Below are 57,671 nucleotides of genomic sequence, written 5' to 3'. Positions count from 1 at the left end.
TGGACTCGATCCCTGCGCGGGCAGCCAATATTGGGGTCCACGACCCTTCGGGCAGTCGAAGGGAGGCTGACTCCCAACGATCTCTTTTTTGTTCGCAGCCATTTCCCGGAGCCGAATCTGTCGTTGCAGAGCTGGAGGCTTCGGGTCGAAGGCCATGTCGCCCGTCCATTTGAGATTCAGATGAGTGATTTGCTCGAGGCCGAGATCACACGGTTGGAGGCGGTTCTGGAGTGTGCTGGGTTCGACCTCGGAGGCGACAACCTTGCCGCCAGCAACGCTCTGTGGGAAGGAGTGATGGTGTCCGACCTGCTGCGTAGAGCGGGTGTTAGGGAAGGGGCCTCTAGGGTCCTGCTCCAAGGAGCTGATTCCGGAAGTCTGGGGCCGTCGCTTCCGAGCTATCCTTTTACCCGGATCGTCCCTCTCAGAAAGTGTATGGCTCCTGAGACCCTGGTGGCATTCAAAATGAACGGCCGATTTCTTCCGTCAGAACACGGATTTCCCGCACGCGCCCTGGTTCCCGGACACTATGCTACCGATTCGGTCAAATGGTTGAGCCGCATTGTGATCCTCAAAGAGGAGGATCGTCCGGACGCCTTCTACTCGAGTGGAATGGACCGGCTTTACCTGAGAGAGGTGGGAACTGCTGAGGGAGGAGTGATCACGTCCCGGGTGTCCAGTCTTCTCATCAAGTCGAGGATCGCCGTTCCAGTCCACGAAAGCCGTTGGCCTCCGGGCCGCCATACGGTGTGGGGATTTGCCTGGTCGGGAGCCAGCGAGGTCGAAGGAGTCGAAGTCAGCTTCGATGGAGGCCGCACTTGGAATCCGACCGAGCTCGAGTCGAAGCCTCTCCCCTTCACGTGGGTGCGGTGGCGCTGTGCATGGGAAGCCGGCAGCGGCCAACACGTGCTCCTCAGCCGGGCATGGGACCGAGCGGGAAATCACCAACCTCTCACCCGAGACCCCAATCGCCGGGACGGCTACGAGCTGAACAGCTGTTTCCCGGTGAAATGTACGGTGGTTTAAATCGATTGAGCTGCGAGCGGTTGAATATGGCTGCAAGAAGGGCACTCCTGTTTATTTTGCTGGGGGTTCTGATCGGGGGTCGAGGCCTGTCCGCCCCTGTGGGATCGAGCGGTTTCCCTCAAGCAGGATCGCACTCGGGACAAAGTGACGATCGATTTGTCTCTGTGATGCAGGAGGGGCAGTCAGCATTCAATCAGAACCGTCTCCGTGAGGCAGCGGATCAGTTTCAAGAGGCAACCCGTCTGAGGCCTGACAGTGCGGATGCCCAGTTCCGTCTCGGCATCACTCTCGCCGCTGCGGGTCGTTTTGCAGAAGCTTACACGTGCCTGAAGACGGCCGAGACCTTGTCCCCATCGACGATCGACATCCTGGTGGCACGGGCACAGATCGAAGCCTCGCTGCAGGAGTTTCGAGTGGCCCGGCAAACCATTTCGCGCGGCAGAGGTCTGGTTTCCAGCGATCTTCGACTGGACTTGCTGGAACTGCAGATCGATCTGGATGAACAGAAGATTCTGCAGGGTTTCGAAAAGGTCGAGAGGATTTCGCGTCAATATCAAGACCATGCGCCGATTCTGGGTCGTCTGGGAGCGGTCTTGCTGGGTGCGGGTTTTTACGAAGAGGCCGCGGCCAGATTGTGGAGGGCTCACCAGCTCGATTCCTCGCAGCCGGCTTACGCGCTGGTGCTGGGGGAAGCTTGGCTACAACTGGACAAATTTCAGGAGACAGGAGACCTGCTGATTGCGCTGCGCCCTCAACTCTCGGGTCATCCTGATTTTCATCGCCTGCTGACGCGTGTCAATCTGGGCCGGAAAGACTATGCGGCTGCGGAGCGGGAAATCCAGAAAGCCCTCGCGCAGGAAGCTGAAAATTTGGAAAACCATCTCCTCCTGGGCTCGGTTCGTCTGGGGCTCGGCCGCACTCGGGATGGGCTGGCCGTGCTAAAGAAGGTATTGATGGCCGGCGCTGGCTCGCCCGAAGTCCATGATCGGGTGGTGTCGGCTCTGGTTGAAGGGGTCGAGTCCTCGACAGCTCAGCAGTTTATGAGCCGGCTGTTGGCCCTGAGCCCGGACCACCCGCTGTTTCTCTCGGACTTGGTCAAGCTGAGCGTCCTGGGTGGCGATAAGGGAAAAGCCCGCCACTACCTTCGTCGCCTTTCCCGTCTGAACCTCCCTCGAAAGGCGATCCACCTGGAACTAGGGCAGTTTCTATATGAGCAGCAGGAGCAGGATCTGGCCTTAGGCCAGTTCTTAAGGGGAGAAACCGAGATTCATTCCGCTCCGGAAGCCAAACTGAATATGGCGATTTTGCAAAGCCAGGGCGGAGCTTACTCGGACGCCCTTCGCCATGCCCTTGAGATCCTGAAGAATGAAGCGGTGAGGCCAGATCTGAAGGGGGCTGCAGCCACTGTGGCTGGGATCAGCTATCTCAACACCAAACAGAAGCAAAAGGCAATCGAACATCTCCAGTTGGGGGTGAGACTGGCTCCTGGGATCGGAAGGAACTATCTGGTTCTGGCTGAATTATTTCGGGAGGGACAGGAGTTCACAGAGGCCATTGAGGTTCTGGAGCGAGGGTGCAAGACAATACCCGATTCGACGGATCTCGTGTTGCACCTCGGACGCACTTATAGTGCTGCGGGTGAATATGAACGGGCTACGGCTATTCTCCGCCAATTGATCGCGCGGAACGCTGCTCAGGTGGAGGCCTATATGCCTCTGGCTCAGGCCTACGAATCCATGGGACAAGTGGATGAGGCCATTCAAGTCCTCCAAACCAGGAATGAGCGTCCACCCCCGGATGTGATGGTCTCGACGGCGTTGGCCGGCTTCCTCTTCCGTAAGGGAAAGCCTTACTTCGTTCAGGTGCTGGCAGAGCTGGACGAAGCGGAGCAAATTCGGGCGAGCGACCCGGATATCTATCTATTGCGCGGACGAGTCTATCGGGCTCAAGAACGCTTCGAAGAGGCAATCCAAGCCTTCCGCCGTGCGCTCGAACTGGACCCGTTGTCCGAATCCGCCCACTACCAGTTGGCCCTGGCCTATCGGGATGCCGGAAGACTGGAATTGTCGTTCCGGCGGCTTGAGATCCTCCAACAGCTGACTCCTGCAAGAGATCGTACCCGCTCGCCGCAAGAAGCTTCTCCGGTCTCGGCGAGCGAGGTCAAGGCAGGCAGTGGCAATCCCCTGCGGTGAGCCGAGATTTGGCTCAGACGAATATCACGGGTGTAGAGATGAGAAGATTTTCGGTGGCCGGCAGTGTGGCCCGCGACTACGTTTGCAAGGCCAGTTCCATATTTCCCAGATGAGCCACGAACTCGCCTGTGATATCGGCAGAAGGTTCAGGACTCTTCGTCATTTCGTAGTCGTAGGCATTCAGGACGCTCCACCAACCCGTCTCGCTTTGCAGGGCCAGTAATCCTTCCTGCACAGCCTCCGCAATACCACGATCCCTGGGATCTCTCGTCAACCGATACGTCCAGGCCGCCCCCCACCCAATTTTCCCGCTCTGAGGCTGACGATAAACGTCCTTGGCGCAATATCGGGTCGCCTCCAGGAATTGTTGAGCCAGTTTCAACCATTGCTGCTCACCGGTGGCGGTATGCAAGGAGGTTAGAAACGCAGCGGCAATACCGTACTGGTAATAACGTTGACTCACCTCCGCCGTGGATACGCAATACTCTTTCGCTCGATCTTCCGGAAAGTCTGCGACGAGTCCGTCACGAGAGTGCCAGACGAAACAGAGTCGTCTCGACAGGTCAGGTTGCTCGTCGTAGAGGTTTCTCATCCAGCTCCCGGTTGCTCGCGCCAAGTCCAATCGGCCTCCCCATACGCACGCAATCCCGGCCATGGCTGTCGTCATGATCTCTTGAGAGCCCTCTCCTTGTTCTCGTCCTTCAGCGGTCGTAAAGAATCCGCCACTGCGGCTATCGTGGAAAGTGGAGAGGAATCTCAGGATTGGATAGGCGACATCGAACCGACCTCTTGCCATGGCCGCCACAATGATCCAACCATGGGCGTAAATGCGAAAATCTTCGAACCATGGGCAGCCGGTTCCGTCCAGGTCGCCATTTTCTTTTAGAAATCTGCCGGCGAAGTAGTCGAGCATTCGTTCCGTGGCAGCATTGTGACCTGTCACCGCAAGACCGTAGCAGACTTTGTAGTAGTCACTCAGGCTTGAAGCGTGACGTAGCGAGCCGTCTTCCCGCATTTGAGCCTTCAGCCACAAAGCTCCCTTTTGGGCAGCTGAATCGCACGCTGGCCTGGAGACCTCGGAGTGGTCCGCCGCCGTTGATTCTTTACTCATCGATTCGTCCCTCCCTCAGATATCAGGTATCGGTGCCAGACATTCCGTAATCCGTAACTATCCAGTCAAGCCGATTCGTCCTCCTCAACCCGCTCTAATTTGAAGAACACGGGTCTGAAACCATCCGTGCAGCAAGTCACGAAGACCCCAGGTTTTACACCGACCATGTTGCCCCCACGGGCCAGAACCACGACGTATTTCTGAATGTCCGTCCACGCCCAGTCGCTGAAGCCGTCAGGCATGTGCCCATCCGAGAAAAACTCCTGGCCCACCGCAAAATCATGGCAACAACCACGTGGCTTCCACTCAAAGCCATCCGTGTAGGCATCGACGAAGTCTTGATTGAAGGTTTTGCGCAACACGGTAATCCGGACCTTCTTCGCTTTCACAAGTGAATTCCCTCCTGCGAACGGAGCCTCTCCCCCGAATCATCAATTCATTCTCAGGAGCCTGCGGGCATTGCCTCCGGAGATGGCCTCTTTTTCGACCCTGGTGATTCTGGCCGATGCCAACTTGGCAAGACTGCAGGCCGGGTATAGCAGAGGCAAGCCGCTGCCGAACAAGATCTTCTCGGCGCCGATACGATGAACGGCGTCTTCGAGGGCGCGAAACCCTTGCATTCCGGAGATTTCGAGAGACGTTGTGCCGGCGCCGCACGAGGTCGTAGGCCCAAAGGGTCTTACTGTAATTCACCCCGGAAAGAATGAACGTAAGACGGGGATGGCGCGTGACGACGGCTTCAATCGTTCCCGTATCCAGCTCGGGCAATCCCCATTGCATGATCGCCCGGATCGGCAGCACCACAGAGAGCGAAAGCTCCTGTGCCTTCTGGAGGATCACTGAAGATCCGGCGAGTCCGGTCAGGGAATAGGACTGGTGCTGAGGGTAGAGCCTGATCCCCTTGACGCCCGCCCGTTTGTAGCTTTCCAGCTGTCGCACCAACTCGGACGCCGGAAGGATAGGACTGATCGACACAAAGGCCACAAAACGGTTCGGGTTGTGCGTGGCGGCCTGGATGGTTTCTTCGTTTCCCAGTTTCCAGTCCGAGAGAATCGAACGCGTGGCGCACACGGCCAGGACATCGATCCCGTGCCGGTCCATGAGGGTCAGCACGGATTTGGGAGTCTGATGACGAACCTGCCAAAAGGGCCACGGACCGAGGAAGCCGTTTAAGTCGAACAGCATGGGGACTCTTTTCAAAGGCTCGGAGAGATGTCCAAAATCCGGGCCAGGTTGGGGCCCAGGATGAGATCCTTCGCCTTGGAGGTGATGTCCGAACCCGTTATTTTCGCTTTCTGTACGGCCGGGTCGAGCAATGGCGAATCGGTCCCAAAGACGATCCGTTCCGGACCCAATTCCTGGACCGCCAGTTCCATCTGGCCATATGAGGTGTCCGACTGGGCCGTTTCAAGGTAGACGTTGGGGTGGAGCTTGGCCATTTCGATGGCATCCGACCACTCGTTGGGAGCGATTCCGTTGCCGGCGCCCATATGGGCAAGCAGGATGGTCGCCTCTGGCACGGCTTCGGCAACGCGGGCACAAGGGCCGGCGACAGCATGCAAAAGAACGGGGACATGCAGATCCGCCGCCGTTTCCAACAGCGCCGTCCAGCCGGGCAGGTCCGCTGGGTAAGTTGGTCTGGTTACAAGTTCTCCAATCCCTTTCATTCCGTAGTACTCGACGGCGCGTCTGATCTCGTCGAGTCCCTGCTGCCCAAAGTATGGACTGGGAAGGGCGGCGAACCCGATCACCCTGTCCGGGTAACGTTGCATTAACTCGTAGACAGCTTGGTTGCCTTCCTTCATGTCCAATGTCAACGACAATGTGGACGAGACGCACAATTTGTCGATCCCCGCTGCATCAGCCGCTGTCAGGGTCTCTTCGAAAGAGATCTCGCGCTGGCCCCACATGCCCATGTAGCCGGCGTGGACGTGGGCATCGACGACTATGGGTCGGGGGCTTGGCTCGGCAGCAATTCGACGGCTGACCCATCCGGATGCAAGACCGCCGAGGCAGCCAGTCAAAAACCCTCTTCGGTTCACTTTGTCCTCAATCCCACCCTTGGGAATTTCGAAACAGGTTTCAATCTCCTCACCGCCGGCAAGGGGCTAATCAACCACGAAAAGATCCGGACTCTCCGTCGTCAGGAGTTCGTGACCGGATTCGGTGATGACCAAAAGGTCCTCCCAAACCAGAGGACCATCCTCCGGCAGGAAATAGGGCTCGCTGCTACAGACGATTCCCGGTTCCAAGACCGTTTCATCCCAGGGGGCGACCCTGGGAGGCTCACCCAAAAGCATGCCCATTCCATGCCCCACGATGACTCCTGGATTCGGAAGTTTGTGTCGGCGACACTCGGCGACATAAACCTCATAGACTTCGGCCGTGCTCACGCCGGGACGAAATAATTCCACCATTTTGTCGTTCAAATCACGCAGCCTTTGGTACAGGTCCTGCTGCCGGTGACTCGGACGGCCTAGAACGGCCAGGCGATCGTAATCGCAACTATAATCCTGCACCCAGCACCCTCCGTCCAGACAGATGAGGTCCCCCATTTCGAGCGGCCGGCCCGTGGGCACTCCAAATAGTGGAATTTCCGGTTGCAGCGGACCCGCCGCCACAAACCCGAACGACGGGCGGTCACCCCCCACCTCGAGGATTTCCCGGAAGAAGCGATTCAGGACCTGCCCATCCGTCATGCCGGGCTTTAACTGGGCGAATGTCCGCTGCCGTGCCTCTCCCGTGATCTCAGCGGACTGCTTCAATAACTCCAATTCGGCAGGTGACTTTCGCATGCGCACCTTCCAGATTGGATCCGAGGCATCCCGAAACTGCGCCTCCGGAAGTCTCGCGCGCAGCCGCTCGAAGTCTCCAACGGGCATCCCCATTCTGGTGTCATGCCCCAGCTCTGCACCGATTCTGCCACGCTCCAGACCGCGTTCTCGAAGGAGATCCGCCAATTCGGCAAATGGTGCACAACCATAAGGAACTTCGTCGGAAGTCGTATACGTTCTCACCTCTGAGATGGGCGAATTGACCCGGGTGTCGACGACTCGAGAATTATGGATCAGTACGACCGGATCTTGGCTGACGGGGATCAGAACGAAGAGAGGGCGGGTCTGGATCAAACGGGGCAGGAGGGAACGGATGCCGGCAAAGTAGGTGATGTTGTCGTCCCCGCTGACCAGAAGGGCGTCCAGACGGGCAGTCTGCAATTCTGCTCGAATCCTGTTCTGACGTTGTTGATATTCTTCGGGAGAAAACAACATTGCAGATCTCTTCGAGGAAACTCCTGTCACCGAACCCGCATGCCTTCTGTCCGGTTCGAGAATTCTGGAGGGAACCCGCACCGACTCACCCCAGAAAACTTCGGCCAGAAGTTATTTTCTTTGATAATTTATAAGAAAATCGGGAGGAAGAAAACGGCAGTGTGGTTGTGGGTTCCGCATTTCCCGTTACTTGAGACCCGCGTTTTCATTGCGACATGAAGGAGCTGACCTTCCAGGGAAAAATCGGGAAGCAACCAATAGTCAGGGCCGGTCTTGGTCCGTAGCAACGGGGGATGGTCCGCATGAGGATCACTATACTGGGTACCGGGTCGCCGACACCCTCGGTCAAGCGTGCCGGTTCCGGCTACCTGGTGGAAACGCCGTCAGAAGTTTTTGTGTTCGACTGCGGGCCCGGTTCCTACCGGCGTTTTCTCGAGACGGGGAAACAGCCGACCGAGGTCACACAACTCTTTGTGACCCACTGGCACTACGATCACTGCACTGATCTTCCCCACTATGTTCTTCAGCGCTGGGATCAGGGGGCAGGGAAGATTCCCGAGTTGAAGATCTATGGTCCCCGGCCGATCCAACGAATCGTGGAAGCCTTGTTTGATAGGGACGGGGTATTCGATTCCGATTTGCAGGCCCGGACCAGGAACGAAGCCAGCGTAGCGCTCTACCATGCCCGTGGCGGCACGGGGACAAGAGAACGGCCGCGGCCCGTCATTGCCGAGGCGGAGCATGGGGCCGAGTTTCGGGGAGACCATTGGACGGTTCGGTCCATTGAGGTCCCCCATGCTCAGCCGTATCTGCGGTGCTTGGCCTATCGTTTGGAAACGGAGGAGTACACTCTGGTTTACAGTGGAGACTCAGGTCCGACCGATCGCATGGTCTCCTTTTCGGAAGGTGCTGACGTTCTCATTCACATGTGCCACTTCCTCACGGGCACGGAGTTCAACGAGGCCATGGCGAGGGGTTGCGGGAGCCCCGGAATGATCGGCAGACTGGCCCGGGACGCGGGTGTCGAAACGGTCGTTCTGACTCATATTACGGGACAGATCGACAGGCCGGGAGTGCGAGAACAGGTCATCTCGGAAGTTCGTGAGATCTTTCGGGGCACGGTCATTTTTGGAGAAGATCTGACTGTCGTCTCCCCCGAATCGATTGGTCTCGCAGAAGCACCACTCTAAACTCGAGTCTCGACGTGACGGACGGGAGACTGTTTCGGGCTTCCGGGAAGAACGAAGGGAGGATGGATAGAGAAATGGACGCATCTTTCACCAACAGTCGAGAAAGTCTGGAGCGTGCGAACCGGGTCCCGGAAAGCCATTGGTACGGTCTGACCCGCGCCCAACAGATTCGTTCCATCGAGTTGGAGGGTTTTGTCGTCATTCCGGATCTGCTGAGCGAGGAACTGATGGAGGAAATCCGCCGGGAGATCTCCAGAGTCACGACCCGGCCGACCGATTACAGCGACCATCAGCGAAGCTGTCCCAATCTGCAGTGGACCGACTCGCCTCGAACGACGTCGGTGATCGCCTTTCCGGCCACGGTAGGGTTCTTGGAGGAACTCTTGGGCGACGAGCTGATCTGCACCTCCTGCACCTACACCGAATCCAGGCCGGGTCACCCGGGAATCGCCATTCACACCGATTCCCAGCCCTACGGCTCCAAGATATTCGGAGTCCAGGCCAGCTCGCCCTGTTTGGTTCGCGTTCTCTATTACCTGGACGATCTCACTCCGGAGTGCTCCCCGTTCAAGGTGATCCCGCGCTCCCACCTTTCGCTCCACCGCGATGCCAACCCCTACAACCGCTATCTTTCCCACGACGATGAGTTGATGGTGACCTGCCGAGCCGGCTCGGCAGCGATCATCAACCAGAAGGTGTTTCATGCCAACTTTCCCAACTACAGCGACCGGACTCGCCGCATGCTGGCCATCGCCTACCGGCCCACTTGGGCGGGTCCTATAGAAGACGTTCCCGACCGCGACCCGGAGAGGGTGGCGGGTCTCCCTCCGGCCGTCCGAAAGTATTTCAGGAGCCTCAACACGCGGAACATCGATTTCGATCTGCCGAACCGCCCGGACAACATGGCGAAGCATGCAGCGGGCATTTCCCCCGGCCGTTGGAGCTGATCCATCCTATTGGGGGACAGGACTCGGTCATTCCTCGCCGCGGATCGAAACGTACCTTGCCCCGGACAGGAAAGACTCTGATGGAAGATGGTGCGATGTGGGGTTTCATAGCGGTACTGGTTCTTTTATTTTCCGGTTCCTGCGGTCCGGGAGGCGAACCGGGTGGGGCTCCTCCGGAGACGGCGGGTTCGGAAAGACCGGAGTGGCTGGACGAGGAGCCCATCATCATCGTGGGGGGCTGGGACGACATGCTGCTCTTTCGGCGGCGGGTGGGCAGTCTGAGGGAGTGGCACGACGAGGCGTACGAGCAGGCCCACACCGAGGAGCGGGTCCTCCAGTTGAAGGAACTGGGCGTCACCATGGCCGTGCTCCACTTCTACAAGGGCTTCGGGCTCGAGGCCGAGGCGGAGCATCTGGCCGACGCCCGCAAGTTGGCCGAACTGTGCCGCAAGCACGGCATCCGCGTGGGCGTCTACGTCGGAAGCACCGTCGCCTACGAGACTTTCCTCCTGGAGAAGCCGGAGGCCGAAGCCTGGTTCGTGCCCGACTACATGGGGCAGCCGGTTCACTATGGACGGACCCAGACGTTCCGCAAGCGGGTCTACTTCGCCCATCCCGGCTACAAGGAGTACATCCGGAAGGTGGTCCGCATGGCGGTGGAGGACTTCCAGGCGGACCTGATCCACTTCGACAACACCAGCACGCAGGCCCGCAGGCCCATGTTCTTCCATCCCCTGGCTATCCAGGACTTCCGGGAGTTTCTGGAACGCAAATACACGCCGGAGGCCTTGAAGCGGCGCCTGGGATTCAACGATCTCCGCTACGTCACCCCGCCGGCGCACGAGGCCCCTCTCTCCACCATCACCGATCCCCTCTTCCAGGAGTGGGCCGACTTCCGCTGCCATCAGTTGACCGAGTACTACCGGGAGATGAAGGAATACATCCGCGGGCTCAATCCGCAGGTTGCGGTGGAGAACAACCCGCATATCGGCATGTCGGGCGTGAACACCGTCTGGGAGCAGGGGGTGGACTATCCTCGTCTCCTGGAGCATACGGACATCGTCTGGACGGAGGAGGGCAACGACGCCGGGATCAGCCCCGACGGGGTGCTGATCTCCAAGATCCGGAGCTACAAGACGGCCACCGGCCTGGGAAACAAGATCTTCAGCTACACCTTTCGGACTCCCCTGATGGTGGCCGAAGCCATGGCCTACAACCGGGGTTGCCTGGGGATGGTGGGAGGCATCCAGGAATATCCCGATCCACCGCCGGCACATCGGCGCTATATTCGCTTCTACCGGGACCGGTTCGACCACTACCGGAAGCCGGAGAGCGCCGCCGACGTGGCCGTGCTCCACTCCTACGCCACCATGGCCTTCAACAACGACCGGCCCTACCAGAGCACCTATCTCTTCGAACAGGCCCTGATCCAGGCCAAGGTCCCCTTCGACATCGTCTTCGACCGCCATCTCTCCGATCTCTCCCGCTACCGGGTTCTGGTCCTGGCGGACCAGGAGTGCCTCAGCGACGAACAGATGGACCAGATCCGCGACTTCGTGAAGCGGGGAGGGGGATTGGTGGCCACCGAACACACCTCTCTGCTGACTCCGTGGAGAAGCCGCCGCCTCGACTTCGGACTGGCGGATCTCTTCGCCGTCCAGGCGCCGGAATTCGTGCCCTGGCCCCCTCGGCCCGAGGCGATTCTCGCCATCGATCCGGTCCGGCGCCGCGAAGGGGAAGGCCGGGTGGTTTACCTGCCGGAGGTGAAGCCGTCCGTGGAGAAGCCGGCCACGGAGCCCATGAAAAGCCAATATTGGCACCTCCCGGTCAACTGGGAGGAAATGGTGGAGTTCGTCCGTTGGGCGGGGGGCAACGATCCGCTCTTGGAAGTGGAGGCCCCGCTGACCGTCACCGCCGAGTTGCTGCGCCAGGAACGGGAGAACCGCCTGCTCCTGCATCTCGTCAACTACGGAGTGAAAGAGAACCCGCTGGTCCGGGACCTGCAGATCAACCTCCGATCGGGGACCGGGACGGTTCGGAAGATCTACACCCTGTCGCCCGACGGGGGAGAGATCTCCGACCTGGAGTTCCGAGCCGAAGGGAATCGGATCCGGTGCACGCTGCCCCGGCTGGAAACCTACACGCTGGTGGTGATTCAACTCTGAACGCTGGAGCGCGTATCGGGAGCGAGGAAATCCAGGAGGTTTTCTTCACGCAGGTCAGAATCGGAGCCGCTTCAGCGGCACTCGCTGGAACCCTTCCTCACCTTCGACCACCCGGATCAACTGATCCGAACTGACCTCACCGAGACGCTGGGTCTTGCCCGTCGTGGGCCAGAAGATCTCGACCTCGCTGGCCGAAGTGGCCTGACCGAGACCGATGGTCTGACGCAAGGGGTTGCACCCGAAGCTGCCTCCACTGTTGACGTGCCGGTAGATTGATCGACTCGCGCCCCCTTCCATGATCCGCACCCGGATCCGGGCGCCGATGGCGGAAGCGTTGGACTCGCGGCCCACCAGTTTGATGGCAAGCCAGTGGTTGCCGGTGCCCGGGTTCTCGTAGAGGGCGTCGCTGTAGCCGTCCACCGGGAAGGCGCCTCCCATCTGCTCGAAGACATCCAGGTCGCCGTCGTTGTCGAGATCGGCGAAAGCGACGCCATGACCCTTCTGGAGATGACCGAACCCGCCGGCGATGGTCACGTCCTCGAACCGTTGCCCACCCTGGCTCAGGAACATGAGGTTGGGGACGATGCTGGCGAGACTGGGATCCCCGGTACCCAGGTAGAAGTCCAGCCAGCCGTCGTTGTTCAGGTCTCCGAAGTTGGACCCCATGGGCTGCATGGGTACTTCCAGATTCCGCTCGCGGGCCACGTCCCGAAAACCGCCTTGTCCGTTGCCCTCGTAGAGACGGGCTTGTTCGAATTCCGGGGGGAGCCCGATATGGTGACGGGCCTGGTGGCCGATGTGCCCCGCATAGCTGGAGACGAACAGGTCCAGATGGCCGTCGTTGTTGTAGTCCCAGAACCAGGCCGGGAAGCTCTCCTCCGGATCTTCCACCTTCAGCTTGGCCGTGACGTCCTCGAAGGTTCCGTCTCCCCGGTTCCGGAAGAGCCGGTTCGGGTCCCGGTAGTTGGAGACGTAAAGGTCCGGATAGCGGTCTCCATCGTAGTCTCCCCAGGCGACCCCCTTGGTGAAGAAGTAGTTCTTGACGCCGGCCTGCGCGGCCACGTCCTGAAAGGTGCCGTCCCCCTGATTCCGGAACAGTTGCCAGGGCGCCCGGTAATCCCCCAGGGATTCGTTTCCCACGAACAGGTCCAGATCGCCGTCGTTGTCGTAGTCGGCCCAGCCGGCCACCTGAGTCGGATAGGAGACCTCGGCCAGTCCGGCTTCGTAGGTGACGTCCTGGAAGGTCCCGTCTCCGCGGTTTCTCAGAAGTGAGTTGGGCTGCTCTCCCTCCTTGCCGGACCATGCCCCCCGCAGGACGAGGACGTCCACGTGGCCGTCGTTGTCGTAGTCGGCCTGCAGCAGGTTGAGGCCGCCCCAGATGCCCTCCAGACCGGCTTCGCTGGAGATCTCCCGAAAGGTCCCGTCTGCGTTGTTGCGAAAGTAGACCATGGGGCCGCTGAGATCCCAGGTTGAGGTCAAGATGTCCAGGTATCCGTCCCCGTCGAAGTCGTCCACGATGGCGCCGCCGGCCAGATTGAAGCTGTCCAATCCCAGTTTCTGGGAGATGTTGCGAAAACGTTGGAACGGGATACGGGTCTGAAACTTCGATTCGGGAATCCGGTAGCGGGCCGGCACGCCATCCGGATATTGGTCCAGCGTCATGTAGGCAACGTTCAGGAGCCAGAGGGAAGGAAAGTAGTATCCGTAGTCCTTTCCCGAAGGAGAAGACTCCAGCACTTCCGTGAAATACCGGATCGCCTGGGTGGACCCCTCCGGTAGGGCGTGGATCCCTTCTCCCCGAAGCGGGAGGATGCAGCGCTCGGCGCCGTGTTGAACGACACAGTTCTGGGTCTCGCCCATCCGCATGTAGGCCACGCCCAGTTCGAAGATGGTCTGGTCCACCTTGGACCGCTGGAGCCGGTCGCGGACACTGGGAAGGAGATTGTAAGCCGCCTTCAGGTGCTCGATGCCGGCCTTCTCTTCACCGAACCGGACCTCGGCGACTCCCAGTTCCAACAGCACGTTCCACCGGTTCAGGTCCATCCAATAGGAGGGAGTCCCGGGGACTGAAGGGCTCTGGTTCAGTTCTTCCAACTGGCGGCGGAATTTGCGCACGACCCCATCACCCAGGTAAAGGTCGCCCGCAGCCGCCCTGTCTGCCACCTCCCGAAGAGTTTGGAGCATGCGGCGATGCCCCGGGGATTGGTCTTGATCCACCGCGTGGCCCCTTTTGTGCTGCCCGGCTGTTTTGGAATGGTGATGGTGGGGCTTCTTGGGATCCGAGTTCTGGACCGGGTGGATGTCTTGGGGGTGGCCCAGAATGATGGCTGCAACCAAGGCGGCGCGGACGGCTGCTCCGGAGAAGCCGGCGGTGGCGCGCCTCGCCGTTGGCGGCCGTATTCCACGAGATGCAAGCATGAGCTTCCCGGGTTAGCTGGGAATCTCCCAGTAGGAGCCCTGGATGCTGGTGACCCCGTCCGGTTCTTCACCGTAGTAGACGGTGAACAGATGCCCGGGCCGGTACTCGATGGTCACCGGATAGCCCAGGTTCCGGTTCGGGAAATCGCCACGGATCAGGTATTCCTGCCCGTAGTCCCAGGATTGGCCGTTGTCCCGGCTCTGGCAGGCCCGGATGCCGAAGGGAGAGCGGCGATGGCCGTAGGTGACCAGCAGCCGGCCGTCCGCAAGGCGCAGCAGATGTCCCGGGTAGCCGAAGATGGGGGTCTTGCGCACGGGTGTCCAGGTCGATCCCCCGTCGGAAGACTCGCTCTGGTGAAGGTAGCGCGTGTGGCTTCGCATCATGGCCACCACCTTGCCGCTGGGGAGAACCGCCGCCGTGGGTTCGGACAACATGCCGTCTCCCGCATTCGCGACGGCCACCGGCGGGGTCCAGGTCAATCCACCGTCCCGGGACCGCACCGCGTAGGCCGTGTGATTCAGCGGGTGGTCCGCGGTGACCATGAGGACGGTTCCGTCCTGCAGTTGAGCCACGCCCCGGGGCGTGTAGCCTCCGATGTAGGGTTCGGTGGGAATCCGGACCGTACGGTCCCAGGTCCGGCCTCCGTCGGAGCTCAGGTGGACGTAGCAGCCGCTGTTGGCCCGGGCCCAGGGGTAGAGGCTCCGGTCAAAATCGGAGTCGGAAGCTGCCGGCAGCCAGCCCTGCTTGCGGCTGGTTCTGAGCCAGATCTTTTCTCCCTGGGAGGCGAGTTTCCGCCCCTGCGCCAGGGGATACCAGAGGAACTGCCACTGGTTCAGGACCACCGTCCCGTCCTGAAGTTGGGCCAGGCCCGGACACTCCACCCCGTACCAGTCCCAGTTGGGAGCGGCCTCCGGAGGGCTCCAGGTGCGGCCCTCGTCGTCGGAGCGGGAAACCAGGTTGTGGAAGTGGGGATCACCCGGCGGATGGGTATACGGTTTGATTTTCTGGCACTCGTTGAAGGCGGTGACCCACTCCCCGTTGGCCAGGCGCACGATGGAAGCATGGGAGCAGTAGGCGAAAGGGTCGCGGTAGATGATGATGTCCCGGCGGTTCGGGGCCGGCTGCGTGTGGGGATTGGGCTCGCCGGGATCGCCGTTGTATTGGGCTGCGGCCGAAGCCGTGGAGAGGACCGCCGCCAAGGCGCTGCCCCGTTTCAGAAACTCTCTTCGTTGCAATGATTCCTTGAATGACATGACTTTTCAAAGTCTAACTCGGGTTTTCGGAGGTCGGCAACCTGTGGGCCTTGCCCAACCTGAATCGCGAGATCCGGTTCACCCGCTATTGATAAGGGCGAGTCGCTTGCTCCATCGACGATTCCCTGCGGATGACCTGGGCATGACCAATTGCGGCCGGAATTCACGGCAGTCTTCGGAAGGGGGACCCGTATTGCGGCCGCTGGGCATCAGTTCGAATCGATGACGAGGTCCGTCAGCGTCACCACATCGCCCCCGTGAACGGTCGTTTTCATTGCATTCGCGAAGCGGATATCCGCCGTCACGAGTGTGGCGCCGATGCGATGTCCGAGCGCGAGATACACGCAATCATAGACGGGCCGCTCAAGTTCGAGCGCGAGCCGAATCGAGTCCGCGCAAACACGTTCGTCGTCGGACCAACGGAGTGGCATATCGGTCACGGCCGCCGCAAGCAACCCGGCATCGCCGTGGCGTATCTCACCTAGCCGAACCTTGCGCCACAGCGCATTGGCGACCTCAGATGCCAGCAGGCGTGGAGCATGCAATTCATGGCTGCCTAGAAGCAGCCGGTTCGCCGCTTCAGTATCCTCTTCCGCGACCAGCCACTTGACCGCCACGCTGGCGTCGACGACCAGACGCATCAGACCACCCGATGTCCTCTATCCCGATCCTGCCGAATGAGAACCTCGGAGGGAGTCTGGTTCCGTCCCTGGGTGCGTTCCCTGAGTCGCACTGCCAGATCTTCGAAGGATTTCCGTTTCGCCGCCATCTGATCCTCAGAAGCCGCCGAAAGGATATGCCGGATTTCACTTTCCAAGGACCGATGATTTGCGACGGCACGCCGCTTGAGACGTTCCACGACATCCTGATCCAATCGGCGCACGTGAACGGTTGCCATGTCGATTGCCTAGAGCGAATGAAAGCATAATGCTATCAAATTTTGCCACGATCTGGTCGCGAATTTTCAGATGGCTGGCCACGCCCCCCGACCCGCCAGGGTCACATGGTTCTCGATTCGGGTTCGCCTTCGGATTTATTCACCTACTGGTACGAAATCTTGTACAATATCCAGATGCCTCGAGTCACGACCTATTCCGATCTCCGTGCCCATCTCAAGAGCCATTGCGACCGGGTCGCCGAAACCGGAGAACCGCTCATCGTCAGGCGCCGAGGGGGCGCCGATGTGGCGTTGGTCAGCCTGGAAGAGTTGTCCGGGCTGGAAGAAACGGCTCATTTGCTGCGATCCCCCGAAAACGCTCGACGATTATGGGAGTCAATTGAAGAAGTCCGGTCCGGGAATGGTGTCGTCATGACGGTTGCGGAGCTCCGCAGCAAGTTCGGTCTCGATGAGTGACCGGCGAGCGGTCTTTTCGACCCATTTCCTGAAGGACCTGGAATATTGGACGCGTACCGATCGCAGGACTGCGAATCGTTTGCTGCGTCTCGTCCGCCGGATCCTGAAGGCTCCCTTTGGTGGTATCGGCAAGCCCGAACCACTCAAGCGTGAGTTGGCCGGGTTGTGGTCCCGCCGCCTCACCCAGGAACACCGCGTCGTCTACGAGGTGGTGAAGTACGAGGTCCGTTTCCTGCAGGCTCGGTACCACTACTGAGCCGTGCATCCGATCTTCGGCTGCATGATCGGGACCGGACTACCGTCCGATCAGTGACTTTCGGAGTTCCACCAGTTCCTTCTGAAGCCGCTTGACGGTCTTCACCAGCTCGGGGAACCGGTGCATCAGGATGTAGTTCCGTTTCCAGAGGGTGGTTTCCATCTCAGGTGACCCGGAGACGACGCTTCCCGGAGCAACGTCGCGCCCGATGCCGGTCTGCGCCGTCGCCACGACCCGGTCGCCGATCTTCAGATGGCCGGCCACGCCCACCTGACCCGCCAGGGTCACGTGGTTCCCGATGGTGGTAGTGCCGGCGAGTCCCGTCTGGGAGGCCAGGATGTTGTGGGAGCCCAGGGTCGAACCGTGTCCGATCTGGACCAGATTGTCGATCTTCGTCCCTTTCCCGATCCGGGTCTCGCCGACGGTGCCCCGGTCGACGCAGGCGTTGGCGCCCACCTCCACGTCGTCATCCAGAATCACCACCCCCGACTGCACCATCTTGAAATAGCTGCCGTCGGCGCGGGGCGCGAAGCCGAAGCCGTCGCCTCCGATGACGGCGCCGTTCTGGAGGATGACCCGGTCGCCAAGGCGGCAGTGCTCACGGACCACGGCGTTGGAATGGGCTACGAAATCGTCGCCGATGCGGGTGTGGGGATAGATCACCACGTTGGGGTAGATCACGGCGTTGCGGCCCAATCGGACCCCGTCGCCGATGACGACGTGAGCTCCTATGGAGTGGTTTTCTCCCAGTTCGGCGGTCTCGGCGATGATGGCCGTAGGATGGATTCCTTGGGTGACGGAAGGCGGCCGGTAGAAGAGGGGAATGGCGCGGGCGAACGCCAGGTAGGGATTGTCGCTGAGCAGGGTCGGAGTCCCCGTATCGGGCGCGTCGCGCGACACCACGATGGCTCCCGCGCGGGTCGACGGGATCTTGGAGTAGTACTTGGGATTGGACACGAAGGTGAGTTGACTCGCCGTCGCTTCCTCGATACCCGCCAGGCCGTCGATCTCGATTTCGGACGGTCCCCGGAGCTCACAATCCAGTTGCCGGGCGAGGTCTCCAAGCTTCATTCCGGACTCCGTCAATCCCGAGAGTGCGGGTCAGATGAGAATGATAGCGTAACCACGGGTTTACGGGTTTGACGGCGCCGATTTCGAATCCCTCAAGCAAGTGATCGCGGGATGGACCAGGACGACAATCAGGAGTCCCAGCGAAGGATTCGATCGACTCGCGCCGCCCGCAGCATCAGCGCTGCCGTCCTCCTCAGCCGGATATTGGGCTTGGTCCGGGACCGGTTCTTTGCCCGGCTCTTCGGAGCCGGGGCTTACATGGACGCCTACATCGTGGCGTTTCGGATCCCCAACCTCTTCCGCGACCTGGTCGCCGAAGGGGCATTGAGTTCGGCCTTCGTTCCCACCTTCACGGAGATCCTTCGCAAGCAGGGCAAAGAGGAGGCGTGGCGGCTGGCGAACCTGTTGATCAGCGCTCTGCTCCTCCTGCTGGGACTGCTGGCGGTGGCGTTTTTCGCACTGTCCGACTACTGGGTCTATCTGTTGGCGGCCGGATTTGCCGGCGATCCGGGCAAGCTGGAGGTCACTTCCAGCTTGGTTCGGATTCTGTCCCCCTTCCTGATTTTCGTTTCGGTGGCCTCGGTCCTGATCGGGATGCTGAACGCCCTGAATCGCTTCTTCGTCCCCGCACTGGCGCCCGCCATATTCAATCTGGTCCTCATTTTTTTCTGTATTTTCGTCGTCCCCTGGTTTGAATACGAGGGGATCCTGGCCGTCTACGCCGTCGCCCTGGGCGCCCTCGTGGGCGGGGCGCTCCAGTGCGCCGTCCAGTTCCCTCTCCTCTACCGGCGGGGATACCGATTCCGTCTGGGTCTCGACTTCCGCCACCCGGCGTTGCGCCGGATCGGGCGGCTGGTGGCGCCGGCGCTGCTGGGTGTGAGCGCTCTCCAGATCAACATTCTGATCAACACGCAGTTGGCCTCATGGCTGGGTGGAGACGGACCGGTTTCCTGGCTCAACTATGCATTCCGGATCATGTACCTGCCCATCGGCCTTTGCGGCGTCGCGGTGGGCGTGGTGAATCTTCGCGAAGTGTCGGTTTCGGCCGCCCGGGAAGAATGGGAAGAGCTGAAGGCAATGGTGGCCCATTCGGTCAAGACCGTTTCCCTGATCGCGCTGCCCGCCGGCGTCGGGCTCCTGATCCTGGCCGGACCCATCGTCCGTCTGCTGTTTGAAACCGGCGAGTTCGACGCCGACGCCACCGCGAACACCGCAAATGCCTTGATCTGCTACTCCTTCGGCCTGGTCGCCTACAGTTGCATCAAGGTCTACGCCCCCACCTTCTATGCCCTGGGGGACACCCGAACGCCGGTGCGGAGCAGCCTGATCGCCGTTGCCACGAATCTGGCGGTAAACCTGTTTTTAATCTGGCTGCTTCCCCCCGCCCACAAGTATTTGGGTCTGGCAGTCGGAACAGCCGCCTCGGTCTGGGTGAACCTGGCTCTCCTCGTCCGAGCCTTCGGCCGCAGGGTGGGCTCGTCGGCGTCGCATCGAGTGGCGTCCACCGTAGCCAAGAACCTGGGGGCGTCGATCCTCATGGGGGTCGTCGTCGGGTTCCTGGGGATCTATCTCCAGTTGGAAGAGGCTCGAAGCACCTGGCTGGAGAACGCGGCCGCACTCTTCGGGTGTATCGGGGCCGGAGCTGTCTTCTATTTCGCCTGTTGCCGGCTCCTGGGCGTCGAGGAGGTCGGGCACCTTTTCTCCCGCTTGCGAAAATGACGGAAGAGATGCGCCGCCGGGCCTTCGAGAGCTACGTCAACTACCTGGTGGTGGAGCGGGGGCTCTCCCCCAACACGGTCGAAGCCTATCGGCGGGACCTTCTGGAGTTCCTGGCTTTCCTGGGAGACCGTGAAGTGGAGTTGAACCAGGCCGAGAGACACGACCTGTTCGATTTCGTGCGCGTGCTGCACCAGCGGCTCTCGGTCTCCTCCATCATGCGCAAGATCGTCAGTCTTCGTTCCTTCTACCGCTTTCTCCTCCTGGACGGCTATGTGGAGAAGGACCCCACCGAGACCCTGGAGTCGCCCAAGCTCTGGAGAAGACTGCCGGTCTACCTGGAACCGGAGGAGGTGGAGCGCCTCCTGGAAGGTCCGGAACTCTCCACCCCTCTCGGCCTGCGGGACCGGACCATGCTGGAGGTGCTCTATGCCACGGGCCTGCGGGTCACTGAATTGGTTCAGATCCGGATTCGCGAGGTGAGTCTGGAGGCGGGCTTCCTGAGGACCATGGGGAAGGGAAGCAAGGAGCGGTTGGTTCCGCTGGGGGACGAGGCCGCCGAGTTCGTGGACGCCTACCAGAGAGAGGCGAGGCCCTATTTTCTCCGCAAGCGTGTCTCGAGTCCCTTCCTCTTCCTGACCCGGCGGGGCGGGCCCATGACCCGCCAGAATTTCTGGAAATTGACCCTGAAATACGGCAGGAAGGCGGGAATCGACGGAAAGTTGAGCCCTCACGTGCTGCGCCACAGCTTTGCCACTCACCTGCTGGAAAATGGCGCCGACTTGAGGGCGGTCCAGGTGATGCTGGGCCATGCCGACATCTCCACCACACAGATCTACACCCATGTGAGCCGGGAGCGCCTGAAGAAGGTCTATGGAAAGTTCCACCCCCGGGCGTGAATGAGTCTCACGTACCGCGTACCATGGCGGGACCACGGCATCCCGGCACGAAAGGATTCTGATCCATGCGAACTCTTTGCTACCAGCCTTTGAACACCTCGTTTGGAACCTTTCTCCTGGCCGCCTCCGATCAGGGGCTCTGCCGGTTGCACCTTCCCGGCGAAGCCGATTGGTCCGGATGGTTCGACAGGCATTTCGGGGGGCCTGCGTCTCCGGGTTGGAACGCCGCCCTGCGGCGTGCCACCTCGCAGTTGGAGCAGTTCCTGGCGGGAGAGCGGCGGGATTTCGATCTGGAGCTGGACCTGAGGGGAACGCCCTTCCAGATCGGGGTCTGGAACCAACTGCGATCGATCCCCTTCGGCGAGACGCGAAGCTATGCGCAGGTGGCGGCCGGGATCGGGCGCCCCGGGTCGTCTCGAGCGGTCGGCACGGCAACGGGCCGCAATCCCATTCCGGTCGTGGTTCCCTGCCATCGGGTCATCGGCTCCAATGGAAGCCTGGTGGGTTACGCCGGCGGCCTGAAACTGAAGCGGCGCCTGCTGGAGTTGGAAGCCGTCCCCGTTCCGGGCCGGGCCGACGAAGGGTAGAGGATTCGGGACTCGGAGGAGAGCTCTCGGCGCCGTCACTCCTCATCGTTCTGCGCCGGCGCCGGCACGGCCGGGTCGTCGGTCAAACGCCTCAACATTTCGTAGATTCGGATGATGCAGTGATCCACGATCCGTTCGCCGGCGCCCGTTTCGATTCGGGCCCAGATATTCTTGGCTCCATGGCCGCCTTCGGTGGCCGCACGAATGGTGGGGAAGTAGCTGAAAAAGCCGTTGGCGTACCCCAGGAAGAAACTGTCGGCGACCGGAGACCGCTCGCGCCAGTTCATTTGGAACTCGATAAACGGCTCGCCCGGCATCCCCATGAATGCGATTCGCTTGTTGATGAGAACGGTGGTGACGGGAACCCGCTTTTCCGGCTTGATCTCAGGCAGATAGTACTGGCGGAGTTCGGGTTCCACGCTCTCCTCAAAGGCTTTCATGTACTTTTCCACGTCCCAACGAAAACCGAATGTCAGCCAATCTTCGGAGAAATCGAGGCTCGCTTCAGGGGCCGGTTCGGTCCGGATCTTCCTGGCCACGCGAACGGCTTCCTTGCCTAAGGTCTCACCACTCCATTCCATTCTTCCGACCGGATCTTCTTCGAGAGGCACGCCCGTGTAGTAGGTGTCGATGTCACCGGCGCCGCCGTTCAGGAAGAAGGCCATGGTCTGTTGGCCGAAAGACTCTTCCACGGTATTGCACATGACTCCAGGGAAATCGGCCGAGTACTGCTTGAGGTTTGCCATCACCACCACGGGATGGCAGGCGTAGTTCACCAGTACGGCCAATGGCTTGCGGTCTTCGGTGTCTATGCGCAGGACTGCAACCGTGGGATCGAAGGGAGACGTTGGAATCTTGGTGGGGTTCCTGAACATCATGGTCACCGTGCCGTCCGGGTTCAGTTTTCTCCGGTTGTGACCGATGTAAGCGACTCCATAACCTGTACCCAACCACGCCTCTGCCGCCTGCCCGTAAGCTTTTTCAGTAGCTATTGCGATTTTCGCGACGGCGTCCTCTTGCCAAGCCACCATGCCGGTCAAGGGATGATTCTCATTGATGGGAATCATGGGAGCGGAGTGAGTGTGGGTCGCGACCATGAGCACAAAGGAGATTCCGCTGGATTCCTTGACCTGCCGGCGCAGACGATCCATCAAGGGTGCCTGGAAGACGCGGCAGAGATCGACCGTGATCAACGCCAGCCGCGTTTGATCGACCTCCAGCACCAGGACGCGTGCGTACAACGGATCATGGGCTCCGGTGGCCCGCGTCGTCCCGGAACCGAGCATGTATTTTCCAGGAGCCGGAGTAATATCCACCTTGGCCACCCCGGCCCTCAAGTTGGAACCCTGCACCCACGGGCTCACCGTCAGGCCCAACAGACAAATGCCAAAGCCAACCTTTTTCAAATTCGTCATTGGATTCTCCCCCGACGGCGAGCTGGCGATTATTGAGGCTTTTTTTGAAGACCACTCTCGATGGCCAGATGTTTTTCCCGCCTCATTTTCTGTTGAAGCGCCTCAAAGCGCTGAAGTTCTTCCAGGGCTTTTCCGGCGTTTCCCAATCTCTTGTGTATCTGGGCCAGTTGATAGCGGGGAGCCGGTTCATCGGGGTCCAGGGCGATCGCCCTTTCCAGGGCTGCTGCTGCCTCCTCCCAACGGCCCTTGCCCGCATATGCCTTCGAGAGTTCCATATAGGCTTGGGAAAGCTGGTCGTTGGCGCGCAACACCTTGTCGAGATGCAGAATCGCCTCGTCAAACTTCTGCTCCATGTTTTTGATGACCGCCAGGTTCAGGCGGGCGATCGGCAGGTCCGATTCCAATTCCAGCGCCTTCTCCAAATAGGGCCGGCCATCTTCGTACAGCCCCTTTTCCAGATATAGAATCCCCACGGCCTGGTTGAGCCCAGCCACGTTCGGATCCAGGGCGAGTGCTTTGTGGTACTCGTTCAGCGCCTCCTCCGGGCGGCCCTGGAAGACGTACGCCTCGGCCCGCACCTGGTGGGTACGGGAGGAACCGGAGTCGAGTTTCCGGAGCCGTTCGTAAATTTGCTCGAACTCGGCAAAATTTCTGGTGTTGAGGTAGGCCTGTGCCAGCATGTGAAGGACCGGGACATGGCCGGGATCCTTGCGGGTCACCTCCTGGAGCAAATCGATGGCCTCACCGAAACGGTTCAGCGCCAAATAGGATCCCGCCAGGCAGAGCTGAAGGCTGAGGTCCCCGGGACGAGCGGCGATGGCCCGCCCGAGAGGACCGAGTGCCTTCTCGTATTCGTAGAGAAGATAGTAGTCGAGGCCCAGAAAAAGGTTCGCCTCGACACGGTCGGGATCGAGCCGCAACGTTTTTTCGAAGGCTACGGTGGCCGCTTCATATTTCCCCTGGAAGTGGCGGGCAAGACCCAGCCCGTAGTGGGCATCGGCTCTATCGGGAGACAATCTCAATATGGCCAGATAGGCTTGCTCGGCTGAAACCCAATCCTGGCGTTTTGCCGCCTCGGAAGCCTGTTGGTAGTATTGCCCGAGCTTTTGCTGCTGGGGCGGGGTCTGAAGACCTGAAAGCAGGAGCCCCGAAAGCAAGAGGCCGACCAGCATTGCAAGAAAAACCTACCAAGCCCCGCAGTTGGCAGTCAATCAGGCCTACGCCCGTACCGGCCATCCGAAGGTTCGGTCCGCCTTGTCCTTGGCCTGTTGCCGACATTGAGGCTCAGGCTCGGCGTTCGAGTTCAGGTCGGGAGAGAAGTACGGTGTAGGAGGTCCCTCCATGTCCCGAACAGATTCACGGAGCGGGGGCCGGTCCCGCTCTCAATACCAGGTGAAAATCCTCTACACCCGAGTGCCCATGCGCGATGGAGTGGAGTTGGGGGTGAAAATAACGCGGCCGGACGCGGATGGCCGATTCCCGGCGATCATGGAATACAATCCTTACCGTCGCATCAGAAAACCCTTGGCCGACTATCGGGAGGAGTATCCCCCGGCCGTTCCCTACCTGGCCGAGCGCGGCTATGTCATTGCCCAATTTGACGTGCGCGGCACAGGCAATTCCAGCGGATGGAGCAAGGACATCTATTCTGCGGACGAGCGGCAGGACGGGTACGACATGGTGGAATGGATCGCCGCCCAATCCTGGTGCAACGGCAACGTGGGAATGATCGGCAAATCCTACAGTGCAGTCGTCCAATGGCAGGTGGCGGTGCAGGCGCCCCCGCATCTGAAAGCCATCATCGTGCGGTCGGCCAATGACAACGTCTATACGGAGTGGACCTATCCGGGCGGCGTCCTTCGCCCCTACATGTTCGACAGCTACTCCGCCCTGATGAACGCCTACAATTTCTCGCCTCCCGACCCGGACATCGTGGGAGAGAAGTGGAGCGGGATCTGGCAACAGCGTCTGGAAAACAGCCAGCCTTGGGGCATCGGGTACATTTCGAATCAACTGGATGGGAAATACTGGCAGGACCGGTCGCTGTCGACGAACTACGGCGCGGTCCAGTGTGCCGTTTTCGTCATTGCCGGCTGGTCCGACTGCTATCCCACGGCGCTGTTGCGTGCGTTCTCCAAGCTGGAGGTTCCCAATAAGCGAGCGTTGGTGGGACCCTGGGGGCACTGGTATGGCGAAGAAAAATGCGCCGTCCCCGGCCCCAGGATCGATACCCGCCCGCTCTACCTGAACTGGTTCGACCACTGGCTCAAGGGGATCGATAACGGTGTCATGGACGAGCCGCCGGTCACGTTCTTCGTCAAGCGGTACAGTCCGCCTTCCGCGCGCATGCCGCTGGAAGAGAAAGGCTTCTGGCGATCGGAGCGGGAGTGGCCCATCGCCCGGACGCGGCGCACGCCCCTCTACTTTCACTCCCACGGGAAGCTGAGCCCGGAACCCTGCGGGACGGCCGCTGAGGAGCGGGACGAGTACCCTTACAACCCTGCCGTGGGAATCACCTCGGGGATTCACTGGGGGGGAGGCATCCTGCCCTGGGGAATGCCCATCGACCAGCGCTGGGACGAGGCGTATTCGGTGACCTATACCACGCCTCCACTGGAAGCGGATCTGGAGGTGACGGGGACGCCTGCGGCTGTCCTCTACGTCTCATCCACGGCCGAGGTGGCCTACTTTCGGGTCAAGCTCATCGACGTGGCGCCGGACGGCACTTCCAAGCTGGTTCGCTACGGAGGCTTGAATGCCACCCACCGCGATTCCCACGTCGAACCCGAGCCTCTTACACCCGGGGAAGTGTATGAACTCAAGATAGACCTGAAAACGATGTCCTATATTTTCGGGACCGGTCACCGGATCCGGGTGGCCATTGCCAGTGCCGACATCCAGAATGCCTGGCCCACGGCCGAACCTGCCATCAATACGATCCATCGAGGCGGCCGCACTCCGTCACATATCGTGTTGCCGGTGATTCCCGAGCAGAATCCGGAGCTGCCCCAGCCCGATCTGGTGCGGTTGTCCAATGCCGACCCGGAAGACTTGTCCACACCGGAGGAATACTCCATCACCCACGACCTGGTGAATCAGAAGACAATATTTCGCATTACTCCGGTGCACTTGCCCGCATCGGCCGGTTTTGACCTGCAGCAGCATTCCAGCCTCACCGTTTCCACCCTCAATCCTGCCGAGGCGGTCCTGAAGGCCTATTGCGCCTACACTCTCAAGCAGTTGGGTTCAGACATAAAAGTAGAGGCCAATGAGCTGACCACGAGCGATGAGTCGACTTTTCGCCACTTGGTCCAGTTGACGATCACAGTCGACGGGAAGCTTCACTTCAACAAGAGCTGGTCTCGTACGGTGCCCCGGCTCTTGAACTGATGGCACCCCGTCAGGCCGGATTCGAAGGGAAGGACGGAAAAAGTGGCAGTGACTCTGTCCCCTTTTTCAAAACTCCTCGGAATGGCGAATGGCCCAGATCCAGGTCGCTCCCTCTTTTCCTCCCACCAGCCCGTCCCAGGTGGAGTTCAGGTACAGCGTCCGGCCGTCGTAGCCAAGCCAGGGGCAGGTGTCGGTTCCGGGAGTGTTGATGCGCGGGCCCATGTTCTGCCAGGGAGTCCATTGAGCGTTGACTCTTCGGCTGATGTAGAGATCCACACTGTCGCTGAGCGAATCATTCCTGCGCAACGGAAGAATGAGCGTGGTTTCGTCGGGATTGACGGCCACGTCGTTCTCGTCGCCGGCGCTGTTGACGACGGGGCCCAGATTGACGGGCTCTCCCCACCGGTCCCAGCCAGAGCCGATGCGATCGCTGGTGTAGACATCGAACCCCCCGTGCCCTCCGGACCGATTGCTGGAGAAATAGAGTCTTCTCAGGTCTTTGGAGAGCAAGGCTCCGAATTGGACCGTGTCCGGAAGACTGATGGGAGGACCCAGCAATTCGGCTGTGGACCAGGAGCCGTCGCGGAAATGGGAGACATAGACACCGGAGGATTTGCTGAAATCGTCGCTGCGCAGAAAAATCATCACGGTTCCGTCGGGCGACAGTTTGGCATCGGCTTCGTGGGACCCGGTGTTGACCTGCGGACCTGCATTGAAGGGTACGGACCAACGCCCGTTCTCCAGGCGGGAGAACCAGATATCGAGCCTTCCCCGACCCTCCGGATGGTCGTTTTGAAAGGCCAGAAGCCTCCCATCTTCGGTCTCACTAGCACAAAAGGGTTTGGCGTCTTTTGCAAGCGGGATCGAGAGCCTGGAAATGGCCAGCTCTTCATCCTGGCCATGGACGGTTGTTTCCAGGCTCAGCACCTGTAAAGCGACCAGTCCCGCTGTGATCACGCCCGAGCAGAGTAATCGCAAATACGGCATTCGATGGTTCCCCCTTTTCGGCCCGAGGATTGTTTCTCCTGTTTCAACGCCTCAGTTTCGTGAGTACTTGGCCTTTGCCTTGAGTTCTTCGAACCTCTTGAGGTTTTCTTCTGCTTTCCGGTCCTGCCGGAGCCTCTTGTAGAGGAGCCCGAGACGATAGTGGACTTCCTCCTCGAGCGGTTGGAGTTTGGAACTCAGCTCGTATTCCCGGCGTGCCTCCTCCAGTCTTCCGTGTCTTTCCAGCACCTTTCCCAGGATGAAATGGCAGGCCGCATCGTTGGCATCGACTGCGATGCCCCGCTGAGCCATCAGGAGCGCCGGCTCGAGCCGGTTGTGGCGCTCCAGAGCCGTGGCATAGACGTAATAGAGGAAAGGGTCTCTTGAATTGAGACTCAGCGCCCGCCCATAGGCCTCCAGCGCCTCGTCATAGGCGCCCAACTCCAGTTGGCTGTTTCCCAGGGCAACGTATGCGGCATAGAAATCGGGTCTGTTCTTCACCGCCGACGCCGAGGCGTCCCGGGCCTCCTCGAAACGATTTGCGGCATGATGACTTCGGGCCAGGGCCAGAAGCAGATCCGGATCGTCCGGGAATCGGACAATTGCATAACCGAGAAGGTCCCTGGCCAGCGGAAACAGGTTCTCCTTCAGCAGCTCCACTGAAATATCGTAGAGAAACTTCGGTTCGCGGCCCGTCGCAGGCATTCCCCGCTTGAGGGTATTGGAGGCCTCCGCCTCCAGACCCTGCTTCAGGTAGGCGGCGCTCAGGAGTCCATAAAACTTGAGGGGTGTTTTCGTTGCACCGCGGGCGTAGGGATCCAGCAACTGCACGACACGTGAATAGTCGGCCCCCAGGTAGCAGGCATAGGCCAGCCGATAGTTCACCGGGAACGAGGACTCTCTCCGCCGGACCAGCTCGAACTGGGCGATGGCTTCGGAAGCCAGGCCCCGTTCGATCATCCACGTCCCCACTCGTTTGTGGATGACGGTGTCGGCAGGCAGGATTCGCCGGAGCCGGGAGGCCAGGGGGACAGCCTCGCGTGTCCGCCCCAGGTCGAGGTAGATTTCGACCAGGTAGACGAGTATCGCCGGGTCGCCCGGTTGCAGATGATGAGCGCGCTCGAGAGCCGCCAGGGCGTGGGGCAGGTTGGCCTTCCTGAGATAGAGCAGGCCCAGGTTGTAGAAGGCGGAGGCCCTGCCGGGATCCAGCCTGGTCACCTGCTCGAACTGCTCGATCGCCTTCTCCTGATCGTCCAGGCGCAGATAGGTGACGGCGAGGTTGCCGTGGGCTCTCAAATCTCCGGGCTTCAACTCGAGAACCCGCTCGAATTTGGGCACGGCTTCGGCATAGCGCTTCATTCTCGAATAGACCATGCCCAGGCCACCGTGTAGGGAGGGTTCGTTGGGGTACCTGTCGAGCAGAGCCCGGAATGCTTTTTCAGCATCTGCGAGTTTGCCTTCCTGGAGCAGGCGAAAAGCCTGCTGCGGACTCTGCCCGGCAACCGCGTCCTGCAGGAGAAAAGCCACGGCCACGAGTGCCAGGAGACGATTCCATGTGATGCTGCGGGCTTGGCGGAACGTCCCCTTTTTCGTCAGGCTGGTGGTGCGGGACTCAGTCTTTGTCTCCCTCAATTCCGATGCCTTCCCTGATGGTGAGGAACTGATTGGCCGCGACCCCGGCGAACTTTTCCACCGAGCCATCGGGCCATCGGACTTCCAGATCCGTCTTTCCCGCGGGCCCCAGGCCGAAATGCAGTCGCAGGTCGCTCTGTGAAGCGTACGTCCCGCCACTGCGCACTTCCTTGATCAGTCTTCGCCCGCCGTCCGAGGCTGCCGAAACGCGCGTACCGATCGCACTGCGGTTCGAGCGGCTGCCGATGGCCAGAATGACGATCCAATTCCCATGTGGCCCGTAGTTCTTATAGAGGCTGGGTCTTCCGTTTTCGTTGTTTACCAGGATTTCGAGAGTCCCGTCGTTATCGATGTCTCCGAGAGCAATGCCGCGGCTCGTCTGTGGCTGCAGCAGATCCGCTCCGGACGATGCGGTCACGTCCACAAAGGTGCTGTTGCCCGTGTTCCGGTAAAGGACTTTCCGCTGCCTGTACCGGGACCGAAAACCGTGGCCGTCGATCTCCGGGTAGACGTGACCATTGGCGATGAAGATGTCGTCGTAACCATCCTGATCGTAGTCCAAAAATCCCACGCCCCAGCCAAGATATGCCAGGTTCACTCCCAACCCGGCTTCAAACGTCGCGTCACTGAAGGTGCCGTCGCCATGGTTCTTGTAGAGGCTCGACTTGTCGTCGGAAAAATTCGTCTTCACGATGTCCAGATCACCGTCGTTGTCGTAATCCCCGGCGTCGACGCCCATGCCGGCCTGCTCTTTTCCATCCCCGCTGTAGGCCACTCCCGCCAACAGGCCCATCTCGGAGAAGGTCCCGTCACGGTTGTTGCGAAACAGAAGATTGGGTGTCGAGTCGCAAGCGACGTAGACGTCGGGCCAGCCGTCGTTGTCGTAATCCGCCACCAAAACCCCTAGTCCGTATCTTTCACCGGCGGCGGTGATCCCCGCGTGCCCGCTCACATCGGCAAATGTCCCATCGCCTTCGTTCCGATAGAGATTGGAGGGCAGGCCCTTCAGGCCTCGAGGACCGCACATGACGGGAATCCCCTTCCACAGGCAGTTGGAATTCTCTCCGGGACGGGGAGCGGTCACCGGATCGAAATCGATGTAGTTGGTGACGAACAGGTCGAGGTCCGAATCCCGGTCATAGTCCAGGAACGAGCAACCCACGCCCCACAATCTGTGCTTCGTGTACAGCCCCGCCTTCCGGGTGACATCCGTAAAGGAGCCCTCTCCGGTGTTGCGGTAAAGAACATTGTTCCCGTAGTAAGTCAGGTAGAGATCGATCCAGCCGTCATTGTCGTAGTCTCCGGCGCACACTCCCTGGCCCCAGCCCGATCGCACCAGTCCGGCCTGGCCGGTAACGTCGCTGAACCGGCCGCTGCCGTCATTCCGATACAAGCGGTTGGAAGGCTCGGCGCTCTCCGCGAACCCCTCGCTCCGGCTGGCCGTCATCAGGAATATGTCGAGGTCGCCGTCGTTGTCGTAATCCAGCAAGGCACAGCCCGCTCCGGTGGTTTCCAGAATGGTTTCTTTCCGCTCAATGCCTCCCGAATAACAGACGAAATCACCCAGTCCGGCCTCGGCTGCAATATCCACGAAACGGGCCCCGGGAGGGATTGAACCGGACTCTTTTTGTGCCCAGGCAGAGACCCAAAGGAAGCAGAGAACCATCGGGACATGGATCGTCTTCTTAACCCGCATTTTTCACCAGGGGGCGTGACGATCGCGCAGGATTTTCGCCGGAGCGGCGGCTTTTAGCCGCCGACTCTTCATCATCCCCGCGTGCTCGCGACTGAGAGCGTAGTGGTGACTACGTTTGAGGGAGCATGTGCGCGCTGAGGGCGAAAAGACCAGCGAGCGCGCGCCCAGCGCAGTATGGCCCGGAGAAACCTTGGACAAATTAGCGTAAATGCTCAAATGCAGGCCCTTTTTCGTCATACGCATAGCGACCTGGTGAGAAATGCGGGTTAAAGCTCATGCGGGGCGAGCCGATCCAATGGCTTGGAATTGCAAACTATACGCAAGCGTAGCACAGCACCTGAGGTGGCCCTGTTTTTTTCTTGACCGTTGCTGACCAGACCGTGTAGGCTCAGCCGCAACTAGTGGAAGTTTTTTCCACGCCCGCCCGCTCGCCCGCCAAGGAGGATGAAATGATGCAGACCTCGCTCTGTACTGCCAAGATTGCTCTTCTGCTTTTTGTTCTGCTGGTGCTTGCCACCGCCGGCGCCCAAGGCCAAGTCAAGAGCACCATCTCAGGGACGATCAAGGATGACACCGGTGGCGTGGTGCCCGGCGTCGACGTCACGGCCACCCATCTGGGGACCAACATCGCCCGTTCGGTGGTGACCGGGGATACCGGTGGTTACGAAATTCCTTTCTTGGATCCTGGAGTCTATCGAGTGACGGCTGAGATGGCCGGATTCAAGACGGCTGTCGAACCGGGTGCCGAACTGGACCTGGCCACGAAGCTTCGCGTCGATTTGACGCTGCAGGTGGGAGAGATCGGGGAGGAGGTGGAAGTCCGGGCAGCGGTGCCGTTGGTCGAGACCGAGACCTCGGAAGTCGGGGGGACGATCAAGGAAGAGCAGATGCGCCAGTTGCCGCTGCTCACCCGCAACTACCAGGCCTTGGCGACCTTGTTGCCCACCGCCGTCACTCCCGTTCCCAGCGCCACCGGATACATACCGAATCAGAACCGCGGCAATTACTACCAGCTTGCCGGCCAGCGGGGGGCTTATACCTCGTACACCATAGACGGAATCGACTCGAATACGGTTTGGATTCAAACCCAGTCGGCCACCCCGTCCTTGGATTCGCTACAGGAATTCAAAGTCAAGAGCCATAATTTTTCGGCTGAACAGGGCCGGGGATCGGTCCAGTTCATCACCACCACCAAGAGCGGCACCAATGAATTGCGTGGCGCGATCTACAACTACAATCGAAACGACATCTTCAACGCCAACAGCTTTTTCAGCAACCGCGCCGGGGCGGACAAGAACGCATTCAACTACAACCAGTTCGGCGCCAACGTCGGGGGACCCATTCGCGTACCGGGCTACGATGGCCGGGACCAGACCTTCTTCTTTTTCGCCTACGAAGGAACCCGTTTTCGCCAGAGTGCGACCGCCTTTGGGAGATTTCCCGACCCCAGGTGGCTCCAGGGCGATTTCTCCTCTCTGGGGCAGACCATTTACGATCCCTATACGACGGTCGAGGATGCAAACGCGCCGGCGGGATTCACCCGGCAACCCTTCCCGGGAAACCAGATTCCCAGCAACCGCCTTAGTCCTCAGGCCAAGACCCTGGTCGGTCTGGACCTGATTCCGAGTCCCACCCACGACGAGGGGACGACGCTGCCTGGAAACAGCAACTTCCTTGGAACCAAGTCGGACCCGGAGGATATCAACTTCTGGACCGTGCGCATCGATCACGTTATCTCCGACAGCGATCAGATCTACGGGCGCTACATGGAGTCGATCGACCGCAAGAGAAGAGGCAACGTGGTGCCTCTCTCCGGCACCAACAACGACAACAACATGCACAATGCGATGATGTCGGAGATCCATACGTTTTCGCCCACCACCGTCAACGAGCTGCGCGTCGGATACAACCGGGGAAACTGGTTCGGAGGACAGGACGGATCGGGAGATGTGGACTATTCGTCAGACGTTTTCGGATTCAAGAACATCGGCGGCTCGCCCCTCGGTTTTGGACTGCCCAGCTTCGGCTGGAGCAACTACACCCGCGTCGGGCCAACCCCGGACGCACCTTTCGGTGCTCTGAACAACACCTACCAGATCTCCGACAACCTGATGACAAGGTATGGGAATCACTCGATCAAACTCGGCTTCGATATCCGGGAGATTCGCATGCGCTGGCTGGCTCAGGCCGGCATCCGGGGGAACTTCACCTTCAACGGGATTTTCACGCAATTCCCGGGAGATACTGCGTCGGGCAGTCCATTTGCGGATTTCATGGTGGGACAGGCGCAAGAAACCTGGGGATTGGCCGGCAACGGCACCGGTTACTTCAATCAGAAGCTGTGGGGGTTCTACCTGCAGGATGACTGGAGAGTCTCCCCCGAGCTGACCGTGAACATGGGCCTGCGCTATGAGTACTACGAACCCTGGAATGCGATCCGGGGAGATTACGCGGTTTTCGATTTCGTGGCTCCTCCCGGAAGCTGTTTTCAGCACACGACTCCTTGCCCACCCACTCCCCTGGACGCCGCCGAGCCGGGCGAGAGTTACTACAATGCCGACCGAAACAACTGGGGCCCGCGAATCGGTCTTGCGTACTCCCCCTTCGGAGACAACAGGACGGTCATTCGCGCCTCGTATGGCATCTTCTACTCTCCACCGGACGCCACCGACCAGGTCAACGGGGCCCTGAATCCGCCCTCCAACGTCCTGCGGTTTATCAACCCCAAGACCTTGTTTACCGATCTGGACACCAATGACATGTCCAAATTGTTCCCGGTTGCCGATATCTCACGTGCGGATTTCCCCCAGATCACCGGACCCACGTGGCATCCCTCACTGGCCGGCGCCACGCTGCATTCGGTCACCCGGAAGTTCGACGACGCCATCATCCAACACTGGCAGTTGACCGTGCAGCGGGAAGTCGTCAGAAACCTGCTGGTGGAAGTGGGTTACGTGGGTTCACACGGATACCATGGCCAGCGCCGCATCAATTACAATCAGGCTCAGTTGGATCCCCCGGGAGTCACGACACCGTTTACGACACGGCTGCCTTATCCGGACCTGTCGAATTTCACCTTCATCATGGAGCACAGCGCCCAGAACAACTACAATGCCGGCCTGTTGCGCGTGGAGCGGAGGTTTGACCGGGGCCTCTCGTTCATCTCCTCCTACACCTTTGCCAGGACGCTTGATGACTACGGCAACCTCAACGATGCCACCGGATTCTGGGCCCAGAATTCGTATGACAAGAAGGCCGAGAAGGGCTTGTCCCAGTTCCACGCCAAACACCGGCTCAGCGTCGGGTACATCTGGGAAATTCCGGTGGGTCGCGGCAAACGCTTCGGGGGCGATATGCACCCGGTGATCAATGGAATCTTAGGCGGCTGGCAACTCAGTGGAATCACCACATTCCAATCCGGGAGCCCCAGGATCATTCGACCGTTCCCTCGGGATTGGAGCAACACGGGTCAGTTCTGGTGGGCAACCCGGCCGGACAAGGTCCGGACAGGCAAGGTGAAGACCCTCGATCCTCGCGCCAACAACCTGCGCTGGTTTGACGTGAACTACTTTGCGAATCCGGAGGTGGGAACGTTCGGCAACACGGGCCGTGGCGAGGTCCTGGAGCCGGGAATCCGCAACTGGGATCTCAATATCTCCAAGAGTTTTCACATCGGAGAAACGGCCAGGATACAGTTCCGTGCCGAGGCCTATAACGCCTTCAACCGCGCCCAGTTCTTCGGTTTCGGCAACTCCGTAGGATCGAGCAATTTCGGAATCATCTCCGCGACGCGTCCACCAAGGAACATCCAGTTGGGACTTCGCTTGGAGTTCTAGTCCAAGGAGAACACTGGGAATGAAAAAGGGGCGGTCTTCCGCCCCTTTTTTCGTGGACCGCCGGTCACTACCAGAGGACCACAAATACGACGTAGCCCGACGTGCTCAGTACTGCGGCGGCCCAGAGGGAAGGGGATGCCCACCAGGGAACGCCGCCCGGAAACGGTGATAAGGCAATCTTCCTGACCGTTCCTTGGGAGCGCGCCAGCCAACCGGAGGGCCGAGTCGTCCTTGGGGCCGTTCCCCGAGCAGCCGCCGGAGATACGGCGCCCAGGATCATCGATGCGATCAACATGGAGGCGGCCGTCACGCCGGTCGTCCAAAGGTACGCTACGAAATTGTCCGTCAACCACAGCGGAAGGTGGGTTTCCAGCGCGACTACCGTCAGCCGGAAGGCGGGTCCGGCGATCAGGCCCACAAGGCCGGCGCGCCGGTCGACTCTCGTCGTTGAGCCGACCAGGTACACGGTCATCAGAGGGGTCACGAAGATACTGGTGATGCCGACGAAGAATTCCACGATGTTCTCAGCGCGAAGGATAAAGGGAACGTAGAGAAACGTGATGGCGACGATGACGACGGTGGCCATCCGGCTGACGATCACATAGTGACGATCATTCCTGTCGGGCACCAGGAGGCGAGCGTAGATGTCACGGGTGAAAAGAGCGGACAGGGCCACTCCGATGCCTTCGAAGGTGCTGACGGCGGACGCGATCATTCCGGCGACGACGATGCCCTTCAGTCCGGAGACCAGGTATTGATCGACCAGCCGGGGATAGATCAGGTCCGGGTTGGACAGGCCGGGAACCAGTGCCCTCCCCAGCAGTCCCAGCGAGCTGCTGAAGTATCCTGAGAGAATGATCAGCGTGGTGCCCGCTACGACGGACATCTTCAGATCCCACAGGGACCGGGCGCCGAACATCTTCATGGTCTGAGTGTGGTTCACCACAAAATAGCCGGTGGCAATCAGGCACCATCCGATCACCACCACAATTGGATGACTGCTCGCATCACCCCGGCTTCCGATGTGCAGCAACTCCTCTGCTTCTCGCTCACCGAGCTGCCCGACCAGCGCGGCCCGGGTGCCGGCCCAACCCCCGGCTTCCTGCCAGATGACGGACCAGAGCACCAGAGTCGAGAAGAGCATGAGTGCGCCGAGCAGAACGTCTGCGGCGGCAATCGTTTTCAGTCCCCCCAGGCGGCGTAAAAAGTCGTTGCCGCAGTCAACCCGACGATCAGAATCCAGGCGCTGTCGGACGGGAGGTCAGCCACTTCGGTCAGCATGAGGTGCAAGGCCACCGCGATGGTCGCCAGGGTGGCCGTCCGGTACTGGATCTGAACCAGAACGCTGATGATCCTCGCCGAGATTCCGAACCGGTGCTCGAGGTATTCCGCGTTGGTGAACAGCCCCGCCCGGTACATGCCCGGCATGACGACATAGGCGGCGATCATGCCGCCGACGCCGACCCCGAACACAACTCCGGTGAACATCACCAGGCCATTCTGGTAGGTGGCGCCGTTGACGGCGACGTATTCGCCGCCGTCCACCGAGGTTGCGAACATCGAGAGGCCGATCAGCCAGAAGGGCAGGCTGCGTCCGCCCAGAAACCAGTCCACGTCGGAGTGCGTCTTGAGCGACCGGATGGACGCGTAGCCGAAGATCAGGAGATTGAGAGCGATTACTATGAACCAGTCGATTCCCGCCATGAGCCATCCGTCTCGAACTCGCCGACCGCGGCGAGGAGATGTAGTATAAATCTATTCAAAGCCTTCCAACCCCTGAGAGTGAAACGGCGGGAAATCATCCAACCATGAAACCTTTACACTGCTCCATATTCTTCGTCCTTATCCTGGTCATGGCCGCTTCGGGAACTCTTCCCGGAGGAGCCGCCGGGGACTTTCGGGCCTCCTGTGTGAAGGTGGATATCACCCCGGAAGAATCGCTCTGGCTCTTGGGCTATGGCCCCAGGAAATCCGAGGGCGTCCACGACCGCATCTACCATCGAATCGCTGCAATGGATGACGGGAAGACGCAGTTCTTTCTCGTCTCCTCGGACCTGGCCGCCATTTCTCCTGCCTTCTACGAGCAGTTTTGCAGGGAATTGGAGCAGGAGACGGGAATCCGGTCCGAGCAGGTGTGGTGGACCCTGACTCACACCCACTCGGCTCCCGAGGTGGGCTCGCCGGGCCTCATCAGGAGCATGCAGCCTGAGAGGTTCTTGCATGAGCACAACCCTGAGTATTCCGAATGGGTGAAAGCCCGGTTGATCGAGGGCATTCGGGAGGCTCGGTCAAAACTGGAAACGGCGCGCCTGGGAGTGACGACCGGTCATTCGATGGCGAACATCAACCGGCGCGCCATCGATGTAGACGGGCGTGCCTCCTACGGAATGAACCCGGAGGCAGCGGTGGACCGCCAGATCGGACTGATTCGGCTGGACCGGACGGACGGGTCGCCGCTGGGCCTGATTGCCGTTTATGCCATGCACGGGACCGTTCTCGGGGCCGAGAACCTCCTGATCAGCGGAGATGCACAAGGGATTGTGTCCGAATACGTCGAGGAGAAGGTGGGTGCGCCGATGCTGCACGTCAACGGTGCAGCCGGGAATATATCCCCTCTCTACAGCACCTATCCGGATTTCAAGAAAGGTCACATTACCCAGTTCAACGTCTTGCTGGGGGATCGAATCCTGCAAGCGAACCGCTCCCTGAAGACCGGCACTTCAAAGGTCGTCTTGTGGACTGGAGAGACGGTCATCGAGACCCCCCGCAAGCCCGGCTTTGGCTGGGTCGAGGAACTGGCGCACTACCTTCGAGAGACGGAAACCGGAGCGAGCCTGGTTCGCGTCCCGGTCCGTTTCCTGAAGATCAACGATGATCTCGTCCTGTGGACAGCGCCGGTCGAGCTGTTTTGCGAGATCGCCATCAACGTACGCAACCATTCTCCGTTTCCCTACACCTTCTTTGCCGGATACACGAATGGTTTCCTGGGGTATCTGCCCACCCGGCAGGCTTTCGCGGAAGGCGGCTACGAACCCGGCCGCGTCTCGCCCTTCACCGAGCAGGTCGAGGACGATTTCACCCAGGGAGTGAGCACTTATCTTCAGGGGATGCCCCGGTAGCGACTCGTTCCGCCAACACGATGATTGTCGACACTCACGCTCATGTCTGGCCGCATCCGGGCCGTGATGAACATGGAACGGTCGCGGAGCGGATGCGATTCCAACAACGGCACATGCTCTGGCATATGCAGGGGATTCGCCGTCTTTCCGACCAACATCGGGTGAACCGGCGAACGCTGCATGACGGTCTGGGAACCGGCCTGAGCAACATGCTGGATGTGAACTTCCGGCCGGGTGAGCATGGCCGTCTGGTCTGGACCCATGAGGGCGAGGACTACTACGTGCAGTGGATGCCCGCCGCCTTGCAGGCATTCGAGGCGCCGGCCGACCTGATGATCGCACAGATGGATGAGCTCGGTGTCGACGTCGGCGTCATTTCCCGGGCCCACATCTACGGCCGCCTCAATGACCTGGTGGCGGACGCCATGAATCGGTTTCCCAGCCGCTTCGTGGGCGCAGCCGAAATCGACGAATGGCGGGCCTATGAAGACAGCCAGATCGCGGAACTGACCCGATGTGTGGAAAGCCTCGGTATGCGGGCGCTATATTTCGACGGCACCGAATCTTTCTTCATGGTCGATTACAAGACCTACTATGACCAACCCGAATTCAGGACGTTTTGGCAACAAGTCGCCAGCCTGGAGATTCCGGTCCTATGGCACCTGCGGTGCCGCAACGAACTCAGTCCGGCCGATTTTGCCAATGAGTTGCAGGTGTTCAGAGCATTTGTCGAAAAATGGCCCGACATCAATTTCGTCATCACTCACTGTTTCGAGATGAACCACTTCGAGAACGACCGGCTCAGCAGCCTCGCACTGGAACTCTGCCGCCTTCCCAATATTCATTTGGAACTGCTGTTCCCGATCATGAACGGCGCACGCTGGGAGTACCCGTATCCCCAGGCGCAGGAAATCATCAAGCAACTCTATGCTGAAATCGGCGCCGGCAAGATCATGTGGGGATCGGATATGCCGGCCGTCGAGCGCGTTTGCACCTACCGCCAGTCGTTGGATTATCTGCGCTGCCACTGCGGCTTCATCGCCCCGGACGACATGGAAAAAATCCTGGGCGGCAACGCGATGAATCTGTTCGGTATCGACGGACCCTGAAACGAAGCCGTATCCAGTCCGTTCCGGCACTCCGATTTACCGTTGGAGTACTCGGAAACAACCGATCACAGCATGGGTTGTAGCCGATCTGGCGTTGACAGCAGGGTCAACGGCACCACAAATACAGGGAGAGCTCAGGTGTCCCAAAAGCATCCCCGTGATGACGGCTGCGATACGGATTCGATGATTTGGAACGCCAAGTCGTTGAAACGGGTGGTGGAGGAACTGACAACGGCACGGGTGCGAGGTTGGGCCATCGGACCCCTGGCTTTCCCAGTGAGCGTGACCGGCAGGGGCGATCCGAGTTGTCGTTGGCCTGGCTTGGTCAGAAGAAGGGTACGGTATAGGCTCCGGAACGACGTTCAGGCTCCGCCAGCGCCCCGCGGCAGAGCGGGGATTTCTTCAAACGGGGGGAGTGGCCGTGACCTTCGAACGAACCTGCGCTGGCGTGTCGATCTCGACGGGTTAAGATGAAGAGAATAGGAGAGCGAGTGCCCAGCGGATACGACATCATGGCGGGAATCCTCCAACCAGAAGAGGGACGACTCAGAGCGGAGCTGACGGATTCCCGATGTTCCCCTACCTGCATTGCTCGAGCGAATCTGGGACACGCTGAGAGAAAACGACTGCACGTGAAGCCCCGATGGAGTCACCTGCTGGCACCCTTGTCAACACCTGACTTGAGCACCTCTGATTTGCTACAAGTTATCTCCACGCACCTGAGACACGGAACCGGCCAGTCTTGGAAAGGGAGACAGTAATGACCAGACACTTGACCGCAATCGTGGAACGCGAGGGTGATGGCTATGTGGCTATCTGCCCGGAGGTAGATGTCGCGAGCCAAGGGGAGACGGTGGTCGAGGCGCGCGACAATCTTGCCGAGGCCCTCACCCTGTTTTTCGAGACCGCGTCCACCGACGAAGTCAACCGCCGTCTGCGTGGCGAAGTCTATGTGACCCAGATCGAGGTCGCGGTTGGCTAGACTGCGCGTCCTGTCCGGTCGCGAGGTGTGCCGCATTCTCGCTGCCAATGGGTTCACGGAGGCGAGGAGGCGCGGCAGCCACATCGCGATGCAGAAAGCGGATGACGATGGAACGATCACCGTTCCAGTGCCCAATCACCGAGAGCTACGCACTGGCACGTTGATGTCGATCATTCGCCAGTCCGGCCTACCCCGTTCGGAATTCGAGGTGCGATCATGAGATCAACTGTGCTGGCCGCCGGAGCTCCGGAGGAAAGAGCTCGAGCTGTCGCTGAGTCGATCCCGGTCAGCGAGCACCTGGCCACCAAGCAGGGCATCGTAGTTCATGACCCGAAAATGTGGCGGTCAGCAGGTCTCAACGGGAGACACCTTCCCCCGATGCCTCCAGGCCTCAATTTAAGAGCAGCTAACACCCATGAAAGCATATAAATACCAAGACGAGACGTTTCAGTTGGATGACTCCAAGGGGTGCTACGTGCAAGTTACCTACAAGTACCTGACGGGGTACTTGGGGGTGAATCTCGCGGCCCGAGCGACGGATCAGAATCCGTATGTGTGGGACACCGACAAAAGGCCCGAGTTTTACGTGATGCGCGATGGGTTGAAGTACGGTTTTAGCAGCGGCGTTACCTTTGAAGAGAACCTTGACGCTCTCTGTCGTCGGTTGTTGCAGGAGTTCCGCCTGGAAGAAGCCGCCAAGAAGTTCGACCGCAAAAAATACTGTGCCGAACTTCACAATCGCGTCAAGAATCTGCCGGAAGCAGAGAGGACAAACCTCTACAGCCTCAAATAAGCTGATTTGATTTCTCCTGGACCGCGCAGGTTGGCCTCAATCGCAACACCTGTGGCTCCTGGGAGCGGAACTCCCCGATCTTGCCCATCAGGGCGTGAGCACCCGTATAGTCCCCGGCGGCCACCAATTCTTCGACCTGGGCGGGATACTGCTCCATCTGCGTCTGGACGGATCCCCGTCCACACTGCATTGCACAATAGTGGGACCGCCCCACCAGACTCAGTTGGGCTCTTCACTCGTAGTGACCGCGATCAGACCCAGTTCCTCCCATTCCTGCAACTGCTTTCTGATCGGGTCCACCATTTTCGGATTGCGATTCACCTGCAGGAACTGGCGAAACTCGTTGGCCGCTGCGGCGACATCCCCTTTCTTGACCATGATCATTCCCAAGAGGTAATGGGCCACGGGGTAGTTGGCGGCCTCGCTACTCTGCCTGACGTGACGAATTCTCTCTTCCGCCAATTCGAACTGTCCCAAGGAAACTTCCGCCACGGCGTTGAAGTAATAAGCCTGTGTCAGATCGGGGCTGAGTTCTATGACTCGATTCGTAAGCTGGGCCACATCTTCCCACTCCTGTCGTCTCACCTGAATCTTGGCGAGGGTGAGATAGGGGGTGATGTAGTTTGGCTCCTCGGCCACCGAGCGCCGGAATGCCTCCCGGGCTCCGGACCCGTCCCGAAGCGCCAATCGGACTTCCCCCAGGAGATTCCAGGCCTCGGAAAATTGGGGATACCGTTTTACGGCTCGTTCCAGACTCCGTGCCGCCCTTGAATAGTCGGTCTTCTTTTTTCTGAGCTCTTTCACCGCCTTGTCAAAGGCTTGTCTGGCCTTTTTGGGTGCCTGCAGTGTGCTCCTGCTGACGACGGTGCCGTGACCGCTTCCGAGACGGTACAAGACGATCAGCCCCACGTCCGGATTGTCCAACGACTTGCGGAGTCCCAGGGGAACCTTTTCGGATCGAAATCCCGGCAAATGGGCTTGCAACTCGCACGTCGCCAGGTTCAGTGAATCGAAGCTCAACGGATGACCACCGCCAAAGTTCTGTTCCTTGGCGCTGAGCTTTCTGGCATTGGAGCCGAAGAGATTGGACGGAGGCGTCGATACACTGGCGTCCATGGAGGCTGTCGGAACAACCTGCCTTGAAGTTCCTATTTCGAAACTGAAAGTACCGCTGGCCGAGGTGTAGCTTTGCCGGTACACGGACCCGTTGCAAACCAGGTCGACGAGAACTTGCTCGGTCGGCACGATTCCATCATCCGTAACGACTTTGCCCTGAATATAGACTGGTCTTTGGCGGCGACCCTGATCGATGGTTTGTCCCTCCCTGCGGAACTCAGGCGGTTTCTTTTCGGACGGTTGTCCCTGTTGCTGAGCTGCGCCGGGCGCCACCAGGAAAGGGAGCAGGCAAACGGCAATAGAGGATATCTTGAACATCGGCGACCTACCTTAGTGGATGTGTCTCAGAAGGCCAATACCGTATCGTGCTAGTAGAATACTACTCCTCATGCCGCCACGATGGAAAGCAGAAGACCTCCCGGTGCAGGTGGCCGGGATCGATCGGGGGCCACCCCGTGACACCCACGCCATGTCCCGGCGGTCGACCGGGTCAGGGTCGGTTTCCAATGAAGAGGGCACCCACAATGGGTGCTGGCCATTGACTGCCCGGTGAGCAGTGGATAGGATTGTGCCCAATTAGACTCTAAGTCGTTTCTTCCATGAGAGTTATCTGCCTGGCAGCGTTGGTGGCCCACTCCCTGCTGTCTCTTGGTTTTTCAGTTGGTCTTGCACCTGTTCAGAGCAAGAAGGAGCAGGAAAGGCAAGCGCAGGAAGAGCGGCAGGACCATTTCGAGCGGTGGCTGAACGAGGATGTCGTTCACATCATCCTGGAAGAAGAGAGGACGGTCTTCGAGAAGCTGACGACCCCGGAGGAAAAAGAGCAATTTATTGAACAGTTCTGGCTGCGGCGCGATCCGGACCGGATCACGGCCGTGAATGAATTCAAGGAAGAACATTATCGCCGAATCGCCTATGCAAACGACAATTTCTCAAGTGGCATACCGGGGTGGAAGGTAGACCGGGGCCGTATCTATATCATTCACGGCCCACCCGCTGAGATTGAACGTTATCCGTCGGGCGGCGTTTACCAGCGACCCTTTTATGAAGGAGGGGGCACCACCAGCACCTTCCCCTTTGAAATCTGGCGCTATCGCCATATTGAAGGGATCGGAAACGACGTCGAGTTGGAGTTCGTCGACAACAGTCTCACGGGCGAATACCGGCTGACCATGGTTCCGGACGAAAAGGACGCTTTTCTGCGTGTCCCCGGAGCCGGAAAGACGGTCGCCGAACAGATGCGGTTGGCCACCAAGAAGGACCGTCCCTACTTCACTCCCGGCAATTCGCAGCGCTATCCCTTCATGAACCAGCGTGCCAAGGACAACCCTTTCGTCCGGTACGAGACGTACGCGAGGGTGCAACGGCCCTTGCAGATCAAATACAAGGATCTTCAGGAACTGGTGAAGGTCGGTATCTCCTACGAGACGCTTCCCCTGGAGACTCGTCAGGACTACTTTAGACTGAACCAGCAGAAGGTTCTGGTTCCGGTCACGATTCAGGTGGAGAACAAGAACCTGACCTTCAAGCAGGAAGAGGGCGGATACGTTGCAGAGGTGGCGGTCTATGGCCTGGTCACCAGTATTACCAACCAGGTTGTCGCGGAGTTTGAAAACGACCTGATCATTTCCTACCCGCCGGAAGTCTTTCAGCAGGCCCTTCAAACGCATTCCCTGTATCAAAAGCACCTCATACTGGACCCCAGGATGCGCTACAAGATCGATCTGGTGGTCAAGGATCTCCGGGGCACGAAGGTCGGCGCCGTCCGCCGGGCCATCATCTCGCCGTCCTTTCCGAAAGAGAAGCTCGTCGGCAGTTCGTTGATTCTGTCCCAGTTTATCCGGCAGCTCGGCGAAATCCCCAAGGACGACCAGATGTTCGTTCTGGGAGACGTCTGGATTCATCCCAGCCTGAAGAGAGAATTCTCCAGCGACGGGCGTCTGGGGGTTTACCTGCAGATCTACAATGCGGCGCTGGATCAGACAGACGAGACGCCCTCACTCGAAATCAGTTACAAAATCTCTTCCCAGAACGGCGAGGTCTATACGGAAACTCTGGACCAGAATGGACAATCGATCCAGTTTTATTCCCCTCGGCGAGTCGTGCTGATCAAAGGGTTGCCTCTGAGACACCTGAAGGCCGGAAAGTACCGCGTCCAGGTCCTGGTTCAGGATCGCATCAGCGACGAGAAGGTGACCGCGGAAGAATCGTTTGAAGTCGTGAAGAGCCCCCAGGCCAGCTCAGGTTAGTTCGCGAACCTCGCCCCGTTCCAGTTTTCAACCCTTCGCAACCTCCGGCATTCGCCGGAAGATCCAATGTACAATCCGGCGAAATGTTCGAAGCCCACTGCGGAAGCGGCCGGGAGGATACTGTGAAGTCGACTGACAACGACCTTCAAAGAGGCTCAGGCCCCGAGGAACTGATGAAAGCCCTGGACGAGGCTCGGGTCCCGCGCCTGAACCCCATCCTCACGCTCCTGGTCCTGCAACTGCTGGGTCTGGCGTGGCTCTTCCTGGTTTCGAAGGCCCTCGGCGGGTGACCGGAAATCACGCCGGTAGCAACTGAAATGCTTCTCTGGTCTCTCGTTCTCCTCTACATCGCAGGCCTCATGGTTCTCGGGGCGGTCCTGTCCAGAAGGATCCGGGGCGTGGAGGATTTCCTGGTCGCGGGCCGGAGGGCGAACCGGTGGATGATCAGCCTCTCCATTCTGGCCACCTGGGTCGGTGTGGGTACCTTCGTCGGCGGCACGGGCGGCTCCTACGACCTCGGAATCTCATTCTATTGGATCCATTTCTCCTACATGGGGGCCACCGCCTGGCTGGGCCTCTACGTCATCCCCAAGGTTCGGCGCACCGGTGTCCTGACCGTGCCTCAGCTCGTAGACAGGCTCTTCGGCGCCCGGCACAAGCTGGTGACATTGATCCTGGTGTTCATCGGGGATATGGGTGCGATTGCCGGAACCATCCTTGCCAGCGTGATCCTGATCTCTTTCTTTCTGGGTATCGGCTTCGTTCCGGCGCTGATGATGGTCCTGGGGGTCACCATCGTCTACGTCTTGCTGGGTGGTCAGTGGGCGGTGCTCTGGACCGACTCCATCCAGGCCGTAATGCTGACGGCAACTGGCATTTCGATCTTCGTCATCGGAGTGACAAAACTGGGTGGATGGACCGGGTTCACGGGACGGCTTCCCGCAGAGATGGTCTCTTTCACCGGGACGCTGGAATTCGGAACGATGGCCGGCTGGGTCGTCGAGGGAATCGTGATCGCCATGGTCTACCACGCGCTGTTTGTGCGTGGTTTGTCGGCCAGGAGCACCCGGGAGGCGCAACTCGGCTTCTTGTACGGCGGCATTCTGTGCACCTTCTTCTACATCCTTCCCCACGCTTTGGGCCTCTTGGGTCGCGCCTCCTTCGGTGTTGGAACGGAGCCCAACCACGTTTTCTTCCGTCTCATGTCAGAGGGACTGCCCGTCCTGCTGGTGAGCTTCGTGCTCGCCGGGGCCATCGCCGGCGCCATGTCCACGCTGGACAGCGCCCTGATGTCGGTGGCCTCCTACCTGACCATCGACCTGTACCAACGCCATATCAAGCCGGCCGCAACCCAGGGCGAAATGGTGACCGCGGCGCGCGTCGCGGTGGCGGGAAGCGCGATCCTGGGGGGCCTGTTCGCCTATGCCCTGCCCATGACCCTCGAAGTCTTCCTGGTGGGCCAGCGGGTTCTGGGTTCGGCGCTTGCTCCCGTCCTGGTCGGCTTGATCTTCCACCGGCCGCTGCGGCGAATGCCCGCGACGGTGCTGTCCGCCATGGTCGCCGGGGCGAGTGTGACCATTCTGTTCACCTGGTTGGGCCAGCAGAGCGCCGCCGAGATCAAGGGGATCGCCTACGTCTGGCACTGGCATCCCTGTATCCCGGGGACGGCGGCGACGGTGCTTGCGCTGTTGGTTGGTGCAAGGATGGAGAGGCCTCCCGCTCAACCTGGGATGCCACCTGAAAGAGCAGGCTCTCGCGAAAACGCCGGCCGATGAGCTGCATTCCGATCGGCAGGCCATTGTCACCAAATCCACAGGGAACCGACATAGCGGGAAAGCCCGTGACGTTGAGAGGGCAGGTGTTGCGGTTCATTTCAATCGAACCTCTCCCTTCCCAGGACCCGGCCCGGCTTGACGGAGTCAACTTGATGGCCTTCAGGGGAGTAGTGGGAGTGACCAGGACATCGTACGCTTCGAACATCTCGTCCAGATTTTGCGTCATGGCGAGCCTCAGGTTCTGGGCCCTGGAAAAATAGACGCTGCAATACTCGCGCCTGAGATATTTGCCCATGACCATCCAGACTTTGAGCAGGGGAGGGAATCCGTCGCTGCCGGCTCTGCGGGCCCTGCCGAAAGCCTCCTGCCAATCCGGGTCGCACATGCCCCCCCGCCAGTAGCCTTCCAGGTCCGACTCGACCATGGCCGCCAGCGAATGCCCGATGATGGACAGCAGAACCGGCCAGGCGTTCTTCCACCAGGGAATGGAGACCTCTTCCACGGAGGCGCCGCGGGCTCGCAGCTTTCCGGCGGCTTCCCAGACCGCTCGGCCGACATCAGACTCCGACTGATTCCAATCCATGGACTCTTTGATGACTCCCAGCCGGAGACCGGAGACGTCCTCCTGGAGAGCCTTGCTGTAGTTCTCGACCTGTATGGGTCCCCGAACCCACTGCGGGTCTCTGGGATCCTCTCCCGCTATGGCTTCCAGGGTCAGCGCCACGTCCCGCACCGATCTGGCCATGGGGCAGACCTCGTCCAGGGTGTGGTCGAGATAGGAAAGGCCGAAGGCCGGAACCAAGCCATGCGTGGGCTTGATGCTGACGACTCCGCACCAGGATGCCGGGATGCGCGCGCTGCCTCCCTCGTCGACGCCCAAGGCGAGATCGACCTCGCCGGCCGCCAGCGCCGCCCCGCTGCCGCCCGATGACCCGCCGGCGGAACACTCGATGTTGTGGGGGTTGCGGACCGGGCCGAAGTCGCTGGTTTCGTTGGTGCCGCCCATGCCGAAACTATCCATGTTCAACTTGCCGACGATGGTCGCGCCGGCATCCAGAAGGCGCTCGGTCACCGTGGCGTCGACGCCGGGGACGTACTCGGCAAGGAGGCGCGAGCCGTTGGTCATGGGAACGGCGGCCACCCTGATGTTGTCTTTGAGTCCGACAGTCTTACCGGCCAGCTTCCCGGTGGGCGCACCCTTCACGCGGCATTTTCGAATGAAGGCGTTGCAGGGATCCTCCTCCGGTGACGGCCGGTAGCCTGGGTCCCGATCCTCGTATTTGACCTTCAATCCGGAGACACGCAGATCTTGGAGGCGCTCCACGTCCACAAGCATTCCATTCAGAAGGGACCCGAGGTCGGCAGCCTCCTGTTGGGACAGGTCGATGTATTCCCTGGCGGCAAGAGTCCGTATTTCATCCACCGAGGGTCTTCTGATGCGTCCGGACGGTCTTTCACTTGGCATTGAACGATCCTCAAGTGTCCTTCCCGATTTGCGGAGGGCCTTCCCCGGCCACATGGAAGCAGATCCTGAACCGTGCTTCCAGTTGGGGACTATTGAATCGGTGGAACGGACGAGGTGGTCAGAAAACTCAACAGATGAGCCATTTCCCGGACGCTGATCTCCTCCTCGAGGCCTTCCGGCATTCCCGACACGGCCGACGAGTACATCCGTCGAATATTTTCTCTGGCAATCACGGTCTCGGTGCCGTCTTCGCGCAGCAAGGTCACGGACACAGGCGTCTGCGAGCCGACGACTCCCTCCTGGAGAACCCGATTGTTCAACTCGATCACGTACAGTTCGTAATTGTCTGAGATCGATTGGCTGGGCAACATGATGTTGGTGAGCAACTCCTCCCGCGACCGATGCCGCACCGTCCCGAGATCGGGGCCGAAGCGGCCACCGACACCGTCGATCTGATGGCATTTGTCACAGCTGTCCTTGAAGACCTGAGCTCCCTGGAATGCATCCCCGGAAAGACTCAGGGCCGCCCGGTAGCGTTCCAGAACTCGGAGTCGTTCCCCCTCCAACTTGCGCAAGAGTTCGTGGACGCGGAGCCGTATTGCAGCCTCCTCCTGCATGACCAGGCGAATCTTGTGGCCTTGATTGATCGTCCAGAATGGGACCTCTTCATTTTCGATCCCGGTCACCAACAGCTCTACGAACTCCGGCCTGGATAGCAGCGCTACGGTGGCCGCGAGGCGGACCGGAGGAGTCAGTTCCCTCCATTTGGAGATGAACAATCGGCCAGACTCGATCCCTTCGATCTGCCCCAAAGCGCGCACCGCAGCGGTCTGCACCTCCGGCGGCTCCTGCGGATCGAGGAGTGAGCTGAACAGGGCGAACCTGGAGTTCACACCGAAGAGGGCCAGAAGGCGCACCGAGTCGGCCCTTAGAGCAGGGTCTGCCGCTTGATCTTCGATCCTGTCCAAGAGGTCCGTGATGAGGGATTCCGGTGCTGGACTGAGGGGTTTCTCAATGAGTTCCAGCAATTGGAGCGTTGCCTTTTGCACCGGCAGGGTCGATGCCTGGTACAAGTCGAGGAGCTGGTTTGTCGAAAGCCCCTCCGCGGCGCCCTTCGAGCCTTGCCCGATTCCCTCGGCCAAGCCCTCCAGAGCGGCCGCACGCCACCAATCGGATCCTGGTCTCCTGGCATTCGCTACCTTGCGCAAGAGTTTCGTGACCCCCGAAGGGTCGGGATCGGCAGCGACCATGGCGGCGATCCGGCGAATGAAAGCGATTCTCTCCTTTGAAGCTTCGTCGCCGAATTCGGCCACGCCAGTGTCGAACAGATCGAGCGGCCGGACGCCGGCGGCGCTGAGAGCCGCAATTTGCATCCATTCGTCGTCAATGTCCCGCATCAGCAATTGGCGGCGGGCGTTGCGGGCGCCGGGCGAGTCCAGCCACCCCAGCGTACACAGAAGTTGGAAGCGCACTCTGGGGTGAGCATCCCCGGTCATTGCCAGCAATCGATCCGCCAGCCCGGGCGACGCCTCCAATCGCGGCTCAGCCAGGCGGACCGCGTTCTCTCGGACCCCTGGCACCGGATCTCCCAGGGCACTTTGGATGAGAGAGGCGTCCAGTTTCCCCAGGCCTTCCAGAGTCCACAAAGCATGCACTCGCGCATCGGGCCGGCTACCGCCGGTGGCGATCTCGATCAGACGATCGATGGCACCTACGCTCTGACGGCCAACGAGCAGCCGCTGGGCGTGCATCCTCCACCAGACGTTTGGATGGTTCAAATATTCGACCAGGACCGGATCCGAGGCCCTTCCGAGAGGAAAGTCCGGCACCAAGGGAACCGGCTCTTCGGAGTCGGGAGTGATTCGGTAGATTCGGCCTTGTCGGCTCCCTTCGTAAAGAACCTGGGGTCCGCTGTCCTGGCTGTGGAACTCGTCGGACATCCACTCCGGGTGCTCAACGATCCGGCGGTAATAGTCGACGACGTAGAGAGCTCCGTCCGGTCCGGTATACAGATTGACCGGTCGGAACCAACTGTCCGTGGAGGCCAGGAACTCCGTCTCTTCGCCACTTCGGCTGGCCTGCAGCGTGACCCCGTTGTCTTTCAGAACGTCGCAGTGAACCAGGTTGTGGGCCGGTTCGGCGACAAAAGAGACTTCATCGTATGGAGGGGGGAAGAGTCCTCCCAAATAGATCGAAAGTCCACAAGCCGACGTAAAGTTGCCCGGACCCGTGAGAATTCGGTGCTCGGGGTTATGGGTGATGGGATAGACGCGTGTGGTGTGATCTGGAATGTCCGCTACCGGAGAAGCGGCGCGCAAGGACGGGTTTCGCCCCAGGTAGGCAGCGGCAACGACCTCCTGGCGTATATGCCGGCCGTTGGTGACGAGGAATTGGCGTCCCCATCGATCGAAGCTCAGTCCGAATTGAGAGGTGCCGGAAAGGGCCTCCAGCTCGAAAGTGTCCGGGCGAAAGCGGAGATTGCCGGTGACACTGTCCAGTTGGGGCCCGTCGCTGCGGTCGGGGAACCTTTTCTTGGAACCCGGATCGCCGAATTTGTCTTGGAAGACAATCGTTCTGATCGCCGGTTCATTGGCGAGATAGATCCAGTTGTCCAGTCCATAGACTGGAGTGCTGACCGTGTGCTGAGGGTTGGAGAGGGCGAAGCCGGTCAGCACGGCCGTTCGGAGATCGGCACGGTTGTCGCCGTCCGTGTCTTCGAAGTACCAGACATTGGGCGCATCCGTAACCAGAATACCGTCCTTCCATTTCAGAACCCCGGTGGGAAGCACGAGTCCGTCGACGAATACCGTGCTTCGATCGGGAAAACCGTCCCGGTTGGTGTCTTCCAGCAGTTTCACGCGCCCGGTCGCCCCGGTGTTCAATGGATAGCCGGGCATCTCGACGACAAACACGCGGCCATGCTCATCGATTTCCATCGCAACAGGGTCGAGAACCATCGGTTCGGAGGCGAAGACTTCGATTCGAAAGCCGTTTTCGACAATGAAGGTTGCCAAGGCCTCCGCGGGAGTGTAGGGCGGGCCCGGCTGCCCACAGTTCACGACCCAGAAAAGGCAAAGCAGAAAAACAAATAAATGAGAGGACCCGCGACGCAACAAGGTTACGAGATTGATACTATGAAGCCGACCACCGGTCAAGTGGCACCGGCGCCGAGTGTAAAACAGGGCAATTCGAACCAATACATATAAACATGCCCTTTTTATTCCGCATATTGCTCTCTGGGTTTCTGCTCCTCTCAGGATCTTGGGTTCGAGCGACTTCACAAAACTACCAAACGATTTTCGAAGACGTGAGCGAGGCAGCCGGACTGAATATAGCCACCACTTGTGGGACTATTGATAAAAAGTTCATTGTGGAGGGAAACGGGAGCGGCTGTGCCTGGATCGACTACGACAACGACGGGTGGATGGACCTTTATATCGTCAATGGGATCTCGCTGGAGAATCTCTTCGAGGGTGAGACGGATGCTTCCCGGGCTCCCAATTTCCTGTTCCGAAACAACGCGGACGGCACCTTTACCGAGGTGACTCGAAAAGCCGGTATTCCGGGCTCGGGCCTGGGGAACGGAGTGGTGGCCGCCGACTACGACAACGACGGTTTTATCGACTTGTTCGTCACCAATTACGGAGAAGATATCCTTTATCGAAATAATGGCAATGGAACATTCACTAACGTGACCGGCGGCGCCAACGTCGGCGGGGGTCACTGGTGGAGCACCGGAGCGACCTTTGGCGACTATGATCGCGACGGTTGGGTCGATCTTTATGTCAGCCGGTATATCGATTTCGATCTCAAAAATCCCCCGACCGGGGGAGCGTCCTGCAAATACCGCGGACTGCCGGTCATGTGCGGCCCCTTGGGCCTGAAGGGAGCTCCCGATGTGCTCTATCGGAACCTGGGAGACGGGACTTTTCGTGAGGTGACGGCAGCGGCCGGCGTCGCCGACAAGCAATTGGGTTACGGGTTTTCCGCCGTGTTCGAGGACCTGGACAATGACGGTTTTCCCGAGCTTTTCGTTACCAACGACGCCGGACAGAATTATCTCTATCAGAACCGGAAGGATGGGACCTTCCAGGAACTCGCTCTGCTGGCGGGAGTCGCCTACAACCGGGAAGGCCGGGCTCAGGCCAACATGGGCGTGGCTCTGGGAGACATCGGAAATGACGGACGCACCGATTTATTCGTGACGACGTTCTCCGAAGACTACTATCCCTTGTTTCGAAGTTTCGGGAACTTCAATTTCGAAGAGATATCGTTTCAAGCCAAACTGGGAAAAATCACAATCCCCTACCTGGGCTGGGCCACCATTTTTGGAGACTTTGACAACGACGGTGCCTTGGATCTCTTCATGGCCAACGGGCACCTCTATCCGCAGGCCTCGGAAATCGAGAGTCTCAACTACAAGCAGCAGGATCTCTTGTTTCGAGGTGCCGGGGGCTTCCGGTTCGAGGATGTTTCCGGGGCGGCCGGGCTCGCGCGCCTGCCTCCCAAATCGAGCCGGGGGGCCGCGGCTTGTGACTATGACAATGACGGGGACCTCGATTTGGCGGTCCTGGCCATAGACGACACTCTCACCCTCTTGCGAAACAATGGAGGCAACAGTGGACACTGGCTCCAGCTTCGTCTGGTGGGCCGCCCCGGGAACCGGTCAGCAGTTGGCGCGAAGGTAAAGGCCGTGACCGGCGATAGGGTCCTGAATCGGCGAATCCGGAGCGGCGGAAACTACTTGTCCCACAACGACCTTCGTTTGCATTTCGGGCTGGGGACGAGCGAGGAGGTGGATCGGATCGAGATCGTCTGGCCCGGCGGTGGCCGGGATACCCTGGAAAAAATCAAGGCCGGCCGGATTCTGACGATCGTCGAGGGTGAATCGATGGGAAGCTGGTGAATGCGACGGCAGGCTTATCAGGAACTCTCCCGAAAAATCCGGTCGATTCGAATGTTATTCGGCTTCTTCAAAGGGACCCGCGACGCGAACGCAACCGGTCGGTTACAGCCGGTTCAATCGAGCCGTCAGGAGCGATCGCAACGCCGTACCGCTTCCTGGCTCGCTGCCGGCTGATCTTGCCCTCCCTGACATCCCGCTGGACAAGTTCCACGTCACGGGCGAGGGGAGGACCGTAGCCCCCGCCGCCACAGGTCTCGATTCGGGCGGTTTCTCCCTCAGCGAGGTGCACCGTGGCCTTTGACGAGAACTTCCGTTCCTCCCCATCGGTAATCACCAGATAGCGGGCCAGTTTCCCTGCCTCTCCCCCGAACAGTCCGTGCGGCGCGAACCTGGCCCGGTCGGAGAGCGAGGTGAAGACCGCTTTGTGGCCGGGAAAGAGATATTCGCGACACAGGCCCAGACCACCCCGGAACCGGCCCGGACCCTCCGAATCAGGGATCAGGCTGTACCGTGTGATGCGAACCGGGTAGTTGAGCTCCGTCTCCTCGATGGGTGCGTTCTGGGTGTTCTGCATATGGGTCTGCACCGCGTCCGGTCCGTCCGAGCCGACGCGGCCGCCGTACCCTCCCGCCAGACTCTCGTAATAGGTGTAGTATTCGCCGCTTTTCGGATCTCGACCCCCGAAACCGACCTGGCACATCATCCCCTTGGTACCTGCCGGAACCGCGTTGGGCAGAACTTGGGAGAGCGCTTGGAAAAGGATCTCGCAAAGGCGGACGGAGACCTCCCAGCCGCCGACGATGGCGGCCGGATGCCGAGCGTTCACGACCGAACCACTCGGCGCAATCACGCGGATCGGCTGGTAAAAGCCGTCGTTGACCGGTATGTCCGGATCCACCAGGCACTTCAACACGTAGACACAGGCGGTAAAGGTCTGAGTCAAGTTGCTGTTCATGGGCGCCCAGCGCTGCCGGTCCGAGCCGGTGAAGTCAAAGGTGATGGTTTCCCCGTCCAGGGTCGCCCGCGCCTTCAAGTGCACCGGCCGGTCGGTGATTCCGTCGTCGTCCAGCCATCCTTCGGCCTCGTAGCTTCCCCGGGGCAGTTTCTCCATTTCGCTGCGGGTCCGCTGCTCCGTGTATTCGAGCAGCCTTTCCATATAGGATTTGAGCTTCTCGATTCCATAGCGTTCCACGAGAGCCGCCAAGCGGCGCATGCCCATCTTGTTGGCCGCGATCTGCGCCCGCAAGTCTCCGGACACCTCCCGTGCCGCCCTGACATTGGCCAGCACCATCTTCCAGATATCGGCGTCCACTTTTTCCCGGGAGACCAGCTTGACCACGGGCAGAATGAAGCCCTCCTGGTAGATCTCCCGGAAAGCTCCGATGCTGGCCGGCGCGCCTCCTCCGACGTCGACGTGGTGGCAGGTGTTCGTGACGTAACCCAGCAGTTCTCCGGCGTGGAAAAAAGGGGCGACCAGAAAAATGTCGTTGAGGTGACTCGCCTGCCGATGGGGATCGTTCACCACGAGCATGTCGCCGGGGTGGAGGTTTTCCGGCCCGTACTCGGCCACGGCCCGCGGCACCAGCCTGCCGATGGTTACCAGGTGAGCGGGCTGGCAGAAGGCCTGGGCCACCATTCGTCCTCTGCGGTCCACAAAGGCACAGGAATAATCCAGCCGAGTCTTGATGTTGGTCGAATACGCGGTCCGCTGCAGGGAGACCGACATCTCTTCGGTCGCCTCGACCAGCGCGTTGCGGATCACCTCAAAAAGGATGGGATCGACTTGTTCCGGCACCTCGCCTCGCGAGCGCTATCTGGTGATGTGGGAACACGATATCATGGAGGAAACGCTCACCAGAGTCTTATTCGGTTGCGTTGAGATGTCCATGGTCCCGGAATCGGGGTCGAGCTTTCCGGTGAGCCGGTCGAGACGGCAACTGCGCTATTCAAACCCGGCGATCCCGGTGCGGGACGCGAAGTGCGAGACGATCCAAAAGCGGCTTTGACACCCATAATGGTGCTCATTTCATGGACGGTTCCGTGAACGACGAACACTCCTTCGAAGATCTGGATCATCTCGACCGGAACGAACCCTCCTGGCAAAGCGCCCTGATCGGTTTCGTCGTTATCTTCCTCTCGGTCGGTCTTTTCTTCCTCTTCTGGGTGGGGCTGTTTCGGTATTCTTCCCCATGAACGCCATTCTCTGGCCCTTGGTCGCCGCCTACCTCGTCGTGCTCATCGGAATCGGGGTCTGGAGCGCCCGGAAGCGCGTCGCGACGTATGAAGACATGACCGTCGCCGGCCGGGGGGTCGGACCCTTCCTGATCGCGTGTTCGGTGGCCGCCACGTGGATCAACGGGGTAACTCTGATCACCGTGACCGGCTTTGGGAAGAGCTTCGGTTTGAGCGGTTACTGGCACATGGGCGCCGTGGGAATCGGAACCCTGTGGGCCGGGATCTACCTCGTTCCGAGGATGTGGAAACTCCAGGTCATCACGACTCCCCAGATCCTGGAACGCTTCTTCGGTCCGACTCATCGCCTGGCGGCCTTGGTGGTGGCGATGCTGCGCGATTTCGCGGCCACCGCGGGGACCATCGGGGCGACTGCAATCGTGGCCTCGGCCGCACTCGGAATCAGCATTTTCGAGGCTCTGGTTCTGACCTACTTCGTGACCGTGCTCTATGTCACGCTGGGTGGAATGTGGGCCGTCCTGGTCACCGACACGATTCAGTTCTTCATCATCGTGCTGGGGACGGTGCTGCTGCTGGTTTTCTCGATTCAGGGCGCGGGGGGCTTTGGCGGGATCTTCCAGAAAGTGGACGATCCGACCCTTTTTTCGCCGACCGGAGACTTCGAAGCTCTCGAGATCATGGGCTGGTTTTCAGTGGCGTTCTTTCTGTCCAGCGGCTACCAGACTTTGGCCCAGAGGGCGTTCGCCGCACGCAGCCGGGAAGCGGCGCGCCGTGGTTTCATCTACGGGGGGATCTTCTGTGTTTTCTGGTACATCACTCCCGCCCTGTTGGGACTGACCGGAATCGCCTTCTTCGGGAAGGAGGTGGAGGCCGACCAAGTCTTCATCAACCTGACCAATGAGGTGGCCGGACCGGTTCTGGGAAGCATCATCTTCGTGGCCCTCATGAGCGCCAACATGTCCACCCTGAGTTCGACCATCGGCACCATGGGATCCAACGTCACGGTCGACATCTATCAGCGGTTCATCGATCCGAATGCCGGATCCCGCAGGATGCTCTGGATCTCACGCGCCAGCATTCTCCTGACCGCGGTCCTGGCCTGCGTCACCTATTACTACATCCCCTTCCTCATGGAGCTTTTCCTGATCGGGGGCCGCATTGTCGGCGGCTCGCTCGCACCCGTCCTGATTGCGATCCTGCTGTTTCCCTCCATGCGCAGAAGGGGCCGGACAGTGCTGGCGTCCCTGACCTCCAGCGCCGGGGCTGTCATCCTGTGTCAACTCTTGTCCCCCCGGGAGCTCAAGGCAGGGACCAGCTTCTTTGTCTGGGGATTCATGGATCCGGTCCTGGTCGGAGTGCTCGTTTCGCTGGTCGTGCTGGTGGTGGGCAGCCGTTGGGAAGGCAGGAAGCGGCCGCGTTTCCCCGCCTCAGGGCAGAAGCCGGGCCCTACGGAATGACCGGCAGCACCAGGCGGGACGGGTACCGCGCGCTGTGATGGATGGTCTGGCGGGCCTTCAACATCTCGGCGCTCATCCCCGACCGGTTCCCCGTGTTCAGGTTCCGGGCGTAGCGGGGAAAGTCACTGCTCGAGATCTCGAGCCGCATCCGGTGACCCGCCTTGAAGACGTTGCTCGTCTCCCAAAGGCTGATCGAGTATTCATAGATCTTCCCCGGTTCGATGGGAGTCGGGTGCTCCAGTGACTCCCGAAAGCTGGCCCTCCGGATTCCCTCACAGATGAGAATCGCCCGGCCGTCCGGGTAGACGTCGCTCAGGGCCGCTGTGAAATCGGTGTCCACGGCACTCGATGCGGCATACAACTTGAGTTCCACGGGTCCGGTGACTTCCAGGTCCTTCTGCAGGGGCTCCGAGGTGTAGACGAGAATATCCTGACGCTCCTGCAACGCCTGCCGGTCCCGAGGTCCCTGGAGTTCGGGATTCGTGGAAATCCGCCCACCCACGGTGGGGACGGGGTTCTCCGGATCGTAGACGAAGCCGTCCGTCGGAGCATTCGGAAGGGGTTCATCAGCCGTCAGAGATCCGTCGCCGCGGAGCGAATTGGCCCTTCCTCCACTGTGCAGATAGAACGGCGTGAATCGGGTTCGCTCCAGGGGCCACTCGTTCTCGAAGCGCCACTGGTTGGCTCCCATCACGAAGATCTTGATGGGCGGCTCCTCGCCGATGCCGTTGTCCATCCCCTTGAGCCAGTGGTCGTACCAGCGCACGTGGAAATCGAGACCGTCGTAGGTTGCCGTGTCGCCGAAGTCGACGGGCCAGTCCGGGTCCACCCGATTCACCGCGTGGGTCCAGGGCCCGACGATGATCTTGGTGCCCTCGCGGGCGGCGGCAGATCCTCCCTGGAGACGAAACCCGTTCAGATTCTTCCAACCTTCGAGGAGGAGATTGCCGTACCAGCCGTTGATGAAAAAGGCGGGGGCTTGGATGAGATGGTACTTGTCCCGTATTCCGTGCGCCTTCCAGTAGTCGTCATAGGTGGAATGCTCGATCCATTTCTTGACGTTGGGCAATTCCACGATGTCGTCGAGGGCGGTGATCAACGGCAGGCGCCGATAGATCTCGTCGTAGTCGATGAAGGGATCACCCGAGTAGACACCGGCGATGGTGGGCTGCAGCACACGTCCGGAACCGAACAGGCCGGCCGTGATCACGACGTTGAGCTGGAGCACGCCATCGTTGTAGATATGGCCGAAATTGGTCTGCTGGCAGGAGCTGGGGATCATGCACAGGACATGGGGACTCTGCAACGGCGCCGGCATCAACTGGGTGAAGCCGTTGTAGGAATGGCCGAAGAGGCCGATCTTTCCATTGCACCAGGTCTGTTTCGCCACCCATTGCTGGGTGTCGTAGCCGTCCTCCGGTTCGTACACGTAGAATTCGAACTCCCCGTCCGAATCGTATCGGCCTCGAACATCCACCATGACCACCGCATAGCCCCTGCGGGCGAAGTAGAGGGCCATCGTCATGTACCCCTGCGTTCCGTGGTAGCTGCGCAAGAGCAAGGTGGGAAATTTTCCGGGTGCGTCCGGGCGAAAGACATCGGCCGCCAGATTCACCCCGTCGCGCATGGGAACCTTCAGGTTGATTTGGGTCCTGATGCGATACTCGGGTTGGGACCTGGGTTCCTCCGCGCCCTGGGGTGCAGCGCTTGCCGGCAGGACGGCGCCGACGAGCAAATGGATGATCAGCGGGAAGGGAAGGGTTGGCAATCGAGACTTGTTCGGCATGGGACACTCCTGAGTACTGAAGAGGCAAGCGAATTGCCCCCATTCTAGCCCCTTGGCACGCTACCTGAAAACCAGTCGTGTTATGAGGCTTACGATGAGCGAACACGATAGGCCCCTTAGCCCCACAGAGATCGCAGCCACGAAGGACGAGAACATCGACTTCGGCGATATCCCCGAGTTGGACGAGACCCTCTGGCGGCAGGCGGAGCTCGTTCAGCCTGACCTTACGGAGCAGGTCACCATACGTGTCAAACGCTCCGTGTTGGCCTAGCCCAAGTTTACCGTGTTGGATGAGAGATCTCATCTAAGTTATTTCTTT

General features: G+C 60.0%; 45 protein-coding genes and 2 pseudogenes (1 of these 47 running past the window's edge). 24 read left to right on the top strand and 23 right to left on the bottom strand.

The genetic code is table 11. From position 1 onward, the window contains the following. A protein-coding gene (locus OXT71_19540) for a molybdopterin-dependent oxidoreductase (GenBank protein ID MDE2928582.1) crosses the window boundary here: on the top strand, positions 1 to 1,023 show its 3' portion. Its footprint begins 9 nt before the window's first position; 1,023 of the gene's 1,032 nt are visible here — the last part of the coding sequence; the start codon falls outside the window, past its left edge; the stop codon is at positions 1,021 to 1,023. A gap of 167 nt (positions 1,024 to 1,190) precedes the next feature. Further along, a complete protein-coding gene (locus OXT71_19535; GenBank protein MDE2928581.1) occupies positions 1,191 to 3,215 on the top strand; it encodes a tetratricopeptide repeat protein in 2,025 nt (674 codons plus the stop codon). 76 nt (positions 3,216 to 3,291) lie between these two features. Here the strand turns inward: OXT71_19535 and OXT71_19530 are convergent, their stop codons facing one another. The 5 genes from OXT71_19530 to OXT71_19510 form a co-directional block, all read right to left on the bottom strand. After that, complete coding sequence (locus tag OXT71_19530; GenBank protein MDE2928580.1) at positions 3,292 to 4,230, bottom strand: hypothetical protein; 939 nt, start codon at positions 4,228 to 4,230, stop codon at positions 3,292 to 3,294. Between the two features lie 161 nt (positions 4,231 to 4,391). Next, positions 4,392 to 4,715, bottom strand: coding sequence for a TIGR04076 family protein (locus OXT71_19525; GenBank protein ID MDE2928579.1), 324 nt, complete (start codon positions 4,713 to 4,715; stop codon positions 4,392 to 4,394). 42 nt (positions 4,716 to 4,757) lie between these two features. Continuing rightward, the gene (locus OXT71_19520; protein ID MDE2928578.1) at positions 4,758 to 4,946 is read right to left on the bottom strand and encodes an amidohydrolase family protein; all 189 of its coding nucleotides are present in this window, start codon (positions 4,944 to 4,946) and stop codon (positions 4,758 to 4,760) included. A 576-nt stretch (positions 4,947 to 5,522) separates the two neighbouring features. Then, complete coding sequence (locus OXT71_19515; GenBank protein ID MDE2928577.1) at positions 5,523 to 6,368, bottom strand: amidohydrolase family protein; 846 nt, start codon at positions 6,366 to 6,368, stop codon at positions 5,523 to 5,525. Between the two features lie 66 nt (positions 6,369 to 6,434). Further along, the gene (locus tag OXT71_19510) at positions 6,435 to 7,595 is read right to left on the bottom strand and encodes a Xaa-Pro peptidase family protein (GenBank protein MDE2928576.1); all 1,161 of its coding nucleotides are present in this window, start codon (positions 7,593 to 7,595) and stop codon (positions 6,435 to 6,437) included. A gap of 302 nt (positions 7,596 to 7,897) precedes the next feature. Between OXT71_19510 and OXT71_19505 the strand changes: the two genes are divergently transcribed. The 3 genes from OXT71_19505 (at position 7,898) to OXT71_19495 (ending at position 11,897) form a co-directional block, all read left to right on the top strand. Further along, complete coding sequence (locus OXT71_19505; protein ID MDE2928575.1) at positions 7,898 to 8,785, top strand: MBL fold metallo-hydrolase; 888 nt, start codon at positions 7,898 to 7,900, stop codon at positions 8,783 to 8,785. 74 nt (positions 8,786 to 8,859) lie between these two features. Then, positions 8,860 to 9,732, top strand: coding sequence for a phytanoyl-CoA dioxygenase family protein (locus tag OXT71_19500; protein MDE2928574.1), 873 nt, complete (start codon positions 8,860 to 8,862; stop codon positions 9,730 to 9,732). An 80-nt stretch (positions 9,733 to 9,812) separates the two neighbouring features. Next, positions 9,813 to 11,897, top strand: a complete 2,085-nt coding sequence (locus OXT71_19495) for a beta-galactosidase trimerization domain-containing protein (protein MDE2928573.1) — start codon at positions 9,813 to 9,815, stop codon at positions 11,895 to 11,897. Positions 11,898 to 11,951: 54 nt separating this feature from the next. Here OXT71_19495 and OXT71_19490 read toward each other — a convergent pair whose 3' ends face one another. The 4 genes from OXT71_19490 to OXT71_19475 form a co-directional block, all read right to left on the bottom strand. Then, positions 11,952 to 14,081: a CRTAC1 family protein gene (locus tag OXT71_19490; protein MDE2928572.1), complete on the bottom strand. Its 2,130-nt coding sequence runs from the start codon at positions 14,079 to 14,081 to the stop codon at positions 11,952 to 11,954. Positions 14,082 to 14,327: 246 nt separating this feature from the next. Continuing rightward, positions 14,328 to 15,569, bottom strand: coding sequence for a sialidase family protein (locus tag OXT71_19485; protein MDE2928571.1), 1,242 nt, complete (start codon positions 15,567 to 15,569; stop codon positions 14,328 to 14,330). A 209-nt stretch (positions 15,570 to 15,778) separates the two neighbouring features. Beyond that, positions 15,779 to 16,210, bottom strand: a complete 432-nt coding sequence (locus OXT71_19480; protein MDE2928570.1) for a type II toxin-antitoxin system VapC family toxin — start codon at positions 16,208 to 16,210, stop codon at positions 15,779 to 15,781. Further along, positions 16,210 to 16,467, bottom strand: a complete 258-nt coding sequence (locus OXT71_19475; protein MDE2928569.1) for an Arc family DNA-binding protein — start codon at positions 16,465 to 16,467, stop codon at positions 16,210 to 16,212. The genes OXT71_19480 and OXT71_19475 overlap by 1 nt, the downstream gene beginning before the upstream one ends. A 174-nt stretch (positions 16,468 to 16,641) precedes the next feature. On the opposite strand from OXT71_19475, the gene OXT71_19470 reads away from it, so the two are divergent. Together OXT71_19470 and OXT71_19465 are read left to right on the top strand one after the other, a co-directional pair. Then, positions 16,642 to 16,923 (top strand): type II toxin-antitoxin system prevent-host-death family antitoxin, encoded by a 282-nt coding sequence (locus OXT71_19470; protein MDE2928568.1) that lies wholly within the window; start codon positions 16,642 to 16,644, stop codon positions 16,921 to 16,923. Then, positions 16,916 to 17,179: a Txe/YoeB family addiction module toxin gene (locus OXT71_19465; protein ID MDE2928567.1), complete on the top strand. Its 264-nt coding sequence runs from the start codon at positions 16,916 to 16,918 to the stop codon at positions 17,177 to 17,179. The genes OXT71_19470 and OXT71_19465 overlap by 8 nt, the downstream gene beginning before the upstream one ends. 39 nt (positions 17,180 to 17,218) lie before the next feature. Here OXT71_19465 and lpxD read toward each other — a convergent pair whose 3' ends face one another. Continuing rightward, positions 17,219 to 18,250, bottom strand: coding sequence for a UDP-3-O-(3-hydroxymyristoyl)glucosamine N-acyltransferase (gene lpxD / locus OXT71_19460; GenBank protein ID MDE2928566.1), 1,032 nt, complete (start codon positions 18,248 to 18,250; stop codon positions 17,219 to 17,221). A 111-nt stretch (positions 18,251 to 18,361) separates the two neighbouring features. Here lpxD and murJ point away from each other — a divergent pair, with 111 nt between their 5' ends. The 3 genes and pseudogenes from murJ to OXT71_19445 all read left to right on the top strand — a co-directional run bounded on the left by murJ (position 18,362) and on the right by OXT71_19445 (position 21,452). Beyond that, a complete protein-coding gene (gene murJ / locus OXT71_19455) occupies positions 18,362 to 19,969 on the top strand; it encodes a murein biosynthesis integral membrane protein MurJ (GenBank protein ID MDE2928565.1) in 1,608 nt (535 codons plus the stop codon). Beyond that, positions 19,966 to 20,865: a site-specific tyrosine recombinase XerD gene (xerD, locus tag OXT71_19450; protein MDE2928564.1), complete on the top strand. Its 900-nt coding sequence runs from the start codon at positions 19,966 to 19,968 to the stop codon at positions 20,863 to 20,865. The genes murJ and xerD overlap by 4 nt, the downstream gene beginning before the upstream one ends. Positions 20,866 to 21,113: 248 nt before the next feature. Beyond that, positions 21,114 to 21,452: pseudogene (locus OXT71_19445) on the top strand (methylated-DNA--[protein]-cysteine S-methyltransferase). A 35-nt stretch (positions 21,453 to 21,487) separates the two neighbouring features. Here the strand turns inward: OXT71_19445 and OXT71_19440 are convergent. Further along, the gene (locus tag OXT71_19440) at positions 21,488 to 22,867 is read right to left on the bottom strand and encodes a neutral/alkaline non-lysosomal ceramidase N-terminal domain-containing protein (GenBank protein MDE2928563.1); all 1,380 of its coding nucleotides are present in this window, start codon (positions 22,865 to 22,867) and stop codon (positions 21,488 to 21,490) included. Positions 22,868 to 22,896: 29 nt separating this feature from the next. Then, positions 22,897 to 24,039 carry a tetratricopeptide repeat protein gene (locus OXT71_19435; GenBank protein MDE2928562.1) on the bottom strand — a complete coding sequence of 381 codons (1,143 nt, stop codon included), beginning with the start codon at positions 24,037 to 24,039 and terminating at the stop codon, positions 22,897 to 22,899. Between the two features lie 169 nt (positions 24,040 to 24,208). Here OXT71_19435 and OXT71_19430 point away from each other — a divergent pair, with 169 nt between their 5' ends. Continuing rightward, a complete protein-coding gene (locus tag OXT71_19430; GenBank protein MDE2928561.1) occupies positions 24,209 to 26,257 on the top strand; it encodes a CocE/NonD family hydrolase in 2,049 nt (682 codons plus the stop codon). A 66-nt stretch (positions 26,258 to 26,323) separates the two neighbouring features. Here the strand turns inward: OXT71_19430 and OXT71_19425 are convergent, their stop codons facing one another. From OXT71_19425 to OXT71_19415, 3 genes are read right to left on the bottom strand one after another with little or no spacing between them, the layout of a single operon-like run. Then, positions 26,324 to 27,244: a hypothetical protein gene (locus tag OXT71_19425; protein MDE2928560.1), complete on the bottom strand. Its 921-nt coding sequence runs from the start codon at positions 27,242 to 27,244 to the stop codon at positions 26,324 to 26,326. Positions 27,245 to 27,295: 51 nt separating this feature from the next. After that, positions 27,296 to 28,873, bottom strand: coding sequence for a tetratricopeptide repeat protein (locus OXT71_19420; protein MDE2928559.1), 1,578 nt, complete (start codon positions 28,871 to 28,873; stop codon positions 27,296 to 27,298). Continuing rightward, on the bottom strand, positions 28,854 to 30,464 hold the full coding sequence (locus OXT71_19415) for a CRTAC1 family protein (protein ID MDE2928558.1): 1,611 nt from the start codon (positions 30,462 to 30,464) through the stop codon (positions 28,854 to 28,856). The genes OXT71_19420 and OXT71_19415 overlap by 20 nt, the downstream gene beginning before the upstream one ends. A gap of 554 nt (positions 30,465 to 31,018) precedes the next feature. On the opposite strand from OXT71_19415, the gene OXT71_19410 reads away from it, so the two are divergent. Then, positions 31,019 to 34,405: a TonB-dependent receptor gene (locus OXT71_19410; protein ID MDE2928557.1), complete on the top strand. Its 3,387-nt coding sequence runs from the start codon at positions 31,019 to 31,021 to the stop codon at positions 34,403 to 34,405. Positions 34,406 to 34,472: 67 nt separating this feature from the next. Here OXT71_19410 and OXT71_19405 read toward each other — a convergent pair whose 3' ends face one another. Next, a complete protein-coding gene (locus tag OXT71_19405; protein ID MDE2928556.1) occupies positions 34,473 to 35,549 on the bottom strand; it encodes a hypothetical protein in 1,077 nt (358 codons plus the stop codon). A 38-nt stretch (positions 35,550 to 35,587) separates the two neighbouring features. Continuing rightward, entirely contained in the window at positions 35,588 to 36,109 is a 522-nt protein-coding gene (locus OXT71_19400) for a hypothetical protein (GenBank protein ID MDE2928555.1), read from the bottom strand. A 104-nt stretch (positions 36,110 to 36,213) separates the two neighbouring features. Between OXT71_19400 and OXT71_19395 the strand changes: the two genes are divergently transcribed. From OXT71_19395 to OXT71_19375, 5 genes are all read left to right on the top strand, one after another. Next, the gene (locus OXT71_19395) at positions 36,214 to 37,524 is read left to right on the top strand and encodes a neutral/alkaline non-lysosomal ceramidase N-terminal domain-containing protein (protein MDE2928554.1); all 1,311 of its coding nucleotides are present in this window, start codon (positions 36,214 to 36,216) and stop codon (positions 37,522 to 37,524) included. A 20-nt stretch (positions 37,525 to 37,544) separates the two neighbouring features. Next, a complete protein-coding gene (locus tag OXT71_19390) occupies positions 37,545 to 38,633 on the top strand; it encodes an amidohydrolase family protein (protein ID MDE2928553.1) in 1,089 nt (362 codons plus the stop codon). A gap of 760 nt (positions 38,634 to 39,393) precedes the next feature. After that, a complete protein-coding gene (locus OXT71_19385; GenBank protein MDE2928552.1) occupies positions 39,394 to 39,615 on the top strand; it encodes a type II toxin-antitoxin system HicB family antitoxin in 222 nt (73 codons plus the stop codon). Further along, the gene (locus OXT71_19380) at positions 39,608 to 39,835 is read left to right on the top strand and encodes a type II toxin-antitoxin system HicA family toxin (protein ID MDE2928551.1); all 228 of its coding nucleotides are present in this window, start codon (positions 39,608 to 39,610) and stop codon (positions 39,833 to 39,835) included. The genes OXT71_19385 and OXT71_19380 overlap by 8 nt, the downstream gene beginning before the upstream one ends. Before the next feature lie 195 nt (positions 39,836 to 40,030). After that, complete coding sequence (locus OXT71_19375; protein MDE2928550.1) at positions 40,031 to 40,408, top strand: hypothetical protein; 378 nt, start codon at positions 40,031 to 40,033, stop codon at positions 40,406 to 40,408. On the opposite strand, the gene OXT71_19370 is transcribed toward OXT71_19375, so the two are convergent. Continuing rightward, positions 40,401 to 40,565 (bottom strand): hypothetical protein, encoded by a 165-nt coding sequence (locus OXT71_19370; GenBank protein MDE2928549.1) that lies wholly within the window; start codon positions 40,563 to 40,565, stop codon positions 40,401 to 40,403. The genes OXT71_19375 and OXT71_19370 overlap by 8 nt on opposite strands. A 62-nt stretch (positions 40,566 to 40,627) precedes the next feature. Further along, entirely contained in the window at positions 40,628 to 41,842 is a 1,215-nt protein-coding gene (locus OXT71_19365) for a tetratricopeptide repeat protein (protein ID MDE2928548.1), read from the bottom strand. A 281-nt stretch (positions 41,843 to 42,123) separates the two neighbouring features. On the opposite strand from OXT71_19365, the gene OXT71_19360 reads away from it, so the two are divergent. From OXT71_19360 to OXT71_19350, 3 genes are all read left to right on the top strand, one after another. Then, entirely contained in the window at positions 42,124 to 43,770 is a 1,647-nt protein-coding gene (locus tag OXT71_19360; GenBank protein ID MDE2928547.1) for a GWxTD domain-containing protein, read from the top strand. 122 nt (positions 43,771 to 43,892) lie between these two features. Then, positions 43,893 to 44,060: a hypothetical protein gene (locus OXT71_19355; GenBank protein ID MDE2928546.1), complete on the top strand. Its 168-nt coding sequence runs from the start codon at positions 43,893 to 43,895 to the stop codon at positions 44,058 to 44,060. Positions 44,061 to 44,087: 27 nt separating this feature from the next. Then, positions 44,088 to 45,545, top strand: a complete 1,458-nt coding sequence (locus tag OXT71_19350) for a sodium:solute symporter family protein (GenBank protein MDE2928545.1) — start codon at positions 44,088 to 44,090, stop codon at positions 45,543 to 45,545. 28 nt (positions 45,546 to 45,573) lie between these two features. Here OXT71_19350 and OXT71_19345 read toward each other — a convergent pair. Then, positions 45,574 to 46,881: pseudogene (locus tag OXT71_19345) on the bottom strand (amidase family protein). A gap of 218 nt (positions 46,882 to 47,099) precedes the next feature. Continuing rightward, on the bottom strand, positions 47,100 to 50,024 hold the full coding sequence (locus tag OXT71_19340; protein ID MDE2928544.1) for a dehydrogenase: 2,925 nt from the start codon (positions 50,022 to 50,024) through the stop codon (positions 47,100 to 47,102). A gap of 356 nt (positions 50,025 to 50,380) precedes the next feature. Here OXT71_19340 and OXT71_19335 point away from each other — a divergent pair, with 356 nt between their 5' ends. Then, positions 50,381 to 51,916: a CRTAC1 family protein gene (locus OXT71_19335; protein MDE2928543.1), complete on the top strand. Its 1,536-nt coding sequence runs from the start codon at positions 50,381 to 50,383 to the stop codon at positions 51,914 to 51,916. A gap of 67 nt (positions 51,917 to 51,983) precedes the next feature. On the opposite strand, the gene OXT71_19330 is transcribed toward OXT71_19335, so the two are convergent. Further along, positions 51,984 to 53,711 carry a hydantoinase B/oxoprolinase family protein gene (locus OXT71_19330; GenBank protein MDE2928542.1) on the bottom strand — a complete coding sequence of 576 codons (1,728 nt, stop codon included), beginning with the start codon at positions 53,709 to 53,711 and terminating at the stop codon, positions 51,984 to 51,986. Positions 53,712 to 53,956: 245 nt separating this feature from the next. Between OXT71_19330 and OXT71_19325 the strand changes: the two genes are divergently transcribed. Then, positions 53,957 to 54,109 (top strand): hypothetical protein, encoded by a 153-nt coding sequence (locus OXT71_19325; protein MDE2928541.1) that lies wholly within the window; start codon positions 53,957 to 53,959, stop codon positions 54,107 to 54,109. Further along, the gene (locus OXT71_19320; GenBank protein ID MDE2928540.1) at positions 54,106 to 55,566 is read left to right on the top strand and encodes a sodium:solute symporter family protein; all 1,461 of its coding nucleotides are present in this window, start codon (positions 54,106 to 54,108) and stop codon (positions 55,564 to 55,566) included. Before OXT71_19325 ends, OXT71_19320 begins: the two co-directional genes overlap by 4 nt. Here OXT71_19320 and OXT71_19315 read toward each other — a convergent pair. After that, positions 55,556 to 57,352: a CocE/NonD family hydrolase gene (locus OXT71_19315; protein MDE2928539.1), complete on the bottom strand. Its 1,797-nt coding sequence runs from the start codon at positions 57,350 to 57,352 to the stop codon at positions 55,556 to 55,558. The genes OXT71_19320 and OXT71_19315 overlap by 11 nt on opposite strands. A 94-nt stretch (positions 57,353 to 57,446) precedes the next feature. Here OXT71_19315 and OXT71_19310 point away from each other — a divergent pair, with 94 nt between their 5' ends. Then, positions 57,447 to 57,623, top strand: a complete 177-nt coding sequence (locus OXT71_19310) for a hypothetical protein (GenBank protein ID MDE2928538.1) — start codon at positions 57,447 to 57,449, stop codon at positions 57,621 to 57,623. Positions 57,624 to 57,671 lie beyond the last annotated feature (48 nt).

It is taken from the genome of Acidobacteriota bacterium, from assembly GCA_028874215.1.
In the GTDB taxonomy this organism is placed as follows: Bacteria; Acidobacteriota; UBA6911; order RPQK01; family JAJDTT01; genus JAJDTT01.
Note: the sequence above shows the minus strand (reverse complement) of the source record. Positions and strands in the feature narration are given on the sequence as shown.

Excerpts from the sequence above, each read along its gene's own strand:
- OXT71_19350 (MDE2928545.1), top strand. The coding sequence starts at position 44,088 with ATGCTTCTCTGGTCTCTCGTTCTCCTCTACATCGCAGGCCTCATGGTT.
- lpxD (MDE2928566.1), bottom strand. The coding sequence starts at position 18,250 with ATGAAGCTTGGAGACCTCGCCCGGCAACTGGATTGTGAGCTCCGGGGA.
- OXT71_19530 (MDE2928580.1), bottom strand. The coding sequence starts at position 4,230 with ATGCGGGAAGACGGCTCGCTACGTCACGCTTCAAGCCTGAGTGACTAC.
- OXT71_19425 (MDE2928560.1), bottom strand. The coding sequence starts at position 27,244 with ATGCCGTATTTGCGATTACTCTGCTCGGGCGTGATCACAGCGGGACTG.
- OXT71_19375 (MDE2928550.1), top strand. The coding sequence starts at position 40,031 with ATGAAAGCATATAAATACCAAGACGAGACGTTTCAGTTGGATGACTCC.
- OXT71_19495 (MDE2928573.1), top strand. The coding sequence starts at position 9,813 with ATGGAAGATGGTGCGATGTGGGGTTTCATAGCGGTACTGGTTCTTTTA.
- OXT71_19370 (MDE2928549.1), bottom strand. The coding sequence starts at position 40,565 with ATGGAGCAGTATCCCGCCCAGGTCGAAGAATTGGTGGCCGCCGGGGAC.
- OXT71_19490 (MDE2928572.1), bottom strand. The coding sequence starts at position 14,081 with ATGCTCCAAACTCTTCGGGAGGTGGCAGACAGGGCGGCTGCGGGCGAC.
- OXT71_19440 (MDE2928563.1), bottom strand. The coding sequence starts at position 22,867 with ATGACGAATTTGAAAAAGGTTGGCTTTGGCATTTGTCTGTTGGGCCTG.
- OXT71_19385 (MDE2928552.1), top strand. The coding sequence starts at position 39,394 with ATGACCAGACACTTGACCGCAATCGTGGAACGCGAGGGTGATGGCTAT.
- OXT71_19510 (MDE2928576.1), bottom strand. The coding sequence starts at position 7,595 with ATGTTGTTTTCTCCCGAAGAATATCAACAACGTCAGAACAGGATTCGA.
- murJ (MDE2928565.1), top strand. The coding sequence starts at position 18,362 with ATGGACCAGGACGACAATCAGGAGTCCCAGCGAAGGATTCGATCGACT.
- OXT71_19315 (MDE2928539.1), bottom strand. The coding sequence starts at position 57,352 with ATGCCGAACAAGTCTCGATTGCCAACCCTTCCCTTCCCGCTGATCATC.
- OXT71_19395 (MDE2928554.1), top strand. The coding sequence starts at position 36,214 with ATGAAACCTTTACACTGCTCCATATTCTTCGTCCTTATCCTGGTCATG.
- OXT71_19430 (MDE2928561.1), top strand. The coding sequence starts at position 24,209 with ATGTCCCGAACAGATTCACGGAGCGGGGGCCGGTCCCGCTCTCAATAC.
- OXT71_19470 (MDE2928568.1), top strand. The coding sequence starts at position 16,642 with ATGCCTCGAGTCACGACCTATTCCGATCTCCGTGCCCATCTCAAGAGC.
- OXT71_19410 (MDE2928557.1), top strand. The coding sequence starts at position 31,019 with ATGATGCAGACCTCGCTCTGTACTGCCAAGATTGCTCTTCTGCTTTTT.
- OXT71_19310 (MDE2928538.1), top strand. The coding sequence starts at position 57,447 with ATGAGCGAACACGATAGGCCCCTTAGCCCCACAGAGATCGCAGCCACG.
- OXT71_19365 (MDE2928548.1), bottom strand. The coding sequence starts at position 41,842 with ATGTTCAAGATATCCTCTATTGCCGTTTGCCTGCTCCCTTTCCTGGTG.
- OXT71_19465 (MDE2928567.1), top strand. The coding sequence starts at position 16,916 with ATGAGTGACCGGCGAGCGGTCTTTTCGACCCATTTCCTGAAGGACCTG.
- xerD (MDE2928564.1), top strand. The coding sequence starts at position 19,966 with ATGACGGAAGAGATGCGCCGCCGGGCCTTCGAGAGCTACGTCAACTAC.
- OXT71_19360 (MDE2928547.1), top strand. The coding sequence starts at position 42,124 with ATGAGAGTTATCTGCCTGGCAGCGTTGGTGGCCCACTCCCTGCTGTCT.
- OXT71_19480 (MDE2928570.1), bottom strand. The coding sequence starts at position 16,210 with ATGCGTCTGGTCGTCGACGCCAGCGTGGCGGTCAAGTGGCTGGTCGCG.
- OXT71_19485 (MDE2928571.1), bottom strand. The coding sequence starts at position 15,569 with ATGTCATTCAAGGAATCATTGCAACGAAGAGAGTTTCTGAAACGGGGC.
- OXT71_19475 (MDE2928569.1), bottom strand. The coding sequence starts at position 16,467 with ATGGCAACCGTTCACGTGCGCCGATTGGATCAGGATGTCGTGGAACGT.
- OXT71_19405 (MDE2928556.1), bottom strand. The coding sequence starts at position 35,549 with ATGCTCTTCTCGACTCTGGTGCTCTGGTCCGTCATCTGGCAGGAAGCC.
- OXT71_19535 (MDE2928581.1), top strand. The coding sequence starts at position 1,191 with ATGCAGGAGGGGCAGTCAGCATTCAATCAGAACCGTCTCCGTGAGGCA.
- OXT71_19320 (MDE2928540.1), top strand. The coding sequence starts at position 54,106 with ATGAACGCCATTCTCTGGCCCTTGGTCGCCGCCTACCTCGTCGTGCTC.
- OXT71_19505 (MDE2928575.1), top strand. The coding sequence starts at position 7,898 with ATGAGGATCACTATACTGGGTACCGGGTCGCCGACACCCTCGGTCAAG.
- OXT71_19520 (MDE2928578.1), bottom strand. The coding sequence starts at position 4,946 with ATGCAAGGGTTTCGCGCCCTCGAAGACGCCGTTCATCGTATCGGCGCC.
- OXT71_19390 (MDE2928553.1), top strand. The coding sequence starts at position 37,545 with ATGATTGTCGACACTCACGCTCATGTCTGGCCGCATCCGGGCCGTGAT.
- OXT71_19400 (MDE2928555.1), bottom strand. The coding sequence starts at position 36,109 with ATGGCGGGAATCGACTGGTTCATAGTAATCGCTCTCAATCTCCTGATC.
- OXT71_19435 (MDE2928562.1), bottom strand. The coding sequence starts at position 24,039 with ATGCTGGTCGGCCTCTTGCTTTCGGGGCTCCTGCTTTCAGGTCTTCAG.
- OXT71_19500 (MDE2928574.1), top strand. The coding sequence starts at position 8,860 with ATGGACGCATCTTTCACCAACAGTCGAGAAAGTCTGGAGCGTGCGAAC.